The sequence below is a fragment of the Arthrobacter sp. UYEF3 genome, assembly GCF_040546245.1.
Classification (GTDB): Bacteria; Actinomycetota; Actinomycetes; order Actinomycetales; family Micrococcaceae; genus Arthrobacter.
In genome coordinates, this window is sequence record NZ_JBEPNK010000004.1 from 169,181 (window position 1) to 225,519 (window position 56,339).

At 68.7% G+C, this 56,339-nt stretch carries 53 protein-coding genes (2 of these 53 running past the window's edge); 38 read left to right on the top strand and 15 right to left on the bottom strand.

All coding sequences use genetic code 11. From position 1 onward, the window contains the following. Positions 1 to 405: the end of a diaminopimelate epimerase gene (dapF, locus tag ABIB14_RS04490; protein ID WP_354234342.1), read on the top strand. The gene continues 552 nt to the left of window position 1, outside the view; 405 of the gene's 957 nt are visible here — the last part of the coding sequence; its start codon lies beyond the left edge, outside the window; the stop codon is at positions 403 to 405. Here dapF and ABIB14_RS04495 read toward each other — a convergent pair. Next, complete coding sequence (locus tag ABIB14_RS04495; protein WP_354234343.1) at positions 386 to 1,000, bottom strand: class I SAM-dependent methyltransferase; 615 nt, start codon at positions 998 to 1,000, stop codon at positions 386 to 388. The genes dapF and ABIB14_RS04495 overlap by 20 nt on opposite strands. 550 nt (positions 1,001 to 1,550) lie before the next feature. On the opposite strand from ABIB14_RS04495, the gene hflX reads away from it, so the two are divergent. Together hflX and ABIB14_RS04505 are read left to right on the top strand one after the other, a co-directional pair. Then, entirely contained in the window at positions 1,551 to 3,131 is a 1,581-nt protein-coding gene (gene hflX, locus ABIB14_RS04500) for a GTPase HflX (protein ID WP_354234344.1), read from the top strand. Next, positions 3,124 to 5,280: an ATP-dependent DNA helicase gene (locus ABIB14_RS04505; RefSeq protein ID WP_354234346.1), complete on the top strand. Its 2,157-nt coding sequence runs from the start codon at positions 3,124 to 3,126 to the stop codon at positions 5,278 to 5,280. The genes hflX and ABIB14_RS04505 overlap by 8 nt, the downstream gene beginning before the upstream one ends. A 65-nt stretch (positions 5,281 to 5,345) precedes the next feature. Here the strand turns inward: ABIB14_RS04505 and lexA are convergent, their stop codons facing one another. After that, entirely contained in the window at positions 5,346 to 6,095 is a 750-nt protein-coding gene (gene lexA, locus ABIB14_RS04510) for a transcriptional repressor LexA (protein WP_354234348.1), read from the bottom strand. Between the two features lie 431 nt (positions 6,096 to 6,526). Here lexA and ABIB14_RS18730 point away from each other — a divergent pair, with 431 nt between their 5' ends. From ABIB14_RS18730 to ABIB14_RS04550, 8 genes are all read left to right on the top strand, one after another. After that, on the top strand, positions 6,527 to 7,087 hold the full coding sequence (locus ABIB14_RS18730) for a LysM peptidoglycan-binding domain-containing protein (RefSeq protein WP_502909603.1): 561 nt from the start codon (positions 6,527 to 6,529) through the stop codon (positions 7,085 to 7,087). 103 nt (positions 7,088 to 7,190) lie between these two features. After that, positions 7,191 to 8,309 (top strand): histidinol-phosphate transaminase, encoded by a 1,119-nt coding sequence (locus tag ABIB14_RS04520; protein ID WP_354234349.1) that lies wholly within the window; start codon positions 7,191 to 7,193, stop codon positions 8,307 to 8,309. Between the two features lie 70 nt (positions 8,310 to 8,379). Beyond that, on the top strand, positions 8,380 to 9,006 hold the full coding sequence (gene hisB, locus ABIB14_RS04525; protein WP_354234350.1) for an imidazoleglycerol-phosphate dehydratase HisB: 627 nt from the start codon (positions 8,380 to 8,382) through the stop codon (positions 9,004 to 9,006). Further along, positions 9,003 to 9,761, top strand: a complete 759-nt coding sequence (hisH, locus tag ABIB14_RS04530; RefSeq protein WP_354234351.1) for an imidazole glycerol phosphate synthase subunit HisH — start codon at positions 9,003 to 9,005, stop codon at positions 9,759 to 9,761. The genes hisB and hisH overlap by 4 nt, the downstream gene beginning before the upstream one ends. Then, positions 9,762 to 9,920 carry a CG2302 family histidine operon protein gene (locus ABIB14_RS04535; protein WP_354234353.1) on the top strand — a complete coding sequence of 53 codons (159 nt, stop codon included), beginning with the start codon at positions 9,762 to 9,764 and terminating at the stop codon, positions 9,918 to 9,920. 40 nt (positions 9,921 to 9,960) lie between these two features. Further along, complete coding sequence (gene priA, locus ABIB14_RS04540) at positions 9,961 to 10,707, top strand: bifunctional 1-(5-phosphoribosyl)-5-((5-phosphoribosylamino)methylideneamino)imidazole-4-carboxamide isomerase/phosphoribosylanthranilate isomerase PriA (RefSeq protein ID WP_354234354.1); 747 nt, start codon at positions 9,961 to 9,963, stop codon at positions 10,705 to 10,707. Between the two features lie 13 nt (positions 10,708 to 10,720). Continuing rightward, positions 10,721 to 11,611 (top strand): SseB family protein, encoded by an 891-nt coding sequence (locus tag ABIB14_RS04545; protein ID WP_354234355.1) that lies wholly within the window; start codon positions 10,721 to 10,723, stop codon positions 11,609 to 11,611. 76 nt (positions 11,612 to 11,687) lie between these two features. Further along, positions 11,688 to 13,010, top strand: a complete 1,323-nt coding sequence (locus ABIB14_RS04550) for an MFS transporter (RefSeq protein WP_354234357.1) — start codon at positions 11,688 to 11,690, stop codon at positions 13,008 to 13,010. Between the two features lie 53 nt (positions 13,011 to 13,063). Here ABIB14_RS04550 and ABIB14_RS04555 read toward each other — a convergent pair whose 3' ends face one another. After that, entirely contained in the window at positions 13,064 to 13,450 is a 387-nt protein-coding gene (locus tag ABIB14_RS04555) for a DUF1844 domain-containing protein (protein WP_354234358.1), read from the bottom strand. A 317-nt stretch (positions 13,451 to 13,767) separates the two neighbouring features. Between ABIB14_RS04555 and infC the strand changes: the two genes are divergently transcribed. The 4 genes from infC to ABIB14_RS04575 all read left to right on the top strand — a co-directional run bounded on the left by infC (position 13,768) and on the right by ABIB14_RS04575 (position 16,720). After that, entirely contained in the window at positions 13,768 to 14,865 is a 1,098-nt protein-coding gene (gene infC / locus ABIB14_RS04560) for a translation initiation factor IF-3 (protein WP_502909604.1), read from the top strand. 115 nt (positions 14,866 to 14,980) lie between these two features. Further along, the gene (rpmI, locus tag ABIB14_RS04565) at positions 14,981 to 15,175 is read left to right on the top strand and encodes a 50S ribosomal protein L35 (protein WP_009358635.1); all 195 of its coding nucleotides are present in this window, start codon (positions 14,981 to 14,983) and stop codon (positions 15,173 to 15,175) included. A 120-nt stretch (positions 15,176 to 15,295) separates the two neighbouring features. Next, a complete protein-coding gene (gene rplT, locus ABIB14_RS04570) occupies positions 15,296 to 15,754 on the top strand; it encodes a 50S ribosomal protein L20 (protein WP_354234359.1) in 459 nt (152 codons plus the stop codon). A gap of 60 nt (positions 15,755 to 15,814) precedes the next feature. Then, complete coding sequence (locus ABIB14_RS04575; protein ID WP_354234360.1) at positions 15,815 to 16,720, top strand: TrmH family RNA methyltransferase; 906 nt, start codon at positions 15,815 to 15,817, stop codon at positions 16,718 to 16,720. Positions 16,721 to 16,813: 93 nt separating this feature from the next. Here the strand turns inward: ABIB14_RS04575 and ABIB14_RS04580 are convergent, their stop codons facing one another. Beyond that, on the bottom strand, positions 16,814 to 17,080 hold the full coding sequence (locus ABIB14_RS04580; RefSeq protein WP_354234362.1) for a GlsB/YeaQ/YmgE family stress response membrane protein: 267 nt from the start codon (positions 17,078 to 17,080) through the stop codon (positions 16,814 to 16,816). A 228-nt stretch (positions 17,081 to 17,308) separates the two neighbouring features. Here ABIB14_RS04580 and ABIB14_RS04585 point away from each other — a divergent pair, with 228 nt between their 5' ends. Then, a complete protein-coding gene (locus ABIB14_RS04585) occupies positions 17,309 to 18,229 on the top strand; it encodes a cation diffusion facilitator family transporter (RefSeq protein WP_354234363.1) in 921 nt (306 codons plus the stop codon). 48 nt (positions 18,230 to 18,277) lie between these two features. Here the strand turns inward: ABIB14_RS04585 and ABIB14_RS04590 are convergent, their stop codons facing one another. Beyond that, a complete protein-coding gene (locus ABIB14_RS04590) occupies positions 18,278 to 19,486 on the bottom strand; it encodes an MFS transporter (RefSeq protein WP_354234365.1) in 1,209 nt (402 codons plus the stop codon). 97 nt (positions 19,487 to 19,583) lie between these two features. Between ABIB14_RS04590 and ABIB14_RS04595 the strand changes: the two genes are divergently transcribed. From ABIB14_RS04595 to ABIB14_RS04610, 4 genes are read left to right on the top strand one after another with little or no spacing between them, the layout of a single operon-like run. Then, the gene (locus ABIB14_RS04595; protein ID WP_354234366.1) at positions 19,584 to 20,027 is read left to right on the top strand and encodes a (deoxy)nucleoside triphosphate pyrophosphohydrolase; all 444 of its coding nucleotides are present in this window, start codon (positions 19,584 to 19,586) and stop codon (positions 20,025 to 20,027) included. Positions 20,028 to 20,069: 42 nt separating this feature from the next. Then, on the top strand, positions 20,070 to 21,227 hold the full coding sequence (locus ABIB14_RS04600) for an NAD(P) transhydrogenase subunit alpha (RefSeq protein ID WP_354234367.1): 1,158 nt from the start codon (positions 20,070 to 20,072) through the stop codon (positions 21,225 to 21,227). Then, a complete protein-coding gene (locus ABIB14_RS04605; protein ID WP_354234369.1) occupies positions 21,227 to 21,574 on the top strand; it encodes an NAD(P) transhydrogenase subunit alpha part 2 in 348 nt (115 codons plus the stop codon). Before ABIB14_RS04600 ends, ABIB14_RS04605 begins: the two co-directional genes overlap by 1 nt. Beyond that, a complete protein-coding gene (locus ABIB14_RS04610; protein WP_354234370.1) occupies positions 21,571 to 22,944 on the top strand; it encodes an NAD(P)(+) transhydrogenase (Re/Si-specific) subunit beta in 1,374 nt (457 codons plus the stop codon). Before ABIB14_RS04605 ends, ABIB14_RS04610 begins: the two co-directional genes overlap by 4 nt. A 17-nt stretch (positions 22,945 to 22,961) precedes the next feature. Here ABIB14_RS04610 and ABIB14_RS04615 read toward each other — a convergent pair whose 3' ends face one another. Next, a complete protein-coding gene (locus tag ABIB14_RS04615) occupies positions 22,962 to 24,113 on the bottom strand; it encodes an Rv2578c family radical SAM protein (RefSeq protein ID WP_354234371.1) in 1,152 nt (383 codons plus the stop codon). A gap of 89 nt (positions 24,114 to 24,202) precedes the next feature. Here ABIB14_RS04615 and pcp point away from each other — a divergent pair, with 89 nt between their 5' ends. After that, positions 24,203 to 24,844: a pyroglutamyl-peptidase I gene (gene pcp, locus ABIB14_RS04620; protein WP_354234372.1), complete on the top strand. Its 642-nt coding sequence runs from the start codon at positions 24,203 to 24,205 to the stop codon at positions 24,842 to 24,844. A gap of 87 nt (positions 24,845 to 24,931) precedes the next feature. Here the strand turns inward: pcp and ABIB14_RS04625 are convergent, their stop codons facing one another. Together ABIB14_RS04625 and ABIB14_RS04630 are read right to left on the bottom strand one after the other, a co-directional pair. Beyond that, complete coding sequence (locus tag ABIB14_RS04625; RefSeq protein ID WP_354234374.1) at positions 24,932 to 25,570, bottom strand: SIMPL domain-containing protein; 639 nt, start codon at positions 25,568 to 25,570, stop codon at positions 24,932 to 24,934. Position 25,571: 1 nt separating this feature from the next. After that, positions 25,572 to 26,039 carry a hypothetical protein gene (locus ABIB14_RS04630; protein ID WP_354234375.1) on the bottom strand — a complete coding sequence of 156 codons (468 nt, stop codon included), beginning with the start codon at positions 26,037 to 26,039 and terminating at the stop codon, positions 25,572 to 25,574. Between the two features lie 220 nt (positions 26,040 to 26,259). Between ABIB14_RS04630 and pheS the strand changes: the two genes are divergently transcribed. From pheS to ABIB14_RS04645, 3 genes are read left to right on the top strand one after another with little or no spacing between them, the layout of a single operon-like run. Further along, positions 26,260 to 27,321, top strand: a complete 1,062-nt coding sequence (pheS, locus tag ABIB14_RS04635) for a phenylalanine--tRNA ligase subunit alpha (RefSeq protein ID WP_354234376.1) — start codon at positions 26,260 to 26,262, stop codon at positions 27,319 to 27,321. A 2-nt stretch (positions 27,322 to 27,323) separates the two neighbouring features. Further along, positions 27,324 to 29,867: a phenylalanine--tRNA ligase subunit beta gene (gene pheT / locus ABIB14_RS04640; protein WP_354234377.1), complete on the top strand. Its 2,544-nt coding sequence runs from the start codon at positions 27,324 to 27,326 to the stop codon at positions 29,865 to 29,867. A gap of 56 nt (positions 29,868 to 29,923) precedes the next feature. Next, complete coding sequence (locus ABIB14_RS04645) at positions 29,924 to 30,610, top strand: 4'-phosphopantetheinyl transferase family protein (RefSeq protein WP_354234378.1); 687 nt, start codon at positions 29,924 to 29,926, stop codon at positions 30,608 to 30,610. A gap of 33 nt (positions 30,611 to 30,643) precedes the next feature. Here ABIB14_RS04645 and ABIB14_RS04650 read toward each other — a convergent pair whose 3' ends face one another. The 4 genes from ABIB14_RS04650 to ABIB14_RS04665 form a co-directional block, all read right to left on the bottom strand. After that, entirely contained in the window at positions 30,644 to 32,008 is a 1,365-nt protein-coding gene (locus ABIB14_RS04650) for a M1 family metallopeptidase (protein ID WP_354234380.1), read from the bottom strand. A 62-nt stretch (positions 32,009 to 32,070) separates the two neighbouring features. Then, positions 32,071 to 35,994, bottom strand: coding sequence for a Pls/PosA family non-ribosomal peptide synthetase (locus ABIB14_RS04655; protein WP_354234444.1), 3,924 nt, complete (start codon positions 35,992 to 35,994; stop codon positions 32,071 to 32,073). 142 nt (positions 35,995 to 36,136) lie between these two features. Further along, positions 36,137 to 37,102: a quinone oxidoreductase family protein gene (locus ABIB14_RS04660; protein ID WP_354234381.1), complete on the bottom strand. Its 966-nt coding sequence runs from the start codon at positions 37,100 to 37,102 to the stop codon at positions 36,137 to 36,139. Positions 37,103 to 37,216: 114 nt separating this feature from the next. Beyond that, positions 37,217 to 38,320: a fatty acid desaturase family protein gene (locus tag ABIB14_RS04665; protein WP_354234382.1), complete on the bottom strand. Its 1,104-nt coding sequence runs from the start codon at positions 38,318 to 38,320 to the stop codon at positions 37,217 to 37,219. A 215-nt stretch (positions 38,321 to 38,535) separates the two neighbouring features. Here ABIB14_RS04665 and argC point away from each other — a divergent pair, with 215 nt between their 5' ends. The 10 genes from argC to ABIB14_RS04715 all read left to right on the top strand — a co-directional run bounded on the left by argC (position 38,536) and on the right by ABIB14_RS04715 (position 48,711). Then, on the top strand, positions 38,536 to 39,567 hold the full coding sequence (gene argC / locus ABIB14_RS04670; protein ID WP_354234384.1) for an N-acetyl-gamma-glutamyl-phosphate reductase: 1,032 nt from the start codon (positions 38,536 to 38,538) through the stop codon (positions 39,565 to 39,567). Continuing rightward, the gene (argJ, locus tag ABIB14_RS04675; protein WP_354234386.1) at positions 39,564 to 40,730 is read left to right on the top strand and encodes a bifunctional glutamate N-acetyltransferase/amino-acid acetyltransferase ArgJ; all 1,167 of its coding nucleotides are present in this window, start codon (positions 39,564 to 39,566) and stop codon (positions 40,728 to 40,730) included. The genes argC and argJ overlap by 4 nt, the downstream gene beginning before the upstream one ends. A 49-nt stretch (positions 40,731 to 40,779) precedes the next feature. Then, positions 40,780 to 41,748, top strand: coding sequence for an acetylglutamate kinase (gene argB / locus ABIB14_RS04680; RefSeq protein ID WP_354234388.1), 969 nt, complete (start codon positions 40,780 to 40,782; stop codon positions 41,746 to 41,748). Continuing rightward, on the top strand, positions 41,745 to 43,004 hold the full coding sequence (locus tag ABIB14_RS04685) for an acetylornithine transaminase (protein WP_354234390.1): 1,260 nt from the start codon (positions 41,745 to 41,747) through the stop codon (positions 43,002 to 43,004). The genes argB and ABIB14_RS04685 overlap by 4 nt, the downstream gene beginning before the upstream one ends. After that, positions 43,001 to 44,020 (top strand): ornithine carbamoyltransferase, encoded by a 1,020-nt coding sequence (gene argF, locus ABIB14_RS04690; RefSeq protein ID WP_354234392.1) that lies wholly within the window; start codon positions 43,001 to 43,003, stop codon positions 44,018 to 44,020. Before ABIB14_RS04685 ends, argF begins: the two co-directional genes overlap by 4 nt. After that, on the top strand, positions 44,020 to 44,550 hold the full coding sequence (locus ABIB14_RS04695) for an arginine repressor (protein ID WP_354234394.1): 531 nt from the start codon (positions 44,020 to 44,022) through the stop codon (positions 44,548 to 44,550). The genes argF and ABIB14_RS04695 overlap by 1 nt, the downstream gene beginning before the upstream one ends. A 73-nt stretch (positions 44,551 to 44,623) precedes the next feature. Further along, on the top strand, positions 44,624 to 45,829 hold the full coding sequence (locus tag ABIB14_RS04700) for an argininosuccinate synthase (protein ID WP_354234396.1): 1,206 nt from the start codon (positions 44,624 to 44,626) through the stop codon (positions 45,827 to 45,829). Then, positions 45,829 to 47,301 carry an argininosuccinate lyase gene (gene argH / locus ABIB14_RS04705; protein WP_354234446.1) on the top strand — a complete coding sequence of 491 codons (1,473 nt, stop codon included), beginning with the start codon at positions 45,829 to 45,831 and terminating at the stop codon, positions 47,299 to 47,301. The genes ABIB14_RS04700 and argH overlap by 1 nt, the downstream gene beginning before the upstream one ends. Positions 47,302 to 47,393: 92 nt before the next feature. Beyond that, positions 47,394 to 47,915 (top strand): pyridoxine/pyridoxamine 5'-phosphate oxidase, encoded by a 522-nt coding sequence (locus ABIB14_RS04710; RefSeq protein WP_354234398.1) that lies wholly within the window; start codon positions 47,394 to 47,396, stop codon positions 47,913 to 47,915. A 55-nt stretch (positions 47,916 to 47,970) separates the two neighbouring features. Beyond that, on the top strand, positions 47,971 to 48,711 hold the full coding sequence (locus ABIB14_RS04715; protein WP_354234400.1) for a maleylpyruvate isomerase family mycothiol-dependent enzyme: 741 nt from the start codon (positions 47,971 to 47,973) through the stop codon (positions 48,709 to 48,711). Between the two features lie 38 nt (positions 48,712 to 48,749). On the opposite strand, the gene ABIB14_RS04720 is transcribed toward ABIB14_RS04715, so the two are convergent. Both ABIB14_RS04720 and ABIB14_RS04725 read right to left on the bottom strand, forming a co-directional pair. Continuing rightward, positions 48,750 to 49,265: a methylated-DNA--[protein]-cysteine S-methyltransferase gene (locus ABIB14_RS04720; RefSeq protein WP_354234402.1), complete on the bottom strand. Its 516-nt coding sequence runs from the start codon at positions 49,263 to 49,265 to the stop codon at positions 48,750 to 48,752. Further along, the gene (locus ABIB14_RS04725; RefSeq protein ID WP_354234404.1) at positions 49,262 to 50,863 is read right to left on the bottom strand and encodes a DNA-3-methyladenine glycosylase 2 family protein; all 1,602 of its coding nucleotides are present in this window, start codon (positions 50,861 to 50,863) and stop codon (positions 49,262 to 49,264) included. The genes ABIB14_RS04720 and ABIB14_RS04725 overlap by 4 nt, the downstream gene beginning before the upstream one ends. Before the next feature lie 103 nt (positions 50,864 to 50,966). On the opposite strand from ABIB14_RS04725, the gene ABIB14_RS04730 reads away from it, so the two are divergent. Continuing rightward, positions 50,967 to 51,608 carry a DNA-3-methyladenine glycosylase gene (locus tag ABIB14_RS04730; RefSeq protein WP_354234406.1) on the top strand — a complete coding sequence of 214 codons (642 nt, stop codon included), beginning with the start codon at positions 50,967 to 50,969 and terminating at the stop codon, positions 51,606 to 51,608. Here ABIB14_RS04730 and ABIB14_RS04735 read toward each other — a convergent pair. Then, a complete protein-coding gene (locus ABIB14_RS04735; protein ID WP_354234408.1) occupies positions 51,578 to 51,742 on the bottom strand; it encodes a hypothetical protein in 165 nt (54 codons plus the stop codon). The genes ABIB14_RS04730 and ABIB14_RS04735 overlap by 31 nt on opposite strands. Before the next feature lie 378 nt (positions 51,743 to 52,120). Here ABIB14_RS04735 and ABIB14_RS04740 point away from each other — a divergent pair, with 378 nt between their 5' ends. The 3 genes from ABIB14_RS04740 to tyrS all read left to right on the top strand — a co-directional run. Continuing rightward, positions 52,121 to 52,642 carry an adenine phosphoribosyltransferase gene (locus ABIB14_RS04740; protein WP_354234448.1) on the top strand — a complete coding sequence of 174 codons (522 nt, stop codon included), beginning with the start codon at positions 52,121 to 52,123 and terminating at the stop codon, positions 52,640 to 52,642. Between the two features lie 166 nt (positions 52,643 to 52,808). Next, positions 52,809 to 55,037 (top strand): HelD family protein, encoded by a 2,229-nt coding sequence (locus tag ABIB14_RS04745; RefSeq protein WP_354234410.1) that lies wholly within the window; start codon positions 52,809 to 52,811, stop codon positions 55,035 to 55,037. Between the two features lie 37 nt (positions 55,038 to 55,074). Then, a protein-coding gene (gene tyrS / locus ABIB14_RS04750; RefSeq protein WP_354234412.1) for a tyrosine--tRNA ligase crosses the window boundary here: on the top strand, positions 55,075 to 56,339 show its 5' portion. Its footprint extends 49 nt past the window's final position; only the first 1,265 of its 1,314 coding nucleotides appear in the window; its start codon is at positions 55,075 to 55,077; its stop codon lies off the right edge, out of view.

The following is a 56,339-nucleotide window of genomic DNA, read 5'->3' on the forward strand; positions in this document are numbered from 1 at the left end:
CTGTCCGTGAGCATGGGCAACCCGCACACCGTCGTCGCGCTGGCTGAGCTCGCGGAGCTCGAAACCACCCAATTGTTCAAGGCGCCCCGGGTGGACCCCGCACCGCCGCACGGCACCAACGTCGAGTTCGTGGTGCCGTCCGAACCGCTGGTTCACGACGGCGTCGGGACCATCACCATGCGCGTGCACGAACGGGGAGTGGGGGAGACCCTGTCCTGCGGCACCGGTGCCTGCGCCGCCGCCGTCGCGATCCGGCACTGGGCCGGCCAGGGCGCCCCCGACGCCTGGAACGTCACGGTTCCCGGCGGCGTCGTCGGCGTAAAGTTTTTCGTGGCCCCGGACGGCCACGAGCATGTGGAGCTCAGCGGCCCCGCCGTGATCGTCGCTAGCGGGACGCTTTCCTGACCCGCAGGATCCGGAAGGACTTGGACGTGCTCTCGCGGGTCACGGTGAAACTGCTGTCCAGTGCCGCCGCGAGCCAGCGCTGAAGCGAATCCGAACCAAGGTTTTTCTGCACCACCAGCCACGCCGAGCCTCCCGCCGCCAGCCGGGGCAGCCAGGCGAGCAGCAGGGCGTGGAGTTCGTCCTTGCCGATCCGGATCGGCGGGTTGGACCAGATCGTGTCGAAACGCAACTCCGGGTCGACGTCCCCGGGAGTGCTGGCCGTGACATTGCCGAGTCCCAGCAGGGCCGCATTTTCATTCGTCAAGGTCACGCAGCGCTCGTTGACATCCACCGCGAAGACCCGGGCGTGCGGCGCCCTCAGCGCCAGGGTGAGCGCGATCGGCCCCCAGCCGCAGCCAATGTCCAGCAGGTTCCCCTGCGGAGCCGGGGCCGGAACGTCGGCGAGCAGGACGGCGGTTCCCTTGTCGAGGGCGTCCGGGCTGAAGATCCCGGAGGACGTCTGCACGTGCCGCTGTTCGCCGGCAAGCTCCACGGTCAGGGGCTTGCGGGTGAACGGCCCGGCCGGCTGGGCGCTGAAATAGTGTGCAGACTCCATAACTGGCCAGATTAGTTCGCCGTCCGGGGGTATGGGAAACCGGCAAGGACACGCCCGGTCCCGCGCCGGCGGGAGCTCCCGCACGGTCCGCAGGCGTAAGGTACCGCCGGTCCGGCACCGGGAAACGGTCTGCTAACGTTAATCCATGATCTTGAACTTCAAGTAGCCGGTCCGGGCTTCAGCCCCGTGCCCGCAGCGACGCAGGTAGTTACCTTCCGCTCAGTGCCCCCTCCATGATGGCCGGCATCGCGCCCGGCGCGCGTGCCACTTGGAGTAAGCCGCTTGAAGTCACGCGCGACGGACCCAAACCCCGCGGCGACAGCAGTCCCCGGCGCTGAACGGACGTCCCCACCGTCAAACGGCGCCTTTGGACGCCGGATCGTTTCCTCATCCACCGCTCCGCCACGGAGCCCCCGCCCGGCCTGCGGCGTAGCAGCCGCCCGGCAATCAGGAGGCATAGATGACCCACAGTCGTCAGCCCAGCGCGAATTCCGCGCCACGAAGCTCCGAACAGCACTATTCTGAAATTGCAGACCCTTCAAAGGAGACCATGACCAGCCAGCCCAATACCGGACCCGATTCAGCCGACCAGGACATGAGTCCTGCAGAAATCCAGGCTGTCATCGACCGTATCCTGTCCAAAGACGCCCCTGCCGTGAAGGCCGGCCGTGACGGCGCCGGGCAGCCCGGCGAGTCCAGGGCGGTGTTCGGCAAGGCCCAGGCGATTTCGCGGCTCGATGAAGAACACAGCAGCTACGACGGCGACCAGCAGGACCTCGAGGAACGACACGCGCTGCGCCGTACCGCAGGGCTGTCGACGGAACTCGAAGACGTCACCGAAGTCGAATACCGGCAGCTGCGCCTCGAACGCGTCGTGCTGGCGGGTCTCTGGACCGAAGGTACGCTTGCCGACGCCGAAAACTCCCTGCGCGAGCTCGCCGCGCTGGCTGAGACGGCCGGTTCCGAGGTCCTCGACGGACTGGTCCAGCGCCGTGCCAAGCCTGACCCTGGAACCTTCCTGGGCTCCGGCAAGGCCCAGGAACTTAAGGACATCGTGCTCTCCACCGGCGCCGACACCGTGGTGGTCGACGCCGAACTGGCCCCCTCCCAGCGACGCGGACTCGAAGACATCGTCAAGGTGAAGGTCATCGACCGCACCGCTCTGATCCTGGATATCTTCGCCCAGCACGCCAAGAGCCGCGAGGGTAAGGCCCAGGTGGAACTGGCCCAACTCGAATACCTGCTCCCGCGCCTGCGCGGCTGGGGCGAGTCGATGTCCCGCCAGGCCGGCGGCCAGGTGGGCGGGGCCGGTGCGGGCATGGGTTCACGCGGTCCCGGTGAAACCAAGATCGAACTGGACCGCCGCCGGATCCGCACCCGGATGGCCAAGCTCCGGCGCGAAATCGCGGCGATGAAGCCGGCCCGGGAAACCAAGCGGGCCAACCGCCGGCGTAACGCGGTACCGTCGGTGGCAATCGCCGGCTACACAAACGCCGGCAAGTCCTCGCTGCTGAACCGGCTCACCGACGCCGGCGTCCTGGTCGAGAACGCTCTGTTCGCCACCCTGGACCCGACGGTCCGCAAAGCCGAAACCTCGGACGGGCTGGGGTATACCCTCGCAGACACCGTGGGGTTCGTGCGGTCGCTGCCCACTCAGCTGGTGGAGGCCTTCCGGTCCACCCTGGAGGAAGTCGCCGACTCGGACCTGATCCTGCACGTCGTCGACGTCTCCCACCCGGATCCGGAGGGACAGATTGCCGCTGTCCGGGCGGTCTTCAGCGAAGTTGACGCCCGCAAGGTGCCGGAAATCATCGTCCTGAACAAGGCCGACGCCGCCGACCCGTTCGTGATCGAGCGGCTCATGCAACGCGAGCCGCGCCACGTGGTCGTCTCGGCCCGCACCGGGGAAGGCATTCCGGAACTGCTGCAGGCCATCAGCGAGGGCATCCCCAGACCCAGCGTGAAGCTGGAACTGATGATCCCCTACAACCGGGGGGACCTGCTGAGCAAGCTGCACGATACCGACGCCGAGATCATCAGCCTCGATCACGAGGAGACCGGCACCCGTGCCGTGGTGATGGTACGCGAGGGGCTCGCGGCCGAACTGGACGCCTTCGTCAGCAATGACTGAACCTGCAATGACGGTACCTGCGGTTGAAACAACGGCTGAACCGGCGGCGGCCGCTGAACCAGCGGAGAACGGCGGAAAGAGCAAACCACGGGATAGACGGGATAGTCAGTCCGGCGAGCAGTTCGTGGTTGAACTGCTCGACCGGGCAGTCGCTGGCATGGGCGGCCAGAGCCGAGACGGCCAGCATGAGATGGCCCGACAGGTGGCCCGCGCCATCGAAACAGGCGACCACCTGCTGGTCCAGGCCGGCACCGGCACGGGCAAGTCCCTGGCCTACCTGATTCCGCTAATCGCCCATTCGCTGGTCAGCGACAAACCGACCCTCGTCTCGACTGCCACCCTGGCGCTGCAGACACAGATCGTCGGCCGGGACCTGCCGCGGCTGCTCAAGACGATCACGCCCGTACTGGCGCGGCCGGTAAAGATCGCGCTCGTCAAGGGCCGCTCCAACTATGTGTGCCGGCACAAACTCGGCGGCGGCTTCCCGTCCGAGGAGCCGTCCGAGGGTCAGTTGTTCTCCCTCGGCGAGGACACCTCCGTGCCGCACTTCGCAGCCGCGATGGGTGGCCCGTCGTCGCAGCTCGGCAAGGAAGTGGTCCGGCTCCGCGAATGGGCCGAGGACACCCTGACGGGGGACCGCGACGAGCTCATGCCGGGCGTGACCGACCGCGCCTGGCGGCAGGTTTCCGTCACCTCAATGGAGTGCCTCGGCGCGCAAAAGTGCCCGCTCGCGGCCGAATGTTTCAGCGAACTGGCCCGGCAGAACGCCGCCGACGCCGACGTCGTGGTCACCAACCACGCGATGCTGGCCGTCAGCGCCTTCGAGGGCCTCGCCGTATTGCCGGAGTACGACGTCGTGGTGGTGGACGAGGCGCACGAGCTGCAGGACCGGGTCACGGGTGCCGTGTCCGGCCAGCTCTCCGTCGCGATGGTGCATGCCGCCGCCTCCGGCGCCCGGAAGCACACCGGCATCACCGTGGACGCGCTCAGCAACTCCGCGGCCAACCTCGAACTCGCCATTGAAGGGGTCCCTAGCGGACTCATGCCCAACGGACTGAACAGTGAGCAACTGGACTGCGTGGACCAGCTGCGCGACGCCTGCCGCGCCGCGCTCTCGGACTCCAAGGGCGACAGCGCCAACACAGCCGACGGCGGCCGCCAGCTCGCCCGATCCCGCCTGATGGTGATCCTGGAACTGTGCGAACGGCTCCTGGCCGCCAGGGAGAACCGCGAAGTGGTCTGGTTCTCCCGCAACAGCAGCTTCGACCCGCAACAGGGCTACTCGCAGCCGGACGACTCGGCGCCGGCCCTGGTCAACGTTGCACCGCTCAGCGTTGCCGGTCGGCTGCGCGAGGGGCTGTTCGCGGACCACACCGTCGTCCTGACCTCGGCCACCCTGGCGATCGGTGCGGCCTTCGAGCCGGCTGCCGGAGGCCTCGGCCTGGTAGGCCCCGGGGCCCCCAGCTGGACCGGCGTCGACGTCGGGTCCCCCTTCGAATATCCCAAGCAGGGCATCCTCTACGTCGCCAAGCACCTGCCCAAGCCCGGCCGGGGAACGTCCCCGGAAGCCCTCGATGAGCTCGAAAAGCTGATCCGCGCCTCCGGCGGCGGGGCCCTGTGTCTGTTCTCGTCCCGGCGCGCCGCCGAAGAGGCGGCGGACGCGATGCGGCCCCGGCTGGGCCTGCGCATCCTCTGCCAGGGCGAATCGACCATGACCGCGCTCGTCAAGCAGTTCGCCGACGAACCGGACACCTGCCTGTTCGGCACCATGTCGCTCTGGCAGGGCGTCGATGTGCCCGGAAGTTCCTGCCGGCTGGTCGTGATCGACAGGATCCCGTTCCCCCGCCCCGATGACCCGCTGATGACCGCACGCTCCCGCGCCGTGGCCCAGGCCGGCGGAAACGGGTTCATGAGCGTGTCGGCCACCCACGCCGCCATCCGCCTCGCCCAGGGCGCCGGGCGGTTGATCCGCACGACGTCGGACAAGGGCGTCGTGGCGGTCCTGGACCCACGACTGTCCACCGAGCGCTACGGCGGGTTCCTCCGGGCCGCACTCCCGCCGTTCTGGCCAACCACTGACCCGGGCGTAGCTTTCGCTGCCCTCGAACGCCTTGCCAAGGAGACCCCCGCCCGGCAGCCGGCCAAATAGGGAACGCCAAAGGCCCCGCCCGGAGATCCGGAGGGGGCCTCAGCAGCGTTGCCGGTGGCTGAACGCTAGAGGGAGCGCAGTACCGAGACGACTTTGCCCATGATGACGGCATGATCGCCAAGGATCGGCTCATACTGGGTGTTCTGGGGAAGCAGCCAGGTGTGGCCGTCGCGCTGGCGGAAAGTCTTGACCGTGGCCTCGTCATCGAGCAGCGCGGCAACGATGTCGCCGTTGAGCGCATCGTTCTGACGCCGGACCACCACCCAGTCACCGTCGCAGATGGCGGCATCGATCATCGAATCGCCGGCCACCCGCAGCATGAACAGTTCGCCGTGGCCCACCAGTTGGCGCGGCAGGGGCATCACGTCCTCCACCACCTGGTCGGCAAGGATCGGACCGCCGGCGGCAATCCGGCCCACGAACGGCACCATCGCGGTGTCCGTGGCGCTGGCTAGCTCCGATACGGCCCGCCCGCCCACCGCCCGCAGGCCGCTGGACTTCCCCACTCCGGAAATCTTCGCCGCGCCCTCATCGAGCGTCAGCGGCATCAGTACTTCCATGGCACGGGGACGTTTGGGGTCCCGGCGCAGGTACCCGAGCTTCTCCAGCTGCGAAAGCTGGTGGGTGACGCTGGAGAGACTGGCAAGGCCGACCGTGTCACCGATTTCCCGCATCGAGGGCGGGTAACCGTTGTCCGCTACGGAGCGCTGGATGGTCTCCAGAATCTTCTTTTGCCGGACGGTAAGGCTCTTCGGCGCCCGGACGGTCTGGGGACCGTGCTGGGCGGCCCTTCCGCCGGTGGCTTGTGCTGCCATGTTGGCCACGCCTTTCCATTTCCGCCCGGCCGCTGAGGTTGCCGGGATCGATGAGTCTGAAAAAGTCAGACCCCGCTGGTGAACTGCTGTTGATCGATACATGTGGTTGTCCGCTATTTCAAAAACCCGGTATTTCAAAAGCCTGAGCTGCAGACCCTGTGGTTCAAAAGTAGGCCAGCCATCATGGTTTTTCAAACATTTGTTCTAGTGAGTCTCGACAATGTTCGCTCATAAGTGCTAAAACAGAACAAGCGCAGTTCGAAGATATGTTCGAACCCCGAGCTTCGGGGCGCATCAGACGGTTCGGTGCTGTGTTCGAAGCTTGTGATCAAGAAAGACGTTCGAAGGTTCGCGTTCGATGGTTAGGCCGGTTGGCGGCAGGTACATGGAGTACGCCGGGCGGCACAGATAAGTCCAGGAGGGCTCAGGTCATGTCAGTAGTAAGCGCTATTTCCGGATCACCGGTATCCGTTCCCGTCCGGGCGGCCAAGATCGAGGCGGCACCGTTCGGGTCGGCGCCGTTCGACCAAAACCGGCCCAAACGGGTGCCGTTCGAGTCCTTCGGCCCGCACAGCATCTTCGATCGTGACGCCGACCGCACGGATGCGGCCCGCCAGGACGCGGCCGGGTCGGTACACGCCGGGCCGCGGCAGGTTGCACCCGCCATTGCCGCGGCGCAGGCTCCGCTGCGGCTCACCCGGCGGGGCCGGTTCGTTTTCTTCGGCTTGCCGTTGATGCTGTTGGCGGTTCTCCTGCTTTCACTCGCCGGCTTCCTGAACGCTCCGGCCAAGGCTGCCGACTCGTCCGCGGAGCTCTCGCTCACGCCCGCCGTTACGGTCACGGTCCAGCCCGGTGAGTCCCTTTGGGCCATTGCCGGCGCTGTGGCCCCGGAACGCGATCCCCGCGACGTTGTGGCGGACATCGTGCAGCTCAACAACCTCGGGGATCCCCGCGTCATCCCCGGACAACAGCTCTTCGTACCCTCCAAGTAGCCAGCGCCCGGACCAGACCCCGTGAGAGAGTGAGGCGCCCGAACACTGCGCCCCCGACGGTCACAGTTTCGGGTCCGGGCCCGGCCTCGCTTAAACTGGAACGGTGACTGACCAGCTAGAGCGACTCAACCGACTGCCCCTCCGGACGAATCTGCGCGGATTGCGCCCCTACGGTGCGCCCCAGCTGGATGTCCCCATCCTGCTGAACGTCAACGAGAACACCCATGGCGTCCCGGCCGATGTCCGTGCCGCCATCGCCGCGGCCGTGACGGAGGCTGCCGCGGGGCTGAACCGGTATCCGGACCGCGAGTTCACTGAACTGCGTGAAGCCCTGGCGGAATATCTCGGTCACGGACTTGACGCCGGCAATATCTGGGCTGCGAACGGCTCCAATGAAGTCCTCCAGCAAATCCTCCAGGCCTTCGGGGGCCCGGGCCGCACCGCCCTGGGGTTCCCTCCCACGTACTCCATGTACCCGCTGCTGGCTGCCGGTACGGACACCGGATACATCGTCGGCGTGCGCGCCGAGGACTATGGGCTGAGCGCCGAATCGGCAGCACGCCAGGTCCGTGAGCTGAAGCCCAACGTCGTTTTCCTCTGCTCCCCGAACAACCCCACCGGCACCGGCCTGGGGATCGACGTTGTCGAGGCCGTCTATGAGGCCGGAGAAGCCAGCCAGACCATCGTGATCGTCGACGAGGCCTACCACGAGTTCGCCCACGACGGCACACCCAGCGCACTCACGCTGCTGCCCGGCAGGGAGCGGCTGATTGTCTCGCGCACCATGAGCAAGGCCTTTGCCCTGGCCGGTGCACGGCTGGGCTACATGGCGGCAGCGCCTGAGGTCACGGATGCCCTGCGCCTGGTCCGGCTGCCCTACCACCTGTCCGCCGTCACCCAGGCCACGGGCCTCGCCGCACTGAGCCACCGGGTGGCGCTGATGGCCGACGTCGAGGACATCAAGCGCCAGCGGGACCGGATCGTCGCGGAGCTGACCCGGATGGGGCTCAATCCTGCCGCCTCCGATTCCAACTACGTCTTCTTCGGCGGCCTCGAGAACCCGCAGGAAATCTGGCAGGCGCTGCTGGATGCCGGCGTGCTCATCCGTGACGTCGGCATCCCCGGCCACCTGCGGGTCACGGCGGGCACTGAGACGGAAACCACAGCGTTCCTGCAGGCTCTCGAACGGATCCTGACCGGCCGGGATGTCCAGTCCGCCTAGACTTAACGCAGGACCCACGCACGCCGCCCTGTTCGACGGGCGCCAGCCTTCATCCAAAGGACACCCTGACATGAGCAACACCGGATCAGCCGCGGCCCCGGCCCGCACCGCACGCCTGGAGCGGACCACCAGCGAGTCCTCCGTGCTGGTCGAGATCAACCTGGATGGCACCGGCGTCTCCGACATCAGCACTTCCGTGCCGTTCTACGACCACATGCTGACGGCCCTGAGCAAGCACTCCCTGATCGACATGACCGTCAAGGCCACCGGTGACACCCACATCGACGTCCACCACACCGTCGAGGACGTCGCCATCACCTTCGGCGAGGTCCTGCGCACGGCGCTGGGCAACAAGGCCGGCATCCGCCGCTTCGGCGAGGCCTCGATTCCGCTCGACGAGGCGCTGGCGCACGCCGTCGTCGACGTCTCCGGCCGGCCCTACCTGGTCCACGCCGGCGAACCGGCCGGCCAGGAATACCACCTGATCGGCGGCCACTTCACCGGGTCCCTGACCCGCCACGTCTTCGAGGCCATCACGCTGCACGCCGGCATCTGCCTGCACATGAACGTCACCGCCGGCCGCGACCCGCACCACATTGTCGAGGCCCAGTTCAAGGCCTTCGCCCGGGCACTCCGGGCCGCCGTGGAACCGGATCCCCGGGTCGACGGCATACCCTCCACCAAGGGTGCCCTGTGACCGGCAAGGTGCTGCGGGACGGGGCCATCATCAACCCCGACGCCATCCGGAAGCCGGCATCACCCGAAGGCAAGCCCACGGTGACGGTACTCGACTACGGATCCGGCAACGTCCGCTCCGCCGTCCGCGCGCTCGAACGGGCCGGCGCCGAGGTCATCCTCAGCGCAAAGCCCGGGGACGTCCTGAACGCCGACGGGCTCGTTGTTCCCGGTGTCGGGGCCTTCGAAACCGTCATGAACGAGCTCCGGGCCGTGGACGCCCTGCGCATGATCGGTCGACGCGTCGCCGGCCACCGGCCGGTGCTCGCGATCTGCGTCGGGCTGCAGATCCTCTTCGAAACCGGAGTGGAACACGGGACCGCCGCCGCGGGTATGGGGGAGTGGCCCGGCACAGTCGAACTCCTGCCGGCCGAGGTCGTGCCGCACATGGGCTGGAACACGGTCACGGTGCCGGAGGGCTCCCGACTCTTCGCCGGCGTCGAAAAGGAACGCTTCTACTTCGTGCACTCCTACGGCGTGCAGCACTGGGACTTTGAAGTGGTCCAGCCGCGCATGGCCGCCCCGCTCGTCACCTGGTCCGAGCACGGTGCGCCGTTCATTGCCGCGGTGGAAAACGGACCGCTGTGCGCCACCCAGTTCCACCCGGAGAAGTCCGGCGACGCAGGTGCGCGCCTGCTCCGGAACTGGGTGGCCAGCCTCCGCGGCGGCGCAGAAACCGGCGCCGCAGCGGCCCCTACCCCGGAACAGACCGCCTAGATGTGGTCCCTGGTTCTGATGGGCCTCGCCGGCCTGCTGGTCGGCGGCGCCCTGTCCTTCCGGCAGCAAAAAAGCCCGCTGTGGATCCAGATCGCGTTTTACCTGCTGGCCGGGATGTCGCTGCTGGCCGCCTACCTCCTGACGCTGCCGGGCCAATAAGCGCCGGCATTTTCCTGACCGCCCAACCCTGAGGACCACGATGACCACCGAAACCCCGCTGCCGATACTCGAGCTGCTCCCCGCCGTCGACGTCGTGAACGGGCAGGCCGTACGCCTCGTCCAGGGCGAAGCCGGCAGCGAAACCAGCTACGGCACGCCGCTGGAAGCCGCACTCAACTGGCAGGAACAGGGCGCCGAATGGGTCCACCTGGTGGACCTCGACGCAGCCTTCGGCCGCGGTTCCAACGCCGACCTGCTGCGTGAGGTCGTGGGCCGGCTGGACATCAAGGTTGAGCTCTCCGGCGGGCTCCGGGACGACGAGTCCCTCGAGAAGGCCCTGGACCTCGGCGTGGCCCGGGTGAACCTGGGCACAGCAGCCCTTGAGAACCCCGAATGGACCGGCCGGGTAATCGAGCGCTTCGGCGACAAGATCGCCGTCGGCCTCGATGTCCGCGGCACCACCCTCGCCGGCCGCGGCTGGACCCAGGAAGGCGGCGACCTCTGGGACGTCCTGGCCCGCCTGGAAGCAGCCGGCTGCGCCCGCTACGTCGTCACCGACGTCACCAAGGACGGCACGCTGCAGGGACCCAACGTCGAGCTCCTGCGCCAGATGGTGGAAAAGACCGGCAAGCCCGTCGTGGCTTCCGGCGGCATTTCCAGCCTCGAGGACCTCTTGGTCCTGCGCTCCCTGGTGCCGCTCGGCGTCGAGGGCGCAATCGTCGGCAAGGCCCTCTACAACGGCAACTTCACGCTCCCCGAAGCCCTCGACGCCGCCGGCCGCCGCTAGGCCCGCCGCCGTCATGGAGCACAGTACCCCGCCGGGCGGGCGCCCCCTGCCCGGCCACATCGCCGCCGCCCTCGCCGGCGCCGGGGGAGCGGCCGACTCCGCCGGGCAGCTTTGGGCCGGCCGGAGCCTGGGCGGCCATGACGCGAAGATCCACAACTTCGAGGACGACGACGGCGCCCCCGACGCGGGCTACCGCGCTGCTCTGGCGGCCCTCGAAACCGGTGACGGCGACGAGGCGGCCGTGGTGGCCGCTCTGGCCACGGCGCGCGTCTTCGTGCCGATCCTTGCCCGGCTCGCCGAGAAGGGCGACGCCGTGGCGGGCACGCATGGTGAGGAGTTGCATGGGGACAAACAGGCAGACATGGCCCTCGTGACGCTCAGGGCGGCCGACGGCCGGACCGCGCTGCCGGTGTTTACCTCGGCCGGGGCCCTGGCCGCCTGGCATTCCGAGGCCCGGCCAGTCGCGGTGTACGCCCCGCGGGCCGCCCTCTCGGCCGTCGCCGAAGGCGCCGAGCTTCTTGTCCTGGATCCCGGCTCGGCTACCACCTTCGTGGTGCGCCGGCCGGCCGTCTGGGCGCTGGCCCGGCAGCAGGACTGGACGCCCAGCTACAGCGACCCGGCCGTGGCGGAAGCAGCCGGAGCCGCTGCCGCCGGCGTCCCGGCGCTCCGGCGTGTTGAAATTCATCCGGGCGGCGGGGTGGCGTCGGCGCAGGCGGGCGGCCGGCACCTCCCCGGCGGCGGCGCGGGCCCGGAATTGCGTCTGGTGCTGTACCTTGAGGACGGGCTTGACTCGGCCGCCGTGCAATCCATCGTGGCGGCACTCAACAGCGACTGGGCCCGGAATGAGACCTTTACCGAACGGGTTGACTCAATCGAAATCAAGTTACAGCGCGCAGCACCATAGCCGACGGCCGGCGCTGAGGCCTCCCGGTGATGCCGGTGGCAGTACCTATTGGCAGTAACTACAGGAATGCAGTTTCGTGAATTTCGCGCTTTATCGTGACCTGCTGGCAGTCAGGCCCATCAGGAACCTCCTGCTCGTCGGCATGGTCGCCCGCATCCCGCATTCCGCCGCGGGCGTTCTACTGACCCTGCACATCGTCCTTACCCTGGGCCAGGGCTACGCCGCAGCCGGCGCGGCCGCAGCCGTCATGACCATCGGCATCGCCGCCGGGGCGCCGTGGCGCGGCCGCCGCGTCGATACGGTGGGTCTGCGCCGCGCCCTCGTCCCGTCCGTCGTTTCCGAGACCGTCATCTGGTCGATCGTGCCGCATGTCAGCTACGAACTGCTGTTGCCGCTGGTCTTCGTAGGCGGACTGCTGACTTTGCCGATCTTCAGCGTGGTGCGCCAGTCGCTGGGGATCCTCGCCAGCGGTGAGCAACGCCGGACCGCTTTCGCCCTGGACTCGATCAGCACCGAACTGGTCTTCATGATCGGCCCCGCCGCCGGCGCCATCGTGGCCACCGCAGGCTTCTCCGTTCTGGGACTGACGGTGGTGGGCGTCGCCACCTCCCTGTCGAGCCTGTTCCTGATGTGGACCAACCCACCTACCCGCAGTGACCAGTCCGGCCTGGCGCAGGATCCAGCGTTCGAGGTGGCCCAGCAGGAGGGTGCGGAGGCCGCCATCGTCGCTGCGGCACCCGCGAATCTGCAAGAGGCCGCAGCTGAACTGGCGCCGCTGGCGGCCGCAGAACAGCGGCGGCAGGCCCGGCTCGGCCTGCGGCACAAAGTCGTCCACAACTTCACCTGGTGCACGACGGCAGTGGCGGCGGTCTTCGCGGTTGCGGCCGGTGCCGGCATGGTGCTCAGCGGCAGCGACGTCGGCATCGTTGCGGCACTCCAGACCGGCGGCCACCAGTCCGAGATCGGCCTTGTCTTCCTCTTCTGGTGCGGGGCGTCGGTGCTGGGTGGCCTCGTTTACGGGGCCATGCACCGCCCCGTCTCACCATTCCTGCTCCTGCTCGGCATGTCCGCGCTGACCATCCCGATGGCGTTCGCGCAGGACACCTGGACGCTTGCCCTGCTGTCCCTGCTGCCGGGCCTGCTCTGCGCGCCGGTGCTCTCCGCCGCGTCCGAAAGGGTGGCGGGACTCGTCGAGGAGGGCCGCCGCGGCGAGGCGATGGGCTGGTACGGCTCGGCCCTCACCGGCGGCGTGGCGCTCGGTGCCCCGCTGGCCGGGCTCTTCATCGACGGCGTGGGTCCGGGCGCGGGCTTCGCCTCGGTGGGGGCGGCCGGCGTCGTGCTCTGCCTCGTGTGCCTGGTGCTGCAGCGCCGCCGCCGGAGCCGGCTCGCCGCAGCCTGACCGGCACGGCGCGGCGGGCGGGCGTGCGTCGCGGGTTAACGACGACGGCGGCGCTAGTTGACGGCGCCCGTGTACTTCTCGCCCGGGCCCTTGCCGGGGGCGTCCGGGATGGTGGATTCCTCACGGAACGCCAGTTGCAAGGAGCGCAGGCCGTCGCGCAAGGGGCCGGCGTGCTGGGAACCGATCTCGGGGGCGGCCGCAGTGACCAGTCCGGCCAGCGCAGTAATCAGTTTGCGTGCCTCGTCCAGGTCCTTAAGTTCTTCGGCATTGTCCTCGGCGGCCAGGCCGAGCTTCACCGCGGCGGCACTCATGAGGTGGACGGCGGCGGTGGTGATGACCTCGATCGCCGGGACCTCGGAGATGTCGCGGATCCGCTGGGAAACGTCGCCCTGGGCGTCTGCAGGCTGGTAAACGTGTGAATTACTATCTGAAGTGCTCATGCTGGTAAGCTTGTCACAGACCGACTGGATGTCGTTATTTCCAGTTTGCAAGCGGAGTTCTCTCCCACCCGCGTCAGCCGCAAGTATTCCTCAGGAATCAAGGTTGCCGGGTACTTGGTCGGGCATTCACGCCGGGCATCGCGCCTGGCGGTGGACGCATGCCACCTCTTCACGAGGTCGGCAGTTCCGATCTTCGAGGCCTTCGATTGCTCCGGCAATTGGGGGCCTTCTTCATTTGCCGGCGGAGCACCCCTCACGAACACAGGAGCTTTAACATTAGCGAGCCAAGAATCAATGAGCGTATCCGCGTCCCCGAGGTGCGGCTGGTCGGCCCTGCAGGTGAACAAGTAGGAGTCGTCCGTATTGAGGATGCCCTGCGTTTGGCTGCCGAGTCCGATCTTGATCTCGTTGAAGTTGCACCGCAGGCCAAGCCTCCGGTGTGCAAGCTGATGGACTTCGGCAAGTACAAGTACGAAGCCGCGGTCAAGGCACGCGAGGCCCGGAAGAACCAAACCAACACGGTCCTCAAGGAAATCCGTTTCCGGCTCAAAATTGACACCCACGACTACGAAACGAAGCGCGGCCACGCGCTCCGCTTCCTCGGCGCCGGTGACAAGGTCAAGGCCATGATCCAGTTCCGCGGCCGTGAGCAGCAGCGCCCTGAGATGGGCATCCGGCTGCTCCAGCGCTTCGCGGATGACGTCGCCGAAGTGGGCGTCGTGGAGTCCAGCCCGCGCATCGATGGCCGCAACATGGTCATGGTGGTGGGTCCGCTGAAGAACAAGGCCGAGGCCAAGGCAGAGGCCCGCCGCGCCACGCAGCGTGCAGAAGCCAAGGCTGAGAACGAAGCCAAGGCTTCGGGCCGCGTTGACACTTCCGCCCCTGAAGCACCCCTGACGCAGTCGCTCGCCGATCTCCTTCCGGAAGGCTACACGGTCCGGACTGAGGCACCCGCAGCGGCTTCGGCGCCGGCTGTAACTGAGGAGCAAGCACCGGAAACTGCTGCTCCCGCCGTCGAGGAGCCCAAGGTCGAGGAAGCCGTTGCCGAAAAGGCTCCAGCCGAAGCCGCCCCGGAAGAGCCGAAGCAGGAGGCCCCCAAGGCCCCCAAGGCGGCCGCTCCGAAGCAGGAAGCACCCAAGACTGCGGCCCCCAGGGCCGCGGCACCGAAGCAGGAAGCCCCCAAGGCTGCGGCCCCCAAGGTCGCGGCTCCGAAGCAGGAAGCCCCCAAGGCTGCTGCTCCGAAGGTTGCGGCACCGAAGGCGCCTGCGGCTGAGGTAACTCCGGCGGCAGAAAAGCCTGCACCGAAGCCGGTTGCGGCACCGAAACCGGTTGCCCGGCCTGCGGCTCCGAAGCCCGCGGCCCGGCCCGCGGCCCCCAAGGCCGCCCCGAAGTCGGCCAGCAAGAAGACCAACTAGTTCACAGCTGCCGGACAGCAATGTCCGGCAGTAAGCAACCAGCACGCCGCCCGCAGGGGTGGCTGCGCGAAAGACTGCAGACCTGGTCTGCGGATACGTAAGGAGATCGGTTCCCATGCCGAAGATGAAGACCCACAGCGGTGCTAAGAAGCGCTTCAAGCTGACCGGCAGCGGCAAGCTGCGCCGCCAGCAGGCCAACCGCCGCCACTACCTCGAGCACAAATCCTCCAGGCTGACCCGCCGCCTCGCCGGCGACAAGATCGTCTTCAAGGGCGACGCCAAGGTCATCCGGAAGATGCTCGGCATCTAAGTTCCAAGTTCGGGATTGGTTGCCATCCGGCGGCGGTCCACTACCAAAACGGCTTCTCAGGCCAGCCGGGTCTCCCGGCAGTAGACGCTTGGGATCAGAAATTTTCGAAGGAGTACGCACGTGGCACGTGTGAAGAGGGCGGTCAACGCCCACAAGAAGCGCAGGGTTATCCTCGAACGCGCAAAGGGCTACCGGGGACAGCGTTCACGCCTGTACCGCAAGGCCAAAGAGCAGCTGCTGCACTCGTTTGTGTACAGCTACGGCGACCGCAAGAAGAAAAAGGGCGACTTCCGCCGCCTGTGGATCCAGCGTATCAACGCCGCATCCCGCGCCAACGGCCTGACCTACAACCGCCTGATCCAGGGCCTCAAAGCCGCTGAGGTCGAGGTTGACCGCCGCATGCTGGCTGAGCTGGCGGTCTCCGACGCCAACGCCTTCGCCGCGCTGGTCCAGGTCGCCAAGGACTCGCTGCCCGCTGACACTTCCGCTCCGGCCGTCCAGGTTGAGGCTGTCGCGGCCCCGAAGGCTGCGAAGAAGCCCGCCGCGAAGAAGCCGGCTTCCGAGAAGGCCGCCGAGTAGCAACGGACTCACACGCTAGGCCGTTCAAGAACCACTCGCGAGAGCAACTAAGGTTCTACTATGAACGAAACCGGGCGCCCGCAAGACTTTCCACTCTCCAACCCCCGAGCTGATCGGGTGAGGAAGGTGGCACAGCTTGCCGGGCGCCCGGCCCGTTTAAAGCGCCACGAGTTCTTGGCGGAGGGACCGCAGGCCGTCCGCGAGGCACTGAAGCTGCATCAGAACCGGATTGCCGCAGGGGTGCCCGGCATCGTCTATGAGGTGTACGCAAGCGAGTCCTGCCTGGACCGACATCCGGATCTGGAGACGCTCGCTGAGGGCACCACCGCCTACCTCGCCACCGACGAGGTGCTCGCCGCGATGGCCGACACGGTCACCCCGCAGGGTATCCTCGCGGTCTGCGGTTTCCTGGACGTTGGCCTCGATCAGGTGCTGGACGCGAGCCCGCAGCTGGTCGCGGTCCTGTGCCAGGTCCGGGATCCTGGAAACGCCGGAACCGTGCTGCGCGCCGCCGACGCCGCAGGCGCCGACGCAGTGATTCTCACCGGGTCCAGCGTGGACATCTATAACCCGAAGGCCGTTCGTTCAACCGCCGGATCGCTCTTCCACCTCCCGGTCGTCCTGGGCGCCGACCCCGCCGACGTTGCGGCACGGTGCAAAGAACGGGGGATCAGTGTGTTGGCGGCGGACGGGTACGGGCAGCTGAGCCTGGACCGGCTTCAGGACGAGAGCGCCGCGCGGCGCCTGGGCGTGTCCGCCGCCGATTCCGTGTACGCCCTGGAGCGGCCGACCGCATGGCTGTTCGGCAACGAGGCGCAGGGGCTGTCGGAGGAGGAACTCGCCCTGGCAGACCACCGGGTGGCTGTCCCGGTTTACGGGGCGGCGGAAAGCCTCAACCTGGGCACCGCGGCGACGGTCTGCCTCTACGCCAGCGCCCGGTCCCAGCTGCGCCCGGCCCACATTTAGGCAGCAACGACGGCGGGGCCCACCGATCGGTGAGGCCCCGCCGTCGTTCCTTCACCGCGGCGGCACTGCTGCCGGGGCGGTGGCCTGGGAGATTTAGGTCGTCTTGTTGCGCCCGGTGACGGCGCCGTAAATTCCGGCCACTACGAGGCCGCCGACAATGGCCAGGATCCAGGAACCGATGTTCCAGAATTCCATCCTGCCGCCACCGAAGAGCAGGTCGCCGATCCAGCCGCCAACAATCGCCCCGACGACGCCGAGCACAAGGCTGGTGACCCAGCCGCCGCCGACCCTGCCAGGCATGACTGCCTTAACAATTGCACCTACTATGAGTCCGAGAATGATCCAGCCTATAAAGCCCATGTCTCCTCCTACATATTCTTCGGCATTCACCTTAGGAATCCCGAGTATGGCTTCAAGCTAACACACGGTGATCGTCCATGTCAGCAACATCACACTCAATCGTTACCTGCCGCCGGGGCCCTGCCGCGGTGCGGTGCCGGGCCCCGAAAGGGTACGGTATTTCTTGCGGGCCCGGGCATTGAGCGGTGATCCCGACCATCCCGAAAAACTTCCAAAGGAGAAGCTGTCTTGGCTGCAAACGGCGGTACCAAGGCGATTGTCGCGGCGCTGGCCGCCAACCTGACCATCGCCGTCCTCAAGTTCGTCGCGTTCGTCCTGACGTTGTCCTCGTCCATGCTCGCCGAGGCGATCCACTCGGTCGCCGACTCCGGGAATCAGTTGCTCCTGCTGGTCGGCGGAAAGCGGGCCAAGAAGGACGCGAGCCCGGAGCACCCCTTCGGCTACGGCCGGGAACGCTACATTTACGCCTTCATCGTCTCGATCGTGCTCTTCAGCGTCGGCGGCCTGTTCGCCCTGTACGAGGCGTGGGGCAAGCTCCGGGACCCGCACGGCATCGAAGGGGCCTTCTGGTGGGTTCCGCTGGCGGTACTCGTCGGCGCCGTCGCCGCGGAGTCCTTCTCGTTCCGGACCGCCATCCGGGAGTCCAACCCGCTGCGCGGACAGCAGAGCTGGATCCAGTTCATCCGCAACGCCAAGCAGCCAGAGCTGCCCGTGATCCTGCTGGAGGACTTCGGCGCCCTGCTTGGCCTGGTCTTCGCGCTGTTCGGAGTGAGCCTGACGCTGGTCACCGGAAACGGCATCTGGGACGCCCTGGGAACCGGCATGATCGGGCTGCTGCTGGTGGCGATCGCCGCTGTTCTGGCGGTGGAAACCAAGTCCCTGCTCCTCGGCGAGTCCGCCACCAAGGCGGACGTCGCAAAGATCCGTAGCGCCATCGAGTCCGACGGGACGCACATTATCCACCTCAAGACCATGCACCTGGGCCCGGAGGAACTGCTGGTGGCGGCCAAGATCGGTGTCGGCGCCGCCGACTCGGGCCGGGCGATCGCGGCTGCGATCGATGGCGCCGAGGTCCGCATCCGGGAGGCCGTTCCGACGGCACGGGTCATCTACCTGGAACCCGACCTGGAGCGCGTCAGCGCGGGCTGACAAGCCGGGACTCCCAGGGGCCTCTAGGCCGGGAGCACGCCGTGCGGGCTACCGGCCCAGCGGCCTCCGTCGTTCCACCGCGCCGCTGAGGACCGCGACGCCGAGGCCCAGGATGGCCAGCGCCGCCCCTACCAGGGCCGGCGCGACATAGCCCCAGCCCCAGGCAATGACGAGGCCGCCGAGGAACGCGCCCAGGGCGTTCGCGACGTTGAGGGCCGCGTGGTTCAGCGATGACGCCAGCGACGGCGCACCGGGGGAGGCGTCCAGGAGCCGGGTCTGCAGCGCCGGAACCAGCATGGAGCCGGCAGCGCCCACGACGAAGACCATCAGGTAGGCGGACCAGGGCCAGTGCACGGCAACCGCGTAGACCATGAGTGCCACGGCCACGCCCGGCAGGACCCAATAAATGGTTCCCATCACGGACTTGTCCGCGATCCGGCCGCCGACGATGTTGCCCACCACCATGCCGACGCCGTAAAGCGCGACGACGAGCGGCAGCCATTCCGCGGGAATGCCGGCCACCGAGGTCATGGTGTGGGCGATGTAGGTGTAGGTGGCGAAGAAACCGCCGAAGCCGACCACCCCGATCAGGACGGCAAGCCAGACCTGCAGCCGCTTGAGCGCCTCGAGTTCACGCCGGATGCTTGCATCGGCGTGGGGCTTCTGGAAGGGCACGAACTTCCAAAGCATGGCCATGGTGGCGAAGCCGATCAGTCCCACCAGCAGGAACAGCAACCGCCAGCCGAAGCTCTGGCCCAGCCAGGTCCCGAACGGCACTCCGACGACGTTGGCGACGGTCAAGCCGGCCATCACCATCGAGATGGCCCAGCCGCGCCTGGTTGGGGCCACCAGGGAGGACGCAATGACCGCGGCAACTCCGAAGAAGGCTCCGTGCGGCAGACCCGCCGCGAAGCGTGAGACCAGCATGGTGCCGTAGTCCGGTGCGATGAAGGAGCTGAGGTTGGCGAGGCTGAAAAACAGCATGAGGCCCAGTGCGAGGTACTTGCGCGGCAGCTTGGCGCCGACGGCAGCCAGTACCGGGGCGCCGACCACCACGCCCAAGGCGTAGGCGGAAATCAGGTGCCCGGCCTCCGGAGTGCCGATGCCGAGGCCTTGCTCCACCTCCGGAAGCAGGCCCATCATGGTGAACTCCGTGGTGCCGATGCCGAATCCGCCCATGGCGAGCGAGATGATGGCGAGGGCGAGGTGGCGGGTGCCGGTTTGTGGCGTCGCCGGTGCGTCTTTGGTGGTGGTCATCCGTCTGCTTTTCGGGAACGATCCCGGCTGGAGCCAGGAGATGGTCTCCACCATTGTCCCCCGCCGGTACCCGCGGGGCGCCCCTAGACTGGTGGACGTGACTGAACTTATCAGCGTCGTCGGCGGCGCCGTCGTGGATTCCCTCGCCGACCCCCGGACCCTCCTTGTGGCGAGGCGGACGGCTCCGCCCCAGTTCGCGGGCATGTGGGAGTTCCCGGGCGGCAAGGTGGATCCCGGCGAAGCACCGGACCAGGCCCTGCACCGTGAGCTGCTGGAGGAACTCGGTGTCGAGGTCCGGTTGGGGCCCGAGCTGCCGGCCCCCGCACCGGCCGGCTGGCCGCTCAACGGGCAGGCCGCCATGCGGGTCTGGTTCGCCGAGCTGACGGCCGGCACCCCGCAGCCGCTGGAGGACCACGACCAGCTGCGCTGGGTGGCGCTGACGGATCCGGAGGACGTCCTGGGCCTGCCTTGGATCCCTGCCGACCTGCCGATCGTCGAAGCGCTGTTGGCGGCCGTCTCGGCCCAATCCTCGCCAAACTAGGCGCTCTGTGCCTAGGCTGGGGCCAACCGGGAGGAGCTGGGCGTGCGGGTCGGTGTCAGACGGGAACAGCGTGCGGGGGAACGCCGGGTTGCGGCGACACCGGAGACCGTGCGGCAGCTGACGGGCCTCGGCCTGGCGTTGCTGGTGGAATGCGGTGCGGGCGCCGAAGCCGGTTACGGCGACGCGGACTATGAAGCGGCCGGTGCCAGCCTCGCCCCGGAGCTTCCGCTGGAGACGGTGGATGTCCTGTTGCACGTCGGCCCTTTGGCGCCGGAAACCGCCGCGGCGCTGAGGCCACGCACCATCACCATCGGTTTTGCCTCCCCGGCCTCGGAGCTGCAGACCGTGGGGTCCCTCGCCGCCGCCGGTGTGACGTCATTTGCCATGGAACTCGTTCCACGGATCTCCCGCGCCCAGTCAATGGACGCCCTCAGCTCGCAGTCCCTCGTCGCCGGCTACCGGGCCGTGTTGGAGGCGGCCATGCGCTACCCGCGGTTCTTTCCGCTCTACATGACCGCCGCCGGAACCATCCCGCCGGCCAGGGTGCTTGTCCTCGGCGCCGGCGTCGCGGGGCTGCAGGCGATCGGGACCGCCAAGCGGCTCGGCGCCCGGGTATCTGCCAACGACATCCGCGCCGCCTCCGCCGACGAGGTCGCCTCCATGGGCGGGACCTTTATCAATCTGGAGCTCGGCACGCAAGCTGCCGACACGTCCGCTGAGGGCAGCGGCGGCTATGCCCGTGAGCTCGGCGAGGACCGCGCCGCCCGGCAGCGTGCCCTGCTGGCCCCGCACGTTACCGCCGCGGACGTGCTCATCACGACGGCGGCGATCCCCGGCCGGGCGGCGCCGCTGCTCGTTACCGCCGCCATGGTGGCCGGCATGCGGCCCGGTTCCGTCGTGGTGGACCTGGCCGCCGAATCAGGCGGCAACGTCGAAGGTGTCATCGCCGGCCGGGACGTCCTGGTTCCGGTGCCGGGCGGTGCCGTGACCCTCGTGGGGCTGCAGGACGCGGCGTCGGACGTCGCCTCGGACGCCTCCCGGCTGTACGCCAAGAACGTCGCCAACCTGCTCGCCCTGATGACCGCGGACGGCACCGTGGCACCAGACTTCGACGACGACGTCGTGGCCGGAGCCTGCCTGACCCACGACGGCGCCGTCCGGCACGCCGGCACGGCGGCAGCTATGGAGGCCCGCAACTAATGGATATGGTCACGCTGCTCACGGTGGTGGTGCTCGCCGTCTTTGTCGGCTTTGAAGTCGTTTCCAAGGTCACCAGCAAACTGCACACCCCGTTGATGTCCGGCGCGAACGCGATCCACGGCATAATTCTGGTCGGCGCGATCATCGTGGCGGGCCAGGCCGTCGAGCCGTGGCTGCTTGCCGTCGCCCTGCTCGCAGTGGTCCTCGCGACCGTCAACCTGGTTGGCGGTTTCGTGGTCACCGACCGGATGCTGGAAATGTTCGGCCCGCGGAAAGCCGCCGGTCCCGTCGCCCCGGGAAGAACAGGCACGACCCTGGCAGGGTCCGGCGGGGAGGAGCGCCCATGAGCATCCTCGCCCCGGGCTGGACCGCGCTGCTCTACCTGGTGGCCGCGGTCTGCTTCATTCTCGCGTTGAAGGGCCTCAGCTCGCCCCGGACGGCGCGGCGCGGCAACGCCATCGGCGCGGCCGGAGCCGGGGTGGCCGTGCTGACGGTGTTCCTCTCCGCACGGCTGGACAACGTTCCGCTGATCCTGGCCGCCATCGCCGTCGGCACCGCCCTCGCGGTTCCTGTCGCCCGGCGCGTGCAGATGACCCAGATGCCCCAGCTCGTCGCCCTGTTCAACGGGGTCGGCGGCGGCGCGGCCGCCCTGGTCGCGGTTCTGGAACTCGGCCACGGCGGGGAATCCTGGGTGCGGCTCGCTATCGCCTCCACAATGCTGGTCGGGGCGGTTTCCTTCGCCGGGTCCGCCGTCACGGTGGGGAAGCTGCAGGAGCTGATCAGCACCCGACCGCTGCTCTTCCCGGGCATGCCTGCCGTGATGCTGCTGGTCCTGGCGGGAGCGCTGACCGCGGGCGGCGCCGTCGTGCTCACCGGTTCGCCCGGCTGGGCCGCCGGACTGCTGGTCCTGGGCCTGGCCGCCGGGCTGCTGCTGGTGCTCCCGGTCGGCGGGGCCGACGTGCCGATCGTGATCTCGCTGCTCAATGCCTTCACCGGCCTCGCCGTCGCGGCGTCCGGGATCGTGCTGGGCAACGTGCTGCTGCTGGTGGCCGGTACGCTGGTCGGCGCCAGCGGCACCATCCTGACCAAGGTGATGGCCTCCGCCATGGGGCGCGGCGTGGCCGGCATCATGTTCGGCGCCTTCCGGGGCGGGTCCACGGCGGGCTCCACCACCCTCAGCGACCGGCCCGTACGCTCCGCCTCGGCGGAGGACGTTGCCGTCCAGCTCGGCTATGCCCAGCGCGTGGTGATCGTGCCCGGCTACGGCCTCGCCGTCGCGCAGGGCCAGCACACCGTGGCCGAGCTCGCCACCGCCCTTACCGCCAGGGGAGTCGACGTCGTCTTCGCGATCCACCCCGTCGCCGGCCGGATGCCGGGGCACATGAATGTGCTGCTGGCGGAGGCGAACGTGCCCTACGAATCGCTGCGGGAAATCGATGAGGTCAACCCGGAGTTCGCGAACACGGATGTCGCCCTGGTGGTGGGAGCGAACGACGTCGTCAACCCGGCCGCGAAGTCGTCCCCGGGGTCACCGATCTACGGGATGCCGATCCTGGAGGTGGTCCAAGCCCAGCAGGTGGTCTTCCTGAAGCGCTCGATGCGGCCGGGATTCGCCGGCATCGACAACGAACTCCTGCACGACCCCAAGACCACCCTCCTGTTCGGCGATGCGAAGGATTCCCTCTCCAAGGTTCTCGGTGCGGTCAAGGTCCTGTAGGGAACAGAACGCGTTCCTCAGAACAGGGTGGGCTGGGCAGCCCCAGCGTTAGCCGCGGCACCGGTCCCGGCACCGGGCCCGTGCGCGGCCGGTTCGGGGATGCTGCCCGTCGGGTACCGGGCCTCCTCTTCCCGGGGATCGTCATTAAGGTCCCGGTGGCTGAACCCCGCGGAGCCGAGGAAGCCGTGCCGGGATTTGAAAAACCGGATCCGGCCTGCGAGCCAGGCCCGGTATTCCTTCGAGGCGTAGGAACCGCTGCCGTACAGGCGCCGGTATTTGCCGGCGAGCTGCGGGTGCTCCTTGACGATCCATTGCATGAACCAGTCCCGGGTGCCCGGCTTGAGGTAGAGCGCTCCGGCCGTGACGCCGGTGGCGCCGGCCGCCGCGAGCGAGCCGAAAAGTGAATCCAGCGCTTCGTCGGAGTCCGAGAGCCACGGCAGGATAGGCATCGCCATCACGCCGCAGGGGAGCCCCGCTTCGCGCAGCCGGGACACCAGCTTGAGCCGTGCCCGCGGGCCCGGGGTTCCCGGTTCCACTGCCTCGGAGAGCCGCTCGTCCGTCATGGCCAGTGAGATGCCCACGCCCACCGGGACCTGGGCGGCCGCGTGCTTGAGCAGCGGGATGTCCCGGGCCAGCAGCGTGCCCTTGGTCAGGATGGACAGGGGAGTGCCGGAGTCGGCCAGGGCGCCGATGATGCCGGGCATCAGTTGGTACCGGCCCTCGGCGCGCTGGTAGGGGTCCGTGTTTGTGCCCAGGGCGACGTGCCGGCGCTGCCAGGCGGGCCTGGCCAGCTCCTTGCGCAGTACCTCGGCGGCGTTGATCTTGACCACCACCTGACTGTCGAAGTCCAGTCCGGCGTCGAAGTCCAGGTAGGTGTGCGTCTTGCGGGCGAAACAGTAAACGCAGGCGTGGCTGCAGCCGCGGTACGGGTTGACGGTCCACTCGAACGGCATGCGGGAACCGGCGGCCACCTTGTTGAGCACCGATTTGGCGGTGACCTCATGGAAAGTGACCCCGGCAAACTCCGGGGTGGAGACGGAACGCACCAGTCCGGCCAGCGGCAGCAACGCGGGAGTGCCGGGGCCGGCGGCAGGTGACGAATTGCCGGGTGTTAAACCGCCGGCAGCAGCGTCACCTGTTGGTCTGAGTGCTTGCGCGTCCCATCTCATGACTCCATTCGAATATATGTTCGATCTTAAGTCAAGGTCGCCGTGCCGGGGCAGCTGAGGACACCCCGGGGCATTGCTAGGCTGGGCGGATGATTCTCCTGACCGGCTTCGAGCCGTTTGGCGGCGAAACGAGCAATCCTTCCTGGGCTGCGGCACGCGGTGCCGCGGCCCTGCTCTCGGCCGAGGGGTTTCCGGCCGTGGCCGTGGAGCTGCCCTGCGTCTTCGGGGAAGCCCTCAACGTCCTTGCCGCCGCCCTGGCCGAACACGGTCCGGATCTCGTGCTCTGCGCGGGCCAGGCCGGCGGACGGGAACGCATCTCGCTGGAACGGATTGCGATCAACTGCGACGACGCACGGATCCCGGACAACGCGGGCAACGTACCGGTCGACGCACCGGTGGTCACCGGCGGCCCGGCGGCCTACTTCAGCACGCTGCCGATCAAAGCGGCACTCGGCGCTCTGCTTGCGGCGGGCATCCCCGCCGAGGTGTCCCAGACGGCCGGGACCTACGTCTGCAACCATGTCTTCTACGGCCTGATGCACGCCCTTCGGCGCAGCCCGGGCACGCGCGGCGGCTTTGTCCACGTCCCGTTCGGGCCGGACCAGGTCCGCCCGGGGAACGGGGTTGCCTCGCTGCCGCTGGACCGGATGACGCAGGCGCTCGCCGTCGTCGTCCGGTCGGCGCTGGCGACGACGGCGGACCTCAAGCTCGCCGCGGGCGCCACGCACTAGCGCAACGCCTCGGGCCAACGCTTCAGGCCAACAGCTCAGTCCAACAGCTCAGTCCAACAGCTCAGGCCAACAGCTCAGTCCAACAGCTCAGTCGAGCAGTTCCCATACCACAGCGACGGCCGCGGTGACGCTGGAGCCGCCCGCTTCGACGGTCAGCGGCTCCGACGCCACGGCCCGTTGCATCGCGGCCAGCGGAATCGGGGAAGTCATACCGGAGTGCTGGGTCACGGAGATGGCCCTGCCCAGCCGGGCGCCGGCCAGCGAGGCAAAGTGTTCGGCGGCCGTGCGGGCGTCGTTCCACGCAGCCTCCCGGGCCCGGGCCTGGACCGCGGCCGGATGTGCAAAGCCGAACTCCAGCCCGTTCAGGCGCACGTCGTCTCCGCCGGCCGCCACCGCCGCGGCAATGAGTCCGGAGGCCGCGGCCAGGTCGCGGAGCCGCACGGCGAGCGTGCTGGAGGCCAGATAGCCGGAGATGAGCTGACCGCGGCCCTCCTGCCAGCTGACCTCGGCCCGGAGGTTCAGCCCGGAGCTGGTGATGTCCGGATCCGGAACCCCGTGCTCCCGGAGGACTGCCGTGATCGCGGACGAGGCACGGGCGGCGTCCCCGTACGCCGCGTCCACGCCGGGACGCCGGCATTCGACGCCGATGGAGAGCAGCAGCAGGTCCGGCGCGGCTTCCGCAGTGCCGGATCCGGTGACCGAAAGGGACCTGGAGGTTTCCGTCATGTCACTCCTCGTTCCACCCGGCCGTGCCGGCAGGGCGCTCGGAGTTGTTCTTGGAAAAATCCAAGGAACGGGCGGGCGGGTAGCCGCCGGCCTGGAGCCCGGCGTGCCGTTCGAACAAGTTCGCCGATCCGGGGTTGCCGGTCAGCCACAGGGACCAGGCGGCCGCCAGGAAATACAGCGGAAGGAATGGCATGCCCAGGCACCAGGCGTACTGCGTGCTGTGCCGTTCCTCGTGGCCCAGCAGTACCGGGTTGCCCAAGGCATCAGCCGGGCTTGCCCGGAACACGACCACGTTGCCCACGGTGAACGCCGAGGCGGACGGCAGCCGCCAGCGGTAGCCGGTCGCCAGCAGCAGGCCGCGGGGGCCGCGGCGGACCGTGGTCCGGGCGCAGACGGCCAGCAGCAACCCCAGCGGGGTGGAGGCATTGAACACATTGGCAAGCTGCCGCAGTCGCTGTCCGGACGTCATGAGGCCATGGTAGCGGGGCGGCCACGCCCGCCGAAGGGCCCTGCCCGTCACGTTCGGGCGGCCGGACACGTTCAACTAGACTGGACGGGAGCGCCCGCCGGGGTATTCCGGTGAGCCCTTACCTTTGTCCTTGCCCTTTGTCGATGACGGGTGCGCCGGCGGACTTAGCCCGCGGTGCCTCCGCCGTTGGCATGAACCGACTCGTAGCTAAGAACAGTAGATGACTGAAACTTTGCCGGCCGCCGCCGTCCCGAACCCTCTGGATGAAGCCGCCATCAACGCCGCCGTAGACCAGGCCGTCGCCGCCATTGCCGCCGCCTCGACGCTCGATGAGCTCAAGGCCGTGCGGCTCGCCCACGCCGGCGAAAAGTCCGCACTGAGCCTGGCCAACCGTGAAATCGGCGCCCTGCCCAAGGACCAGAAGGCCGCCGCCGGCAAACTGATGGGTGCCTCCCGCGGACGCGTCAACAAGGCGCTCGCGGACCGAAACGTCGAACTCGAAGCGGAGAACGACGCCCGCATCCTGGTCGAGGAAACCGTCGACGTCACTGCCGCCCCGCGCCGCCGCCGGGCAGGTGCCCGCCACCCGCTGTCCACGCTGCAGGACCGCGTAGCGGACATCTTCGTCGGGATGGGCTGGGAAATCGCCGAAGGTCCCGAGGTGGAGTCGGAGTGGTTCAACTTCGATGCGCTGAACTTCAAGCCGGACCACCCGGCCCGTGAAATGCAGGACACTTTCTTCGTGGAGCCGCCCGAGGCCCACCTGCTGATGCGCACCCACACCTCCCCGGTGCAGGTCCGCTCCATGCTGGAACGCGAGGTGCCGATATACGTGCTGTGCCCGGGCAAGGTTTTCCGCACGGACGAACTGGACGCCACGCACACCCCGGTCTTCCACCAGTTCGAGGGCCTCGCCATCGACAAGGGCCTGTCCATGGCGGACCTGCGAGGCACCCTGGAGCACTTCGCCCGCCAGATGTTCGGCGACGAGGCCCAGATCCGGCTGCGACCGAACTACTTCCCGTTCACCGAGCCGTCCGCGGAGCTGGACATCTGGCACCCGGGTGCCAAGGGTGGTCCGAGCTGGATCGAATGGGGTGGCTGCGGCATGGTCAACCCCAACGTGCTGCGCGCCGCCGGCATCGATCCGGACGTCTATTCAGGTTTTGCTTTCGGCATGGGCATTGAACGCACCCTCATGTTCCGTAACGAGGTCGGCGACATGCGCGACATGATCGAAGGCGATGTACGTTTCAGCGAGCACTTCGGGATGGAGATCTAACCATGCGTATCCCACTTTCCTGGCTGCGTGAATTCGCAGCGGTACCGGCCGGAGCGACGGCCGAAAATGTGATGGCCGAACTGGTCAAGATCGGCTTTGAAGAGGAAGCCGTCCACCGGCCCACAGACGCGCTCCAGGGCCCCATCGTGGTGGGCCAGGTGCTGAGCCTGGTTAAGGAACCGCAGTCCAACGGCAAGACCATCAATTGGTGCCAGGTCCGGGTGGTCCCCGAAGGACAGCAGCAGACCCTGACTGGTGACGGCATCGATCCTTCCGGCGTGCAGGGCATCATCTGCGGTGCGCACAACTTCGTGGAAGGCGACAAGGTGGTGGTCACCCTGCCCGGGGCCGTGCTGCCCGGCGACTTCCGGATCTCCGCCCGCCAGACCTACGGCCATCTGTCCGCCGGCATGATCGCCTCCGTGCGTGAACTTGGCATCGGCGAGGACCACGACGGCATCCTGGTGCTCTCGAGGATCGGGCTGGATCCGGAAATCGGGACCGACGCGATGGAACTGCTGGGCCTCTACGACCAGGCCGCCGAAATCAACGTCACGCCGGACCGAGGCTATGCGTTCTCGATCCGCGGGGTGGCCCGCGAGTACGCGCACGCCACCGGCACCCCCTTCACCGACCCCGCATCCAGGGTCCGGGCCCCCGCGGAGCTGTCCGGCGGCTACGGTGTGAAGCTCAACGACGACTCGCCCATCTACGGTAAGCCCGGCTGTGACCGGTTCGTGGCCCGCACCGTCCGCGGCGTCGACGCGACTAAACCCACGCCGCCGTGGATGACCTCCCGGCTGCGGCTCGCCGGTATCCGGTCCATCTCGCTGCCGGTGGACATCTCCAACTACGTCATGCTGGAACTGGGCCAGCCCACCCACTGCTATGACCTGGATACGCTGTCCGGCGACATCGTGGTCCGCCGCGCGGTGGCCGGCGAAAAGATCACCACCCTGGACGACAAGGTGCGCACCCTCGACGCCGAAGACCTCCTCATCACCGACGGCTCCGGCGCGATCGGCGTAGCCGGCGTGATGGGCGGCGCGGCCACCGAGGTGTCCGATTCCACCACGAACGTCCTGGTCGAGTCCGCGCACTTCGATGAAGTGTCCATTGCCCGCTCCCGCCGCCGCCACAAGCTCCCGTCCGAGGCCTCCAAGCGCTTCGAACGCGGCGTTGACTGGCACGTCGCCCCGGTGGCCGCCCAGCGGGTGGTTGACCTCCTCGTTGAGCTCGCCGGCGGCACCGCCGCGGCCGAGGGGACCGACGTCGGCACCGCGCCGGACGCCGTCGCCGTCGAACTCCCCGCAGCCTTTGCTGCGGAACGCATCGGCATCGACTTCACCGAGGACCAGATCCTCACCGCGCTCCGGGACCTGGGCGCCGTCGTCGAAAAGACCGACGGCGGCTACGCCGTGACGGCCCCGAGCTGGCGCAGCGACCTGGTAACCAAGGAAGACCTCTCCGAGGAAATCGCCCGGCTGGTCGGCTACGACAAGATCCCCGCGACCCTGCCGGTGGCGCCCCCGGGACGCGGACTGACCCGCGCGCAGCAGCAGCGCCGCCGGCTGATCCAATCGCTGGCCGACGCCGGCCTCACCGAGGTGATGGCGTACCCGTTCGTCTCCAAGGCCGCCAACGACACCTTCGGGGTCCCCTCGGCCGGATCGGAGCGGAAGGCGCTTAAACTGGCCAACCCGATCAGCGAAGAGCACGGCTACCTGCGGACCTCCGTCCTGCCGGGCCTGATCGAAGTCGCCAAACGCAACCACTCCCGCGGCTTCCGCGACCTTGCGCTCTTCGAAACCGGGCTGGTGTTCCTGCCCGGGGCTGCGCTGGGCACCGCCACGATTCCGCCGCTGGGCGCCAAGCCGTCCGAGGAGGTGCTGGATGCCCTGTACGACGGTGTCCCCGAGCAGCCGCTGTACCTCGCCGCCGTGCTGACCGGCCACGATTCCCCGGCGTCGCCGGCACACACTCCGCGCCTCTGGGACTGGGCTGATGCGCTGGACATGGCACGGCTCGCCGGCGACGTCCTCGGCGTCGAGCTGGTGGTCAGCCAGGGCCAGCACCAGGCCTTCCACCCGGGCCGCGCTGCGCAGCTGGCGTTGCGCAGCGGTGAGGTGGTGGGTTATGCCGGCGAACTGCACCCGAAGCTGCTCGCGGCGCACGACATGCCGGCACGCTCGGTGGCACTGGAACTCAATGCCGCCGCCCTGTTCGATGCCGCCGCCGACGTGATCGTCGCCCGGCACATCTCCAGCTACCCCGTCGCCACCCAGGACGTGGCCCTCGTGGTTGCCGCCGACATTGCGGCGGATGAGGTGTTGGCTGCCCTGCGCGATGGCGCGGGGGAGCTGCTTGAGGAGGTGTCCCTGTTCGATGTCTACGCGGGCAAGGGCATCGAGGACGGCAAGAAGTCGCTCGCGTTCAATCTGCGCTTCCGCGCCGACGACCGTACCCTGACCGCGGATGAAGCCTCGGCCGCCCGTGACAGTGCGGTCGCCGCGGCCCACGAGCGTTTCGGCGCCGTGCAGCGCTAGTATCTCCAGCGGGAATCCCGGCGGGAAAATCGGAGGAAAACCGGAAGGGCGGGACCATGGCATCGCAGCTGATCGTGCGGGCCGTCCCGCCCTTTGACGCACCCGGCGCCGCCGGGGTGCTGGAGTCCGCCGCCCGCGAACGGCTGGACGACGTCGAGCTCGCGCGTGCCTGGGGCATGGAACCTGTGCCGCGGGCGGCGTTCCTGGCCGGCCGGCTGGCCCAGCGGCGTTTCGCCGCGGAACTGCTGGAGGTACCGCCGTCGGACCTCGCCACCGCCTACGACTGCCCGCGGTGCGGCCCCGGGCTCTCGCACGGCCGGCCCGGCTACACGCTCGCCGGCGCGCCGGCGCCATTGCTGCTGAGCCTCTCCCGCAGCGCGGGCTGGGTCCTCTTGGCGGCCGTGCGGGACCCTGCGCCCGGGCAGCGCCTCGGTGTCGACGTGCAGGACCCGGCGGGCACGGATTTCGACGGCTTCGACGAGGTAGCGCTGGGTCCGGCGGAACGACGGAGCCTTCGTGGCCTCGCTGCGAGGGAGCTGATGACCGGACGGGCCAGGCTCTGGGCCCGCAAGGAGGCCTGGCTGAAGCTGTGCGGCACCGGGCTGCGAGTCTCGCCGGACATGGTTCAGGTGCTGGACCACCCCGGCATCCGGGACCTGCCGTCCGCCGAGTCCGGACTGCCCGCGCACTTGGCTGCCGCCGCCGCCCTGTCCGGTCTCCCGGAGAGGGACTCACGGCTGTAAGGATTAACGGCCGTCAGGACTACCGGCCAGGGGTCAGCCGGCCGGCAGAGCCGGCAGCGCCTCTTCATATAGCCAGGGGTGCAACACAGCCTCGGCGTCCATCCCGGTAGCCCGGTCCGCGGCCAGAATGAATTCCTCCGTGCTGACCGAGCCGTGCCGGTGGCTGCCGGTCCAGTCGCGCAGGAGGGCGAAGAAGGCCAGGTCGCCGCACCGGAGGCGCACCGCGTGCAGCGCGAGGGCGCCGCGCTTGTAGACGCGGTCATCAAACATTAATTCGGGCCCCGGGTCGCCGACCAGCAGGTCCTGGTCCTCCCGGTTGAGCATCCGCCAGGCTGCCTTGGCCCGATCGGACACGGACATCACCCCGGCCTCCTCCGACCAGATCCACTCCGCATAGCAGGCGAAGCCCTCGTGCAGCCAGATGTCCTTCCATGAGGCTGCCGTCAGCGAATTCCCGAACCACTGGTGGGACAGTTCGTGGGCGATCAGCCGTTGCGATTCCCAGCCGGTCGACAGGTGGTTGCAGCCGAAAATGGACAGGGACTGGGCTTCCAACGGGATTTCCAGGGCGTCCTCAGTTACCACCACGGTGTAGCCGGGGAAGGGGTACGGGCCGAAGCAGCTGGTGAAGGTGCGCATCATCTGTGGCTGGCGGGCGAGCCCGGTGCGGGCCTCGGCGGCCAGCTCGACCGGCACCGCTGCGGTCTGGGCGACGTCGCCGGCGGCCCGGCCCGGGTTGAGCTGCAGCAGCTCGTACCGGCCGATCTGGACCGTGGCGAGGTAGCTGGCCATCGGCTCGGATTGCTCGTAGACCCAGGTTTCGCGGCTGGACCGGGCCTGGTGCGAGACCAGTACCCCGTTGCAGACGGGCCGGTAGCTGGCGTCGGTGGTGATGGAGATGCGGTAGCTGGCTTTGTCCCGCGGGTGGTCATTGCAGGGGAACCAGGACGCCGCGCCGTTGGGTTGTCCGGCGACCAGGACGCCGTCGCTTAGTTCCTCCCAGCCAACCTCACCCCACAGCCCCCGGCGTGGTGCCGGATTGCCGTCGTAGCGGATCTCCAGGGTGAACTCGTCGCCCGGCAGCAACGCCGTGTCGGGTACCACGATCAACTGCTCGGCCCGCTGGGTAAACTTGCGCACTTTTCGGCCCGGCATCAGCACCTTGGTAGCCCGCAGCCCGGTCAGGTCAAGGACAATGGCGGAGGTCTGCCGCCGGGTGGCCGCTTGCAGCGTCGCCCGGCCGCTCAGGTGGTTGCTGTTGATCCGGTAATCGAGGTCCAGTTCGTAGCGTGTGACGCGGTAGACGTCGGTGCCGTGGCCGGGCATGTACGGATCCGGCGCGGCCGCGGGCATTTCAGCGGGTAGTTCCGCGGCGGCGGCTGATGCGGTTTGACTCATGGGACGGCCTTCGGTGGTTGGGTTGGCGTGGGTGTGCCTTCCAGATCGAGCAGGGACACGGGCTACTTCGGCTTGGGCGCAGGAACGTCCGGCCCGCCCCATGGCCTGACCGGATTTCCCATCCAGTAGGTCGCGGCCGGCACCGTTTCACCCCTCATGACGAGGGACGCCGGCCCCACCGTTCCGCCGTTGCCGATCCGGGCCCGCGGCAGGATAACTCCGTGGGGGCCCATCGTGGCCCCGTCTTCGAGCGTAACAGTGTCGATGCTCATGACCCGGTCGTGGAAGAGATGGGTCTGGACCACACAACCGCGGTTGACCGTCGCGCTGCGGCCCAGGGTGACGAGGTCCGCCTCCGGCAACCAGTAGCTTTCGCACCACGTGCCGGCACCGATTTTAGCTCCGAGGGCGCGCAGCCACCACACAAGCGCCGGGGTGCCGGACGCCGCGCGTGCGAACCACGGCGCACTGACCATCTCGATGAAGGTGTCCACCACCTCGTTCCGCCAAATGAAGGAGCTCCACAGCGGGTGCTCGCCGGGCCGGATGCGTCCCACCAGGAGCCACTTTGCGACGACGGCGCTGCCGGCGGCGGCGGCACCGGCCAGCAGGACAACGACGCCGCCCAGGAGCGCCGCCACGGCGTAGTTGAAGGTGCCGGCGAGCCAGTCCAGGGCCACCAGGACGCCCGCGGCGACGGCGACAGTGAGCACCACCGGGACGAAGCGGCAGAGTTCCCACAGGGTGCGGGCCAGCTTGAGCCGCGGCGGTGGCTGGAAGGTGCGGGTGTCATCGGAGGCGACGGCGGTGCGCCGCAGCCGGACCGGCGGGCTGCCCAGCCAGGAGGTGCCGGATTTGGCCTTGGCCGGGGTGGCGGAGAGCACCGCCACGAGGGAATTCTTGGGCACGTTGCGGCCCGCAGCGGTCATACCGGAGTTGCCCAGGAAGGAGCGTTTGCCCACCTTGGCGGGAGCGATCTTCATCCAGCCGCCACCGAGTTCGTAGGACGCGATCAAGGTGTCATCGGCCAGGAAGGCGCCCTCGCCCACGGTGGTCATTTTCGGGATCAGCAGCACGGTGGAGGCCTCCACGTTCCGGCCGATCCGGGCACCGAGCAGGCGCAGCCAGACGGGGGTGAAACGGCTCGCGTAGACCGGAAAGAGCAGGTCGCGGGCCAGGTCGAGGACCCGTTCCGTGGCCCAGACCTGCCAGCCGATCCGGCTCCGCACCCGGTAGTAGCCGGCGCGCAGTCCGACGCCGAGCAGGCGCGTCACAGCGAGGACCAGCGCCAGGTTGGCGGCGAACCACACGAGCGCGGCCAGCGGGAGCGAGGCGGCAAGCTGCGGCAGGGCCGCGAGCAGTGATTCGCGGCCCTGGATGAAGCGGAACACCACCAGCCCGGCCGCCGCGGCGGACAGGTAGGGGATCAGGGCCAGGACGGCGGAGGCCGAGGCGAAGCCTGCAAACCACAGCCGGCCGATCAGATGGTGCTCCGGCGGAGTGTCCGGCCAGCCCTGTTTGGCCTTGCCGCGGCGTTGGGCCGGGGACCCGGCCACCAGGTGGCCGGACTTGACCCGGCCGAGGACGGCGGAGCCCGGCTCCACCTGGGCTCCGGCGCCGATGCTGGCCCCGGGCATGAGCGTGCTGCGAGCACCGACGACGGCGTCGGCGCCGATGTGGATGGCCCCGATTTGCACTGAGTCACCGTCAATCCACCAGCCGGAGAGATCGACCTCAGGCTCGATGTTGCAGCCGCTGCCCAGGGACAGCATTCCTGTCACGGGCGGCAGTGAGTGCAGCTGGACGTTCGTGCCGATCTTGGCGCCCAGCGCCCTAGCGTAGTACGGCACCCACGGGGCGCTGGCGAGGCTGATGGCGCCGGCGAGGTCCTGGATTTGTTCGGCCAGCCACAGGCGCAGGTGCACGCGGCCGGATCGGGGGTAGCTTCCGGGTCTAACGCCGCGCAGCAGCAGGCGGGCCGCGGCCACCGAGATCGCCATCCGCCCGGCCGGGCTGACGAACACCAGCCACGCCGCTGCCACCCACCACCAGGACAGCGTGGGGGCTGCCGTGAATCCGGCGACGGACGCCAGCAGGTTGTTCGCCACCATCAGGTAGGTGAGCCAGCGCATCCCCACGAGGATATGCAGGGGAATGCCCAGCAGCGTCTGCGCCCACTGGGCGCGGCGGGACGTGGGACGCACCGAACGTTCTCCGGCCGGAGGGGCGCCGCCTTCCGGGAGTGACTGGCGGGCTGTGTCGATCAGGGCGCCGATCCGGGGCGTGGCATAGATGTCGGCGACCGTGATGGTGGGGTAGCGGACGCGCAGGGCGGAGACGAGCTGCGCCGCGGCCAACGAGCCGCCGCCGAAGGCGAAGAAGTCGGCGTCGAGGTCCGCTACGGTCCCGCCCAGCACCGCACCCCATTGCTCGACGATCCAGGCGGCGTCCTCTGGCAGGTTCAACGGCGCCGCCGCGGCATCGGCTGCGCCCGCACCGGCCAGCGGCCACGGCAGCGCGTGCCGGTCGACCTTGCCGCTGGTCTTTGTCGGCAGGGCGTCCACGACGGTGAGCATCGGAATCAGCGGGGCGGGCAGGCTGGAGCCGAGCAGCTGCCGTGCGGCCGCCAGGTCCAGCTCCCGTCCCTCGACCGGCGAGAGGTAGCCGACCAGCACCTGGTTCCCGGCCGCCGTCGTCCGCACCGCCGCCGCAGCGCCGGCGACGTCGGGCAGCGACTGGAGCGCGGCGTCGACTTCGCCGAGCTCGATCCGGCGGCCGCCCAGCTTGACCTGTTCGTCCGCGCGGCCGATGAAGAGCAGGCCTTCCCGTTCGTAGCGCACCAGGTCGCCGGAACGGTAGGCACGGGACCAGCCCAGGGTCGGCAGGGCAGCGTACTTCTCGGCGTCTTTGGCCGGGTCGAGGTACCGGGCAAGTCCGACACCGCCGATGATCAGTTCCCCGATTGCGCCTTCCCCCACCGGTACGCCGTCGGGGCCGACGACGGCGAGGTCCCAGCCGTCCAGCGGCCGGCCGATCCGGACCGGCCCCGGACCGCCGAGCTGCGCGGCACACGCGACGACTGTGGCCTCGGTGGGGCCGTAGGTGTTCCACACTTCGCGTCCGTCCACAGCCAGCCGGTCGGCGAGTTCAGGCGGGCAGGCCTCACCCCCGAAGATCAACAGACGGACGCTTTCCAGGGCTTCGACGGGCCACAGTGCCGCGAGCGTGGGCACCGTGGACACGACAGTGATGCCGTGGTTGATGAGCCAGGGGCCCAGGTCCATGCCGGTCCGGACCAGGGCGCGTGGCGCCGGAACCAGGCAGGCACCGTGCCGCCAGGCGAGCCACATTTCCTCGCAGGACGCATCGAAGGCCACCGAGAGCCCGGCCAGCACCCGGTCGTGGGGTCCGATCGGCTCGGCTTGGAGGAAGATCCGAGCCTCGGCGTCGACGAAGGCGGCGGCCGAGCTGTGCCGCACCGCGACGCCCTTGGGTGTGCCGGAGGAGCCGGAGGTGAAGATGACCCAGGCGTCGTCGCCGGGGACCGGCTGCCTGGCAGCCGGGAAGGGCCGGGGATGGTTGGCATCCGTGACGATCGTGCCGCCGGCGCGCAGGATGCCGGAAACCCTGGCCTCGCTGAACACCAGTTTGGCGCGCTTGTCGGGGTCGTCGGCGTCCACCGGGACGTAGGCGGCTCCGATCAGCAGCACCGCCAGGATCGAGACGTAGAGCTCGTTGGTACCCGACGGGATCCGGATGCCGATCTTGTCACCCGCGCCGAGTCCGGCCAAATGCAGCCTCTTGGCGGCGGCGCGCACCTGGCCCATCAGCTGGGCGTAGCTCAGCGACCGGCGGCCGTCGTCGAGCGCGGAGGCGTCCGGGAAGCGTGCGGCGGTGTCCTGCAGGACATCGATCAGGGTCCGCTCCGGCGGGGCCGCGAAGGCACCCGGGAATTGCGGTTGATACACGGTGCCCGCCGGGGCCACGGGGCCGGCCGGGGCTACGGCGCCGCCCGGGGCCACGGGGCGGCCCGGGGTTCCGGGGCCGGCCGGCGGTTGTTGCTCGATCACAAGGTGATTCTCCTCGGAGCAGTTGAACGGGAGATTTCGGCGGCGTATTTGGGCGCGATCAGGGAACCAGGATGACCTTGCCGGTGGTGCGCCGCTGCTCCAGGTCCGTGTGGGCCGAAGTGGCGTCCGCGAGGTCGTAGCGGGCACCGATCCGGACCTTGAGGCTGCCGTCCGCGACGGCGGCGAACAGCTCGCCGGAGCGCCAGCGGCGCTCCGCCGCGTCGCGGAGGAAATGGTTGATGGTGGGCCTGGTCAGGTAGAGCGAGCCGCCGGCGTTGAGCCGCTGCGGGTCGAACGGCGGAACCGGGCCGGACGCGGCGCCGAACAGCACCAGGGTGCCGCGGATCCGCAGGGCCGCCAGGGATTCGTCGAAGGTGTCTTTCCCGACGCCGTCGTACACCGCGTGCGCACCGGCCCCGTCGGTCAGCTCGCGTACCTTGGCGGCGAAGCCGTCGTAGCGCAGCACATGGTCCGCGCCGGCTCCGCGGGCCAGCGCCTCCTTGTCATCGGTGGAGACGGTGGTGATGACGTGCGCGCCCCTGGCCTTGAGCAGCTGGATCAGGAGCAGGCCGACGCCGCCCGCGCCGGCGTGCAAGAGCACGGTGTGGTCAGCTTCCACCTTGAAGGAGGAATTGATCAGGTAGTGCGCGGTGATGCCCTGCAGGGGGAGCGCGGCCGCGGTGAAGTCGTCGACGCCGCCGGGCACCGGCAGCGCCTTGTCCGCGTCCACAAGGGCGTACCCGGCATAGCACCGGACTCCCTCGGCGGTGGCCACCCGGTCCCCGGCCGAGAACCCGGTCACCCCATCGCCAAGCTCCTCGACGGTTCCGGAGGCCTCGGAGCCCGGGGTGAAGGGGTATGCCACCTTATAGACACCGCTGCGCTTGTAGGTGTCAATGAAGTTCACGCCTACGGCGGCGACCTTGATCAGCAATTGCCCCGGGCCCGGGACCGGCCGGTCTACTTCCGCGAGTTCGAGGACCTCTGGGCCGCCGGACTTCCGGGCGACGATTGCGTGTGTCATGGTTCTCCCTTGCTGAGATGTCTCCGCTCCGGGGCGGAACATTCCCTGGCCCGGAGCCTTAGACCATCCTAGGGACACCCGCGAGCCTGGCGCAGCGGCTTGCCGGTGTAAGGGCTAGAAACGGCGGGTCACGGTGGCCATGGGGCATTCGAAGTGGCGGCCCGCGGCGAGGCCGACGTCGTTGAGGTAGCGCACGATGATGCCGTAGGACTGCAGCAGTGTGGTCTCGGTGTACGGGACCTGGTGCTTGGCGCAGTATTCGCGCACGATCGTGGCAGCCTTGTCCAGCTGCGGGCGCGCCATGTCCGGAAAGAGGTGGTGCTCGGCCTGGCGGTTCAGGCCTCCCAGCAGGATGTCCATGAAGCGGCCGCCGGAGATGTTGCGCGAGGTCAGGACCTGGCGGCTGAAGAAGTCCACCCGGCTGTCCGCGGGCAGCACCGGCATGCCCTTGTGGTTCGGCGCGAAGGAGGCGCCCATGTAGAAGCCGAAGACGGCCAGCTGCACGCCGACGAAGGCGAACGCGATGCCCAGCGGCAGGAAGGTGAAGGCGAGGACCGGCAGCACGCTCAGCCGGGCCACGAGAATGGGGATTTCCACCCAGCGGTGCGTGACCTTGGCCCGGCGGAAGATGAACCGGACCGAATCAATCTGCAGGCCCAGTCCCACCAGGAACAGCAGCGGGAAGAAGAACCAGCCCTGTTTGCGCGTCAGGAAGGAGAACCGCCCCTGCCGGGTGGCGGCGGCCTCGGGATAGAACGCGATCGCACCGGTGGCGATGTCCGGGTCCTTGGAGATGACGTTCGGGTGGTTGTGGTGCGCGCCGTGCTTCTGTTCCCACCACGAGTAGCTGATGCCGGCCACGGAGGTGGCCAGGAGCCGCGCGGCCCAGTCATTGGCGCGCCGGGAGGCGAAGATCTGGCGGTGCCCGGCCTCGTGGGCCAGGAAGCTCAACTGCGTGCAGAGGATGCCCAGGGCGGCCGCGATCAGCAGCTGGAACCAGCTGTTGCCGATCAGCGCGAAGCCGAACCAGGTGGCGGTCATCAGGAGGAGCAGGGCGGAAAACACGGTGACGTAGAAGCCGACCCTGCGTTCGAGCAGGCCCGCGGCCTTGACTGTCTTCAGGAGTTCCGAGTAGCTCAGGACGACGGCGTTAGGCTGCCGGACCCGCGGCTGCGGGCGCGCCGACTTTGCGGCGGAGAGCGTGGTGGTCGGGGTCATGAGAGGCATGCCTCGTAACTTGTTACGGGCAACGCTGCAGCTGCCATTTGCAGCCGCACGGTCTGGATCGCCCTCAGCCCAGCATACGCTGGCGTGTCCTCCGGGACCCCTCCGGGACCCCTCCGGACTGCCTCGGAACGCCACGGGGCCGGACGCGACCCAGTGCATGCATAAATATCGGGTTCTATGCATAGTCTTGCTGTATACTCGTGGCTATGACTATTTCTGTTGCCGTCTCCGGCGCCAGCGGCTACGCCGGCGGCGAGGTGCTCCGGCTCCTGGCCGCCCATCCCGACGTCACCATCGGCGCCATCACCGCGCACAGCAACGCCGGTTCCAGACTAGGGGAACTGCAGCCGCATCTCCATGGCCTGGCGGACCGGATCCTCGAGGACACCACGGTGGAGAACCTCGCCGGGCACGACGTCGTATTCCTCGCGCTGCCGCACGGGGCCTCCGCAGGGATCGCCGCGCAACTGCCCGCCGGGACCGTGGTGGTCGACGCCGGCGCCGACCACCGGCTTGAGGACCCGGCGGCGTGGGAGAAGTTCTACGGCTCACCGCATGCCGGCACCTGGCCCTACGGCCTGCCGGAGCTGCCAGGCCAGCGCGAGGCCCTCCGGGGCGCCACCCGGATCGCCGTCCCCGGCTGCTACCCGACGTCGGCCCTGCTGGCCCTGACCCCGGGGTTCAGCAACCACCTGCTCCAGGCCGACGACGTCGTGATCGTCGCCGCCTCCGGCACCTCCGGGGCAGGGAAGGCCGCGAAGGTGAACCTTATCGGCGCTGAGGTGATGGGCTCGATGAGCCCCTACGGCGTCGGCGGCGGACACCGGCACACCCCGGAGATCGAACAGGGGCTCTCCAACGCGCTCGGGGCTCCGGTCACCGTCTCCTTCACTCCCACGCTGGCCCCGATGAGCCGCGGCATCCTCACCACGGCCACCGCGAAGGTCCGAACCGGTGTCACCGCAGAGGAACTCCGCAGGGCCTGGGCGGAGGCCTACGACGAGGAGCCGTTCGTCCACCTGCTGCCGGAAGGCCAGTGGCCCGCCACCAAATCAGTGCAGGGCTCCAACCACGCCGTGATGCAACTGGCGCTCGACGCGCACACCGGCCGCGTGATCGTGACGTGCGCCATCGACAACCTCACCAAGGGGACCGCCGGCGGCGCCGTGCAGTCCATGAACATTGCCCTCGGCCTGGCGGAGAACGCCGGCCTCGAACTGCAGGGAGTCGCACCGTGAGCATCACCGCACCTAAGGGATTCCGTGCCGCAGGCGTCACGGCCGGCCTCAAGACCTCCGGAAACCCGGACCTGGCCCTCGTCGTCAACGACGGCCCGGCCAAGGCAGCCGCCGCGGTCTTCACCTCCAACCGGGTAGCCGCCGCGCCGGTGCACTGGTCCCGCGAAGTCGTCAAGGACGGCCGGGTCGACGCCGTCCTCCTCAACTCCGGCGGCGCCAACGCCTGCACCGGCCCGCTGGGCTTCCAGAACACCCACACCACCGCGGAAAAGACCGCCGAGGCGCTCGGTGTCTCCGCGACGGACATCGTCGTCTGCTCCACCGGCCTGATCGGCGAACAGCTGCCGATGGACAAGCTTGTCCCGGCGATCGGCGTCGCGGCCGCCGCGTTGAGCACCGACGGCGGCCCGGCCGCGGCCACCGCAATCATGACCACAGACTCGGTCTCCAAGCAGGCAGTCTTCACAGGCACCGACGCCGAAGGCACCGAATTCACCATCGGCGGCATGGCCAAGGGCGCCGGGATGCTCGCCCCCGGCCTGGCTACCATGCTCGTGGTCCTCACCACGGACGCGGAGGTCCAGCCCGAACTGCTCGACGTCGTGCTCCGGGACGCCACCCGCGTCACGTTCGACCGGGCGGACTCGGACGGCTGCATGTCCACCAACGACACCGTGGTGCTGCTCGCTTCCGGCGCCTCGGGCTCCGTGCCGTCCGCCGTCGAGTTCGGCAAGGGCCTGACCCAGGTCTGCGCGGAACTGGCCCGCAAACTGATCGGCGATGCCGAGGGTGCCAGCCACGACATCGCCATCCGCACCTTCAACGCGGCGAGCGAGAAAGACGCCGAGCTGGTCAGCCGTGCCGTGGCCCGCTCCAACCTCTTCAAGGCGGCCATTTTCGGCAAGGACCCGAACTGGGGCCGCGTGCTGTCCGCCGTCGGCACCACCGATGCGGCCTTCGAACCGGACCAGCTCAACGTCTCGATGAACGGCGTGCGAATCTGCCGCAACGGCAGCATCGGCGAGGACCGCAGCCTGGTGGACCTGGAGCCGCGCGAAGTTCTCGTCGAGATCGACCTGCAGGCCGGCGCCGCCGAGGCGACGATCTGGACCAACGACCTCACCCACGATTACGTCCACGAAAACAGCGCCTACGCCAGCTAACACTGTTAGAAGGTAAGCCGGGTAAGGACGACCAGAAGGACGAACGCCCATGAACACCCAAACCCGCGAGACCACCTCCATGTCCGACGCGCAGAGCAAGGCCGGCACGCTGATCGAGGCACTGCCCTGGATCCAGCGCTTCGCCGGCACCACCATGGTGATCAAGTACGGCGGCAACGCCATGGTCAACGAGGAACTCCGCCGCGCCTTCGCCGAAGACGTCGTCTTCCTGCACCACGTCGGCATCCACCCCGTGGTGGTGCACGGCGGCGGCCCGCAGATCAACGCCATGCTCGGCCGGCTCGGCATCGAATCCGAGTTCAAGGGCGGCCTGCGCGTCACCACCCCGGAGGCCATGGACGTGGTCCGGATGGTCCTCACCGGCCAGGTTGGCCGCGAACTGGTCGGCCTGATCAACTCACACGGCCCCTACGCCGTCGGGATGTCCGGCGAAGACGGCGGACTGCTGCGCGCGGTCCGCACCGGCACTGTGGTGGACGGCGAAGAGGTGGACCTGGGCCTGGTCGGCGAAGTCGTCGGGGTGAATCCGGACGGCATCCTGGACATCGTGGCGGCCGGCCGGATCCCGGTCATCTCGACCGTCGCCCCCGAGATCTTCGATGATGGAAGCCTCGACGGCGCCCGCGACGGGTCAGCACATCGGGTGCAGACCACCGGGCAGGTGCTCAACGTCAACGCCGACACCGCCGCCGCCGCCCTGGCCGAAGCCCTCGGCGCCTCCAAACTCGTCATCCTGACTGACGTTGAAGGCCTCTACGCCAACTGGCCGGACCGCTCCTCGCTGATCTCCTCGCTCACCGCCTCGGAGCTGCGCGACCTGCTGCCGGGCCTGGAATCGGGCATGATCCCCAAGATGGAAGCGTGCCTCAAGGCCGTCGACGGCGGCGTGGAACGTGCGCACATCGTGGACGGCAGGCTGCCGCACTCGATGCTGCTGGAAACCTTCACCACCGCCGGCATCGGCACCCAGGTGGTCCCGGACGAGGAAAACAAATGAGCCAGATTGAAGCGTCACCCGAACTCACCGAAATCGTCGAACCGCACGGCCACGCCACCGGTGCGCAGTGGCTGTCCCGCTACTCCGCGTCGCTGCTCGGCGTCTTCGGTACCCCGCAGCGCGTGCTGGTCCGCGGTGCCGGCTGCCTCGTCTGGGACGCCGACGGCAAGGAATACCTGGACCTGCTCGGCGGGATCGCGGTGAACGCACTGGGCCACGCGCACCCTTTCGTCACCTCGGTTATCTCCAGCCAGCTGGCCACCCTGGGCCACGTCTCCAACTTCTTCACCAGCCCCACCCAGATCGGCCTGGCCGAGAAACTGCTGGAGATCAGCAAGGCCCCGGCCGGGTCCAAGGTGTTCTTCGCCAACTCCGGGACCGAAGCCGTGGAAGCAGCCTTCAAGCTGGCCCGCCGGAACGCTGGAACGGCCGCCAAGCCGCGGACCAAGATCATCGCACTCGACGGAGCCTTCCACGGCCGCACCATGGGTGCCCTGGCACTGACCTCGAAGGAAGCCTACCGGGCGCCGTTCGCGCCCCTGCCCGGCGGCGTCGTGCACGTCCCCTTCGGCGACATCGAGGCGCTCCGCGCCGCGACTGACGACACCACCGCGGCCGTTTTCCTCGAACCGATCCAGGGCGAGGCGGGCGTCCGCCCGCTGCCCGCCGGCTACCTGCAGGCGGCCCGCGAAGCCACCAGCGCCGCCGGCGCCCTGCTGATCCTGGACGAAGTGCAGACGGGCATCGGCCGGACCGGTAAGTGGCTGGCCAGCGAAGACGCCGGAATCGTTCCCGACGCCGTGACCCTCGCCAAGGGCCTGGGCGGCGGTTTCCCGATCGGCGCCCTCATCACCTTCGGGCCCGGGGTGTCCTCGCTGCTGACCGCCGGCCAGCACGGGACCACCTTCGGCGGCAACCCGGTGGCCACCGCGGCGGCCCTGGCCACGCTGCACGTGCTGGAAAACCAGCACGTGCTCGGCCACGTCCGGGAAACCGGGGAGCATCTTCGCGCCGGCCTCGCAGCAATCGACGGTGTGACCGAGGTCCGCGGCGAAGGCCTGCTGATCGGCTTCGACCTCGACGCCGACGTGGCACCCGCTGTCGTGACCGCCGGGCTCGACGCCGGGTTCATCATCAACAGCCCTACCCCGCGCACCATCCGGCTCGCGCCCCCGCTGATCCTGACCACAGACCAGGCCGACCGCTTCCTCGCCGCCCTGCCGGCGCTCCTCCAGACCGCAAAGGACGCCCAGTGACCGCCCCCGTGACAGCAACTGAATCTTCGACAGGCCCCGTCCGCCACTTCCTCAAGGACACGGACCTCAGCCCGGCCGAGCAAGCCGAGGTGCTGGAACTCGCCGTCCGGCTGAAAGCCGCCCCGTACAGCGTCCAGCCCTACGCCGCCGAGGCAAGCGGCCGCCGGACCGTCGCCGTGATCTTCGACAAGACCTCCACCCGCACCAGGGTCTCGTTCGCCACCGGCATCGCGGATATGGGCGGCAGCGCGCTCATTATCAACCCGGGTGAGGCGCAGATCGGCCACAAGGAATCGGTCGAGGACACCGCCAAGGTGCTTGAACGCATGGTCTCCACCATCGTGTGGCGGACCGGCGCGCACGCCGGCCTGGTCGCCATGGCGGAAAACTCAGGCGTGCCGGTGATCAACGCGCTGTGCGACGACTACCACCCCTGCCAGCTCCTGGCCGACCTGCTGACCATCAAGGAGCACAAGGGCGCACTGGCCGGCCTCACCCTGAGCTACCTCGGCGACGCAGCCAACAACATGGCCAACTCCTACCTGCTGGCCGGCGTCACCGCGGGCATGCACGTCCGCATTGCCGGGCCGGAAGGGTATCTGCCGGCCCCGGCGATTATCGCCGCCGCCGAAGACCGCGCCGCGGAGACCGGCGGCTCGGTGCTCGTGACGATCGACGCCGCCGAGGCGCTCCTCGGCGCCGACGTCGTGGCCACCGACACGTGGGTCTCGATGGGCCAGGAGACGGAAAAGGAAGCGCGGATGAAGCTGTTCCGCGGCTACTCCGTGGACGCCGGCGCCATGAAGCTCGCGGCACCGGACGCCGTCGTGCTCCACTGCCTGCCCGCCTACCGTGGCTACGAGATCGCCGCGGACGTCATTGACGGCCCGCAGTCGGTGGTCTGGGACGAGGCCGAAAACCGGCTCCACGCCCAGAAAGCGCTGATGGCCTGGCTCATGCACCGTTCCGGCCTGGCGGTCGTGGCCGGGCTATCGCCGGTCGACGGGCTGCACTAATGTCCGTCCAGCCCGCAGCCCAAGGCGTCAGCCCGGCCACCAAGACGGCCCGGCAGGCGCGGATCACCGCGATCCTGACCGGTGAGTCCGTCCGGTCGCAGGCCGAACTGGCTGCCCTGCTCGCGGACGACGGCGTGCAGGTCACCCAGGCCACCCTGTCCCGCGACCTCGTGGAACTCGGCGCCGTCCGGGTCCGCGGCAAGGACGGCGTGCTGGTCTACGCTGTGCCGGGGGAGGGCGGCGAACGCGGGGCCAAGAGCGGCGTAACCCAGGAAATCCTCGACGCCCGGCTCGCGCGGCTCTGCGGGGAACTGCTGGTCACGGCCGAGGCGTCCGCGAACCTCACGGTGCTCCGCACCCCGCCGGGCGCCGCGAACTTCCTGGCCCTCGCGATCGACCACTCGGTGATGCCCTCGATCCTGGGCACCATTGCGGGGGATGACACCGTGCTGCTGGTCACCCGGGACCCGTCGGGCGGCGCCGCCGTCGCCGCCCGCTTTCTGCAACTGGCCGAAGAGGCAGGACAATGACCCTTACTAATGACCCTTACCAAACGACTTGCACCACAGACCCCAAGAACCCAACAACTAAGGAGCATTTGAAGTGACTGAGCGTATTGTGCTGGCCTACTCCGGTGGCCTGGATACTTCCGTAGCCATCGGCTGGATCGGTGAAGCGACCGGCGCCGAGGTCATCGCCGTGGCAGTCGACGTCGGACAGGGCGGCGAGTCGCTGGAAACCATCCGCCAGCGTGCCCTGGGCTGCGGCGCCGTCGAGGCCTACGTGGCCGACGCATCCGACGAGTTCGCCAACGAGTACTGCGTGCCCACGCTGAAGGCCAACGCCCTCTACCAGGGCCACTACCCGCTGGTCTCCGCCATCTCACGCCCGGTGATCGTCAAGCACCTGGTCAAGGCCGCCCGCGAATTCGGCGCCACCACAGTCGCCCACGGCTGCACCGGCAAGGGCAATGACCAGGTCCGCTTCGAGGTCGGCATCCAGACCCTCGGCCCGGACCTGAAGTGCATCGCACCTGTCCGTGACCTCGCCCTGACCCGCGACAAAGCCATCGCCTTCGCCGAGGACAAGGGACTGCCGATCGAGACCACCAAGAAGAACCCGTACTCGATTGACCAGAACGTCTGGGGCCGCGCCGTCGAGACCGGCTACCTTGAGGACATCTGGAACGCCCCCACCAAGGACATCTACGACTACACCGCCGCCCCGGAGTTCCCGCCGGCCCCGGACGAGGTCACCATCTCCTTCGAAGCCGGCGTGCCGGTCGCGATCGACGGCGTCAAGGTCACCCCGCTGCAGGCCATCAAGGAACTCAACCGCCGCGCCGGCGCCCAGGGCGTCGGCCGGATCGACGTCGTCGAGGACCGCCTGGTCGGCATCAAGTCCCGCGAGATCTACGAGGCCCCCGGCGCGATGGCGCTGATCACCGCGCACAAGCACCTCGAGGACATCACCATTGAGCGCGAGCAGGCCCGCTTCAAGGCGACCGTCGGCCAGCGCTGGGCCGAACTGGTCTACGACGGCCAGTGGTTCTCCCCGCTCAAGCGCTCCCTGGACGCCTTCATCGAAGACACCCAGCGCTACGTCACCGGCGACATCCGCATGGTCCTGCACGGCGGCCAGGCGATCGTCAACGGCCGCCGCTCCGGTACCTCGCTCTACGACTTCGATCTCGCCACCTACGACACCGGCGATACCTTCGACCAGTCGATGGCGCGCGGCTTCATCGAGCTGTGGGGCATGTCAGCCAAGGTTGCCTCCGGCCGCGACATCCGCGTCGCCGGTAAGTGATGGAGAAGCTGGGCCCGCGAGCGCAGGGCTCCCCGGCCGAGCGAAGCGAGGTCGGGGGGCGCTCGGGGACCAACACGGGTGCGCTGTGGGGCGGCCGGTTCGCCGGCGGCCCCGCGGATGCCCTCGCGGCGTTGAGCAAGTCCACGCATTTTGACTGGCGGCTGGCGCGTTACGACATCGCCGGGTCCCAGGCCCACGCCCGCGTACTGCACAAGGCCGGGCTGCTGGACGACGCCGAACTGGCGGGCATGCTCGACGCCCTGGGCCGGCTGGACGCGGACGTCGCCTCCGGCGCGTACCTGCCGGCCGAGTCCGACGAGGACGTGCACGGTTCGCTCGAACGCGGCCTGATCGAACGCGCCGGCGCCCAGCTGGGCGGCAAGCTCCGCGCCGGCCGGTCCCGTAACGACCAGGTGGCCACCCTGGGCCGGATGTTCCTGCGCGACCACGCCCGGATCATCGCCCGCGGCGTGCTGGCCACCATCGACGCGCTGATCGGCCAGGCCAAGGAGCACCGCGGGGTGGCCATGCCCGGCCGCACGCACCTCCAGCACGCCCAGCCGGTGCTGCTCAGCCACCACCTGCTGGCCCACGCCTGGGCGCTGCTGCGCGATGTGCAGCGGTTCCAGGACTGGGACAAGCGCGCAGGGGTCTCGCCCTACGGCTCGGGTGCCCTTGCCGGCTCCTCGCTTGGCCTGGACCCGGAGGCCGTCGCGGCGGACCTTGGTTTCTATTCGGCGACGCACAACTCGATCGACGGCACCGCCTCCCGCGACGTCTTCGCCGAGTTCGCCTGGGTTTCTGCCATGATCGGCGTCAACCTGTCCCGGGTGTCGGAGGAAGTCATCCTGTGGGCCACCAAGGAGTTCTCCTTCGTGACCCTGCACGATTCTTATTCCACCGGCTCCTCGATCATGCCGCAGAAGAAGAACCCGGACGTGGCGGAACTGGCCCGCGGCAAGGCCGGCCGGCTGATCGGAAACCTGACCGGACTCCTGGCCACCCTGAAGGGACTGCCGCTCGCGTACAACCGCGACCTGCAGGAGGACAAGGAACCGGTCTTCGACGCCGCCGACACGCTGGAGGTCCTGCTCCCGGCCGTCTCCGGCATGATCGCGACGCTGACGTTCAACACCCAACGGATGGAGTCGCTCGCGCCGCAGGGCTTCGCGCTGGCCACGGACATCGCCGAATGGCTGGTCCGGCAGGGCGTTCCGTTCCGCGAGGCGCATGAGCTCTCCGGCGCCGCGGTGAAGCAGGCCGAAAGCCGCGGCGTCGAGCTCTGGGACCTGACGGATGATGAATACGCCGCCATCTCGGAGCACCTAACACCGGAAGTCCGCACCGTCCTGTCCACCAAGGGCTCGCTGAACAGCCGGAACTCGCAGGGCGGCACCGCACCGGCCGCCGTCGAGCGCCAGCTGCTGGTGCTCGAGGCGGAACTCGAGGGTGTGCGCGCGTACGCCGGCTAACGTCCAGCCAACACCGAGAGATGACACTTCGCGGCAATGTTTTTCACAAACACTGCCGTGAAGTGTCATCTCTCGGCGTTTAAGCTGGGTGGATGAGCGAATCCTTCCGCATTCTCCTGGGCAGCCTGCCCGATTTCCCCGACGAACTGCCGGACTTCGACCCTGAGCTGGCCCCCGCCGATCCCGTGGAGCTGTTCCGGCAGTGGTTCGCCGAGGCCCTCGCGGCCGGGGTGCCGCAGCCGAACGCGTGCAGCGTGGCCACGGCTGACGAAATCGGGCGGCCGTCCTCGCGGATGCTGATCCTCAAGGACATCGACGACGACGGCTGGCACTTCGCGACGTCGCGGAACTCGCGCAAGGGGCGGGAACTTGGCGCCAACCCGCACGCGGCGCTGAATTTCTTCTGGCAGCAGCAGGGCCGGCAGGTCCGCGTGGCCGGGGATGTCGTGGCGCTCTCGGCGGAGGCATCCGCAGCCGACTGGGACGCCCGGCCGGGCGCCGACGGCAGCCAGAACCCCGGCTGGCAGCTCTACGCCGTGCGGCCCAGGGAGCTCGAATTCTGGCAAGCACGGCAAGACCGCCGGCACATCCGGCACCGCTACGGCCCGCGCTGAACAGCCCAGCCCGGTAGTCCAGGCACGTCAGGCGGCTCGTATTAGGATGGGCGGCATGACCTCAATCACTTCCGAAAACCTGCTGGTCGAGCTCCGCCGTGCCGCCGGCGTCGTGGGCGGCATCGCCGCGAAACTCACCGACCAGGACGTCGCGGCCGCCTCGGAGCTTCCCGGCTGGACCCGCGGCCACGTCCTGGCCCACCTGGTTGGAATCGGCAACGCGATGGCCCGCCAGTTCGAGTACGCCAGCCGCGGTGAGACCATCGAGCTCTACGACGGCGGCGTTGAGGGGCGCAACCGGGCCATCGAACTCTCGGCCGGCCACGGCATCGAGCAGCACCGGGACGCCCTGGCCGCCGCCGTGGACCGGGCGCTCACGGCCTTCGGTTCCCTGGATACGGCAGGCTGGCGGAAACCGATCAGCTACCGCGGCGGCGTCGTGTTCGACGGCGGCCTGGCGCTCTGGCGCGAACTCACCATCCACGCGACGGACCTCGGGACCGGCCGCGGCCCGGAAACCTGGAGCCGGCCGTTCTGCGAGTACCTCGTCGATTTCCTGTCCGCGCGGGTGCCGGAGGGGGAGCGGTTCGTGCTCCAGCCGCTCGGCCTTCCGTCGCTCGCGATCGGCGCTGCGGGCGGACACTCGACGGCGATCAATGGCATGCTGACCGACATCGCCGCGTGGCTGGCCGGGCGCACCCCCACCCTGGGGAGCCTGCGCGCGACAGCCGCGGCCGACGGCGTCGAACTGCCTGCGCTGCTGCCGTGGCCCGCGGGCGTCCCGGTGGCAAATTAGGCCGGACAAATTAGGCCGGACAAATTAGGCCGGACAAATTAGGCCGGTGCGGCCAGGGCCAGTTCCCGTTCGCGGTCCAGCAGGCTTTCCTTGATGGCGAGTCCCCAGCGGAAGCCACCCAGGCTCCCGTCGGTGCGGATCACACGGTGGCACGGCACAAACAGGGCGGCCGCGTTGAAGGCGCAGGCGCTGGCCGCCGCCCGGACAGCCTTTGCGTTGCCGGACAGCTCCGCGTATTCGGTATACGTCACCGGGTGGCCGGGTGCCACGGTGCGGAGCATGTCCCAGGCATGGCTGCGGAAGGGGCCGGATTTCTGCAGGACCGCCACTTCCATGGCGGCTCCCGGGTTACCCGCGTAGAACTCCTCGACGGCGGCGGAGATGTCAGCCAGGTCGGGAACCGTTTCAAAGCCGCCGGGCAGCAGTTCGGAGTGGATTTGTCCGGTGAGGTCGCCGGGCACGGCGGTCCAGCCGGAGGCCAGGACGGCGCCGTCCCGGGCGATGATGGTAAACGGGCCATCCGGGGTGGACATGGTCAAGAGCTGGGCTTTCATGGCGACACTTTCTTCGAGGCTGTTGTCCGGGTGCCGACTGATTTGGTGCGTGCTGACTTAATCCGTGCTGATTTGGTCCGCGCCGCTGACTGGGCCGCAGCGGCCGCGCGCCAGAGGTGCATGGTGGCGTAGGAACGCCAGGGGCTGACCTCCCGGAAATCGGGGGAGCGGGAGTCCGGGGAGAGCGGCCCCGCGGTTGGGGCGTCGGCGACCTCGGCGGCTCCAACCGGGGGCTGCGCCAGCGCACGGATGCCGTTCCGGACGGCGGCGTCGTTGGCCAGGAACACGTCCGGGGCGCCGATCAGGCGCATCGCCAGGTACCCTACGGTCCAGGGCCCGACGCCGGGCAGCGGCAGCAGTTTGGCCTGCAGACCGGCCAGGTCATCTCCGTAGCCGAAATCCAGGCCGCCGGCGGCCATCGCCGCGGCCGCACCGCGGATGGCGTCGATGCGGCGCTGGGGTCCGCGGAGCAATTGGTAACCCGTGTCCGCGATCTCGGCCGCCGACGGAAAGACCCGCTGTAAACCGTCCGCCGGGACCAGGCTGTCGCTGCCGGACTCGGACAACTGGACCAGGGCCGTCCTCGCCGCCGCCACGGTGATCTGCTGGCCGATCATGGCACGGATCAGCAATTCCTGCGGGTCCACCGCCCCCGGCATCCGGATCCCTGGTGCGGCCGCAACACCGGACGCCAGCCGGGGATCGTCCCCGAGCGAGGCGTCGATGGCGACCGGGTCGGCGTCGAGGTCCAGCAGGCGGCGCACCCGGCTCAGCAGCGAGGACAGGTCCCGCAGGTCCACGGCTCCGACCGTCAGCGTCAGCTCCCGCCGCGGCGCGTCGGCGTCGTAGTCCACCCGGAAGCGCGCGTCCCCGTGGGTCAGCCGCAGGGTCCGGGCATAGGAGGCGGAGCTTCCCTCCTCGATGCCCGGGATCGCGCGGACGGCCAGGAAGTCGAACACACCCGGGTCGAACGGCTCCCGGTACGGCAGGTTCAACGTCAGGGCCGTGGCGGCCACAGCGGTCCGGGCCGAGGCATGGTGATGCCGGCCCGCGGCCCGCAGCGCTGAGGGGGTCATGGCGAAGACTTCGGTGATGGTCCCGTTGAACTGCCGGACGCTGCTGAATCCCGAGGCGAATGCGACGTCGGCTGCCTTCATCGAGGTGGAAACCAGCAGCGTCCGCGCGGTCTGGGCCCGGCTGGCCCGTGCCAGGGAGAGCGGACCGGCGCCCAGTTCGTGGCTGAGGATCCGGTTGAGCTGGCGCGAGGAGTAACCCAGCCGCGCTGCGAGCCCTTCCACGCCGTCGCGGTTGATCACGCCGTCGTTGATCAGCCGCATGGCCCGGCCCGCGATGTCCGAGCGGACATTCCATGCCGGGGTACCCGGCACAGCTTCGGGCAGGCAGCGCTTGCACGCCCGGTAGCCCGCGTCGTGCGCGGCGGCTGACGTTTCATAGAAAGTGACGTTGCCGGCCTTGGGCGTACGGGCCGGGCAGGAGGGCCGGCAATAGATGCCGGTGGTGCGGACAGCGGTGTAGAACTGCCCGTCGAAACGGGTGTCCCGGGCATCGATTGCCCGGTAGCGCTGCCAAAAGTCCATAGCTCCATCCTGCCAGCTTCCGGCAGACCACTGCTAGCGGAAATCGGACACTGCCGTGAAGGGGCGGTCAGCAGGGGTGTTGCGGGTTTGTTAAGGTCGGAGTATGGACTCCCGCCGCACACCCGATGCCGTGCGCGGGCTGCTCTCCGCCGACGCCCGCACCGTGGCCCCGCTGCTGCTCGGCGCGGTGCTCGCCCACGAAAGCCACGGCGGGACGGTGGCGGTACGGATCACCGAGGTGGAGGCCTACCTTGGGCCCGTGGACTCGCTCCACCCGGATCCAGGCTCGCACACGTTCCGCGGCCCGACGCGGCGGAACGCCCCGATGTTCGGGCCCGCGGGGCACCTGTACGTTTACTTCACCTACGGCATGCACCACTGCGCCAACATTGTCTGCGGCCCGGAGGGGGTGGCGTCCGCGCTCTTGCTGCGCGCCGGCGAAGTTGTCGCCGGAGAGGAACTGGCGCTCGCGCGCCGGCCGACGTCGAAAGCCGCAAAGGACCTGGCCAGCGGCCCCGCCCGCTTCGCCACCGCGCTGGGACTGACGACGGCGGACAGCGGCCGTGACGCTCTGGGCGCCCCGTTCCGGCTCGAGCTGCCCGCGGCCCCGGTGTCCGACATCAGTTCGGGGCCAAGGGTGGGCGTCTCCGGTGCCGGCGGCACCCACGAGTACCCGTGGCGCTTCTGGATCAGCGGCGACCCGACAGTCTCCCGCTACCGGGCGGCGAAGGTGTGGACGGCGTAGCTGTCAGGAATCGCAAACGGGGCAAGCCGGTTCTCCAGCCCGTCCCGCGCCCGGGGCCATTCCTCGGCCGGGATCGAGAAGACGGCGGTGTTCGAGCGCCCGCCGTCCGGCGGGTTCCGATGCGCGCACAGCACCACTCGAAGTGTGCGCCCAGGCGCTCGGGCGCGGCCGGGTGGCGGCCATGCCGGCCCACATCCGGGGATCCACAAAATCGAAGAGCGCCGTAGCGGGCTGCGGCCAGAGCGGGATGGCGCAAACGCCGTGTCCGGACAGGGCAATTTCGTGCTGTCTTGCAGTATTGAATCACCACCGCGGGTCATGTGAAACGGAAAAACGGGCCCGCGTCCATGAACAGCTGGCAACGCACCGGTGACCGGCCGGCTGACCCCGCCGGCGGACCCCGGTTTGGCCGCCCGGCGTAGGGTGGACGGGTGAATCAAAGCGACCCGCACCCCGACGAAACCTCCCCGATCAACACCTCCCCGGTCGGTTTTGCCCCAGCCGGTGCCGCCCTGCCGGTGGACGAACTGATCAGCAGCCTCTGTGCCACAGTTGTGGACTATCCCAAGCCGGGCATTGTCTTCAAGGACCTGACCCCGGTATTTGCGGGCGGCGCCGCATTCAAAGCCGTGGTCGATGCGCTGGTGAGGCCGTTCCGGGGCAGCTTCGACGCCGTAGCCGGCGTGGAAGCGCGTGGCTTCCTGCTTGCCGCCGCGGCGGCCTACGCCACCGACACCGGCGTCGTCACCGTGCGCAAGGCCGGCAAGCTGCCCCGTGAGGTGATCTCGGAGGACTACTCGCTGGAGTACGGCACGGCCACACTTGAGCTGCACAGCGCGGACCTGGCACCGGGGACCCTGGTGCTCATCCTCGACGACGTCCTCGCTACCGGCGGCACCCTTGGTGCCACCGCCCGGCTCTTTGAACGCTGCGGCGTCGAGGTCACCGGCATCGGCGTGGTGCTGGAAATCGGCGATCTGAACGGCCGCGCAGCCCTGGACGGTCACCGGATCCACTCCCTCCTGAACCTCTAGCCGGACCGGTGGCTGGACCGGAGGCTGGACGCTGGCGGCCGCCTAGGTAGACTGCCTGGAAAATGCCCGGCCAGTGCAGAGCGGAAGAAATATGACATCTTTCGGGACTCGCGGCCAAAATGGTTGTAGAATGGTGGGTCTGTCTTTTTCGATAGGGGAACGTTCGATGCACGACGCTGATTTGGCCCATGAACGCGACTATGTAGCCGGACTTTATGCCCGGTTGGATGAGCTGCGGGGAGAAAAGCGCGCCCAGCTAGCCCAGGTCCGCCGTGCCGGCGCCGTGGGCACCATGCAGAACGTTTCCGAGAGGGACGCGTTCGCAGCCCTCTACGAGGACCGCCTCGCCCAGCTCGACGCCGTTGACGACCGCCTCGTGTTCGGACGACTCGACCTGGACTCCGGGGAGGCCCAGTACATCGGCCGCATTGGCCTCACCACCGAGGACCTGCAACGGCTGATGGTGGACTGGCGGGCGCCCGAGGCCGGACACTTCTACCAGGCCACGGCCTTCGACCGGCAGGGCGTGCGCCGCCGCCGCCACCTGATCCTGCAGGGCCGCGAGGTCAAGGCGATCGAGGACGACGTGCTCGACGCCGACCTGCTGGCCGACAACGACTCCTTGCAGGGCGAGGGCGCGCTGCTCGCGGCCTTGAACTCCAAGCGCACGGGCCGGATGTCCGACATCGTCGGCACCATCCAGTCAGAACAGGACCGGATCATCCGTTCCCCCATGTCCGGCGCTCTCGTGGTCCAGGGCGGCCCCGGCACCGGTAAGACCGCCGTCGCCCTGCACCGTGCCGCCTACCTGCTCTACACACACCGGGACCGGCTTAAGACCGCCGGTGTGCTGCTGGTGGGGCCGTCGTCGTCGTTTATGAACTACATCGAGCGGGTGTTGCCGTCCCTGGGCGAGACCGGCGTGGTGATGGCCAGCGTGGGCCGCTTGATGCCCGGCATTCACGCCGTCGCCGAGGCCGATTCGGACGTCGCGGCCGTCAAGGGCCGGCTCGACATGGCGGAGGTAGTGGCAAACGCCGTCGCCAACCGTCAGCGGGTCCCCGCCGAAAACCGGATCCTCGATGTGGACGGCCGCAAACTTGTGCTGACACCGCGGCAGGTCCGCCGCGCCCGGGACCGGGCAAGAGCCGCCGGGAAGCCGCACAACGAGGCGAGGGTTTCCTTCGTCAAGATCCTGCTGCGCGAACTGACCGAGCAGATGACCGAACTGGTCGAGGCCGCCAGCATCGGCAACAACGCAGACCGCTCCTACCTCGCCGAGGACGTGCGCTCGTCGCGGGACGTCCGCGTGGCACTGAACTTGTGCTGGATGCCGATGACCCCGGAAAAGCTGATCGGGGAGCTGCTGAGCAAGCCGGCCATCCTCGAGGCCTGCACCCCGAACCTGAGTCCGGCCGAACGGGCCCTGCTGCTCCGGCCGGCCGGATCACCGTGGACCGAAGCCGACGTGCCGCTGCTGGACGAGGCCGCCGAACTGCTCGGCGAACTGGATCCGGCCGCCGGCCGGGGACTCGCCCAGCAGGAGCATGACCGTGCCCGGGATCTGGCGAACGCTAAGCAGACCCTGGTCAACATGGAAACGGCCGGGGTGGATGTCCTGATCTCGGCCGAGGAACTGGTGGACCAAAACCAGGAACGGGAGGCGCGGCTGACCGCTGCGGAGCGTGCCACGACCGACCGCACCTGGGCCTTCGGTCACATTGTGGTGGACGAGGCACAGGAGCTCTCGCCGATGCAGTGGCGGCTGCTGGTGCGCCGCTGCCCGTTGAAGTCCTTCACGATTGTCGGCGATATCGCCCAGACGAGTTCGGTGGCCGGCGCGAATTCCTGGCAAAGCGCCCTGGCTCCGATGTTCGGCGACCGCTGGCAACTGGAGGAACTTACCGTCAATTACCGCACCCCGTCGCAGATCGCCGAGGCTGCCGCCCGGATGGCCAATGCCGCCGGACTCGTCGTCTCCGCGCCCAAGGCCGTCCGGGAAGGACGCTGGTCGCCGGTGGTCGACCGGGTCGAACCGGGCGCAATCGTCGGCCGGCTCCTGGAGATCATCCCCGAGGAACTGGACCTGCTCGACGGCGGTCTTCTGGCGGTGATCGCCGACGGCGCACTGCTGCCGGAGGCCACCGCCGCGCTGCGCGGCGCCTACGGCCGCCGCGTCGGCACCGGTGCCGGCAGCTACGAACAGGACGTCGTCGTGATCAGCCCCCGTGAGGCCAAGGGGCTGGAATTCGACGGCGTCGTTGTGCTGGAACCGTCGGCCATGCTCAACCATGAGCACGGCAGGGTGGGGGACCTGTACGTGGCGATGACCCGTCCCACCCGGCGCCTGCGCCTCATCGCGGGCGCCGTCGTGCCGGCAGGCATCGAGGAGTAAGCCGTCCGGCGGCGCCGATCCTGCTAACTTAGATTCCGTGTCCCAGCTAAATGATCTTCAGTCCCAGCAGAACGACCCCAGCTTCGCCAACATCTGGCAGGAGCTGAAATGGCGCGGTCTCGTTCACGTTTCCACGGACGAGGCGGAGCTGGAGAAACTGCTCGCCGGCGCCCCCGCAACGTACTACTGCGGCTTCGACCCCACTGCGCCGAGCCTGCACCTGGGCAACCTGGTGCAACTGCTCCTGATGCGCCGGCTCCAGCTGGCCGGGCACAAGCCGTTGGGACTGGTGGGAGGCTCTACCGGGCTAATCGGCGATCCCCGCCAGACCGCCGAACGGGTCCTCAACACCCCGGAGACCGTGGCGGAATGGGTCGGCAAATTGCAGGGGCAGGTTCAGCGCTTCCTCAGCTTCGAGGGAGACAACGCTGCCCGGATGGTCAACAACCTCGATTGGACGGCGCCGCTGAGTGCCATCGATTTCCTGCGCGGGATCGGAAAACACTTCCGCGTCGGCACCATGATCAAGAAGGACATCGTTGCCAACCGGCTGAATTCCGACGAGGGCATCAGCTACACCGAGTTCAGCTACCAGATCCTGCAGGGCATGGATTACCTCCAACTGTTCCGCGACTACGGCTGTGTGCTGCAGACCGGCGGTTCGGACCAGTGGGGTAACCTCACCAGCGGCACCGACCTGATCCGCAAGGTTGAGGGCAAACATGTTAATGCCCTGGGCACGCCGCTGATCACAAATTCGGACGGCACCAAGTTCGGCAAGAGCGAGGGCAACGCGATCTGGTTGGACGCCGACATGTGCAGTCCCTACGCCTTCTACCAGTTCTGGCTGAACACCACCGACGCGGACGTTGCCGCCCGGCTCAAGGTATTCACGTTCCTCAGCCGCGCCGAGATCGATACCCTTGAAGCCTCGGTCGCGGAACGCCCGTTCGCCCGTGAAGGCCAACGGAAACTCGCCTACGAAGTCACCTCGCTGGTGCACGGCGCGGAAGCCACCGAGAAGGTCATCGCAGCCTCGGCCGCCGTGTTTGGGGGCGGAGACCTGTCAGCCCTGGACGAGGCCACGCTCAAGGCGGCCACCGCTGAACTGCCGACCGCCAAAGTCGACGCCGGCTCGCTTGGCATCATCGACCTGCTCGTCGCCACCGGGCTGTCCGAGAGCAAGTCTGCGGCCCGTCGCACGGTAGGGGAGGGCGGGGCCTACGTGAACAACACCAAGGTCGGCGATCCGGAGGCTGTCATTGAGTCCAGCCAGCTGCTGCACGGACGGTACCTGCTGCT

Bases quoted from the DNA above. Each gene is read 5' to 3' on its own strand.
- ABIB14_RS04710 (WP_354234398.1), top strand. From the start codon at position 47,394: ATGAGCGAATCCTTCCGCATTCTCCTGGGCAGCCTGCCCGATTTCCCC.
- lexA (WP_354234348.1), bottom strand. From the start codon at position 6,095: ATGGCAGCACAAGCCACCGGCGGAAGGGCCGCCCAGCACGGTCCCCAG.
- hisB (WP_354234350.1), top strand. From the start codon at position 8,380: ATGAGCAACACCGGATCAGCCGCGGCCCCGGCCCGCACCGCACGCCTG.
- priA (WP_354234354.1), top strand. From the start codon at position 9,961: ATGACCACCGAAACCCCGCTGCCGATACTCGAGCTGCTCCCCGCCGTC.
- ABIB14_RS04715 (WP_354234400.1), top strand. From the start codon at position 47,971: ATGACCTCAATCACTTCCGAAAACCTGCTGGTCGAGCTCCGCCGTGCC.
- ABIB14_RS04580 (WP_354234362.1), bottom strand. From the start codon at position 17,080: ATGGGCTTTATAGGCTGGATCATTCTCGGACTCATAGTAGGTGCAATT.
- ABIB14_RS04575 (WP_354234360.1), top strand. From the start codon at position 15,815: ATGAACGAAACCGGGCGCCCGCAAGACTTTCCACTCTCCAACCCCCGA.
- argC (WP_354234384.1), top strand. From the start codon at position 38,536: ATGACTATTTCTGTTGCCGTCTCCGGCGCCAGCGGCTACGCCGGCGGC.
- argB (WP_354234388.1), top strand. From the start codon at position 40,780: ATGAACACCCAAACCCGCGAGACCACCTCCATGTCCGACGCGCAGAGC.
- ABIB14_RS04665 (WP_354234382.1), bottom strand. From the start codon at position 38,320: ATGACCCCGACCACCACGCTCTCCGCCGCAAAGTCGGCGCGCCCGCAG.
- ABIB14_RS04495 (WP_354234343.1), bottom strand. From the start codon at position 1,000: ATGGAGTCTGCACACTATTTCAGCGCCCAGCCGGCCGGGCCGTTCACC.
- ABIB14_RS04505 (WP_354234346.1), top strand. From the start codon at position 3,124: ATGACTGAACCTGCAATGACGGTACCTGCGGTTGAAACAACGGCTGAA.
- ABIB14_RS04645 (WP_354234378.1), top strand. From the start codon at position 29,924: ATGGCATCGCAGCTGATCGTGCGGGCCGTCCCGCCCTTTGACGCACCC.
- ABIB14_RS04605 (WP_354234369.1), top strand. From the start codon at position 21,227: ATGGATATGGTCACGCTGCTCACGGTGGTGGTGCTCGCCGTCTTTGTC.
- pheS (WP_354234376.1), top strand. From the start codon at position 26,260: ATGACTGAAACTTTGCCGGCCGCCGCCGTCCCGAACCCTCTGGATGAA.
- ABIB14_RS18730 (WP_502909603.1), top strand. From the start codon at position 6,527: ATGTCAGTAGTAAGCGCTATTTCCGGATCACCGGTATCCGTTCCCGTC.
- ABIB14_RS04545 (WP_354234355.1), top strand. From the start codon at position 10,721: ATGGAGCACAGTACCCCGCCGGGCGGGCGCCCCCTGCCCGGCCACATC.
- ABIB14_RS04730 (WP_354234406.1), top strand. From the start codon at position 50,967: ATGGACTCCCGCCGCACACCCGATGCCGTGCGCGGGCTGCTCTCCGCC.
- ABIB14_RS04535 (WP_354234353.1), top strand. From the start codon at position 9,762: ATGTGGTCCCTGGTTCTGATGGGCCTCGCCGGCCTGCTGGTCGGCGGC.
- ABIB14_RS04745 (WP_354234410.1), top strand. From the start codon at position 52,809: ATGCACGACGCTGATTTGGCCCATGAACGCGACTATGTAGCCGGACTT.
- ABIB14_RS04630 (WP_354234375.1), bottom strand. From the start codon at position 26,039: ATGACGTCCGGACAGCGACTGCGGCAGCTTGCCAATGTGTTCAATGCC.
- ABIB14_RS04615 (WP_354234371.1), bottom strand. From the start codon at position 24,113: ATGAGATGGGACGCGCAAGCACTCAGACCAACAGGTGACGCTGCTGCC.
- ABIB14_RS04660 (WP_354234381.1), bottom strand. From the start codon at position 37,102: ATGACACACGCAATCGTCGCCCGGAAGTCCGGCGGCCCAGAGGTCCTC.
- pcp (WP_354234372.1), top strand. From the start codon at position 24,203: ATGATTCTCCTGACCGGCTTCGAGCCGTTTGGCGGCGAAACGAGCAAT.
- ABIB14_RS04725 (WP_354234404.1), bottom strand. From the start codon at position 50,863: ATGGACTTTTGGCAGCGCTACCGGGCAATCGATGCCCGGGACACCCGT.
- ABIB14_RS04720 (WP_354234402.1), bottom strand. From the start codon at position 49,265: ATGAAAGCCCAGCTCTTGACCATGTCCACCCCGGATGGCCCGTTTACC.
- ABIB14_RS04685 (WP_354234390.1), top strand. From the start codon at position 41,745: ATGAGCCAGATTGAAGCGTCACCCGAACTCACCGAAATCGTCGAACCG.
- argH (WP_354234446.1), top strand. From the start codon at position 45,829: ATGGAGAAGCTGGGCCCGCGAGCGCAGGGCTCCCCGGCCGAGCGAAGC.
- ABIB14_RS04625 (WP_354234374.1), bottom strand. From the start codon at position 25,570: ATGACGGAAACCTCCAGGTCCCTTTCGGTCACCGGATCCGGCACTGCG.
- hflX (WP_354234344.1), top strand. From the start codon at position 1,551: ATGACCAGCCAGCCCAATACCGGACCCGATTCAGCCGACCAGGACATG.
- ABIB14_RS04695 (WP_354234394.1), top strand. From the start codon at position 44,020: ATGTCCGTCCAGCCCGCAGCCCAAGGCGTCAGCCCGGCCACCAAGACG.
- ABIB14_RS04590 (WP_354234365.1), bottom strand. From the start codon at position 19,486: ATGACCACCACCAAAGACGCACCGGCGACGCCACAAACCGGCACCCGC.
- pheT (WP_354234377.1), top strand. From the start codon at position 27,324: ATGCGTATCCCACTTTCCTGGCTGCGTGAATTCGCAGCGGTACCGGCC.
- ABIB14_RS04555 (WP_354234358.1), bottom strand. From the start codon at position 13,450: ATGAGCACTTCAGATAGTAATTCACACGTTTACCAGCCTGCAGACGCC.
- ABIB14_RS04610 (WP_354234370.1), top strand. From the start codon at position 21,571: ATGAGCATCCTCGCCCCGGGCTGGACCGCGCTGCTCTACCTGGTGGCC.
- ABIB14_RS04650 (WP_354234380.1), bottom strand. From the start codon at position 32,008: ATGAGTCAAACCGCATCAGCCGCCGCCGCGGAACTACCCGCTGAAATG.
- rpmI (WP_009358635.1), top strand. From the start codon at position 14,981: ATGCCGAAGATGAAGACCCACAGCGGTGCTAAGAAGCGCTTCAAGCTG.